General features: G+C 65.0%; 48 protein-coding genes and 2 pseudogenes (2 of these 50 running past the window's edge). 27 read left to right on the forward strand and 23 right to left on the reverse strand.

Translation table 11 applies throughout. The features are described from left to right. Positions 1-168: the 3' portion of a UBP-type zinc finger domain-containing protein gene (locus tag EJ077_RS29465; protein WP_127871103.1), read on the forward strand. Its footprint begins 141 nt before the window's first position; the window shows 168 of its 309 coding nt (coding positions 142-309); its start codon lies beyond the left edge, outside the window; its stop codon occupies positions 166-168. A 38-nt stretch (positions 169-206) separates the two neighbouring features. Here EJ077_RS29465 and EJ077_RS29470 read toward each other — a convergent pair whose 3' ends face one another. Next, complete coding sequence (locus EJ077_RS29470; RefSeq protein WP_168247798.1) at positions 207-383, reverse strand: hypothetical protein; 177 nt, start codon at positions 381-383, stop codon at positions 207-209. Positions 384-476: 93 nt separating this feature from the next. After that, entirely contained in the window at positions 477-2,462 is a 1,986-nt protein-coding gene (locus EJ077_RS29475; RefSeq protein ID WP_208703163.1) for a BTAD domain-containing putative transcriptional regulator, read from the reverse strand. A 248-nt stretch (positions 2,463-2,710) separates the two neighbouring features. Between EJ077_RS29475 and EJ077_RS29480 the strand changes: the two genes are divergently transcribed. Genes EJ077_RS29480 through EJ077_RS29490 form a run of 3 tightly spaced genes read left to right on the forward strand, consistent with a single transcriptional unit; the run spans position 2,711 to position 5,705 of the window. Then, positions 2,711-3,799, forward strand: coding sequence for a PLP-dependent cysteine synthase family protein (locus EJ077_RS29480; RefSeq protein WP_208698341.1), 1,089 nt, complete (start codon positions 2,711-2,713; stop codon positions 3,797-3,799). Positions 3,800-3,811: 12 nt separating this feature from the next. Further along, complete coding sequence (locus tag EJ077_RS29485) at positions 3,812-5,299, forward strand: pyridoxal phosphate-dependent decarboxylase family protein (protein WP_208698343.1); 1,488 nt, start codon at positions 3,812-3,814, stop codon at positions 5,297-5,299. Between the two features lie 49 nt (positions 5,300-5,348). After that, positions 5,349-5,705: a hypothetical protein gene (locus EJ077_RS29490; RefSeq protein WP_208698345.1), complete on the forward strand. Its 357-nt coding sequence runs from the start codon at positions 5,349-5,351 to the stop codon at positions 5,703-5,705. A gap of 34 nt (positions 5,706-5,739) precedes the next feature. Here the strand turns inward: EJ077_RS29490 and EJ077_RS29495 are convergent, their stop codons facing one another. Continuing rightward, on the reverse strand, positions 5,740-7,260 hold the full coding sequence (locus EJ077_RS29495) for a winged helix-turn-helix domain-containing tetratricopeptide repeat protein (protein WP_208698347.1): 1,521 nt from the start codon (positions 7,258-7,260) through the stop codon (positions 5,740-5,742). A 221-nt stretch (positions 7,261-7,481) separates the two neighbouring features. Here EJ077_RS29495 and EJ077_RS29500 point away from each other — a divergent pair, with 221 nt between their 5' ends. The 5 genes and pseudogenes from EJ077_RS29500 to EJ077_RS29520 all read left to right on the forward strand — a co-directional run bounded on the left by EJ077_RS29500 (position 7,482) and on the right by EJ077_RS29520 (position 13,909). Next, positions 7,482-7,733, forward strand: a complete 252-nt coding sequence (locus tag EJ077_RS29500) for a DUF1127 domain-containing protein (protein WP_208698349.1) — start codon at positions 7,482-7,484, stop codon at positions 7,731-7,733. Between the two features lie 115 nt (positions 7,734-7,848). Continuing rightward, entirely contained in the window at positions 7,849-8,220 is a 372-nt protein-coding gene (locus tag EJ077_RS29505; protein ID WP_127279667.1) for a hypothetical protein, read from the forward strand. Between the two features lie 168 nt (positions 8,221-8,388). Continuing rightward, entirely contained in the window at positions 8,389-9,015 is a 627-nt protein-coding gene (locus EJ077_RS29510) for a CDGSH iron-sulfur domain-containing protein (RefSeq protein ID WP_208698352.1), read from the forward strand. Between the two features lie 315 nt (positions 9,016-9,330). Continuing rightward, positions 9,331-11,372: pseudogene (locus EJ077_RS29515) on the forward strand (hydantoinase/oxoprolinase N-terminal domain-containing protein). 365 nt (positions 11,373-11,737) lie between these two features. Further along, positions 11,738-13,909 carry a malate synthase G gene (locus EJ077_RS29520; protein WP_208698354.1) on the forward strand — a complete coding sequence of 724 codons (2,172 nt, stop codon included), beginning with the start codon at positions 11,738-11,740 and terminating at the stop codon, positions 13,907-13,909. 48 nt (positions 13,910-13,957) lie between these two features. Here the strand turns inward: EJ077_RS29520 and EJ077_RS29525 are convergent, their stop codons facing one another. The 3 genes from EJ077_RS29525 to EJ077_RS29535 form a co-directional block, all read right to left on the reverse strand. Next, a complete protein-coding gene (locus EJ077_RS29525; protein WP_208698356.1) occupies positions 13,958-15,490 on the reverse strand; it encodes a YifB family Mg chelatase-like AAA ATPase in 1,533 nt (510 codons plus the stop codon). Between the two features lie 227 nt (positions 15,491-15,717). Beyond that, positions 15,718-16,326 carry a class I SAM-dependent DNA methyltransferase gene (locus EJ077_RS29530; protein ID WP_208698358.1) on the reverse strand — a complete coding sequence of 203 codons (609 nt, stop codon included), beginning with the start codon at positions 16,324-16,326 and terminating at the stop codon, positions 15,718-15,720. A gap of 32 nt (positions 16,327-16,358) precedes the next feature. Beyond that, positions 16,359-16,526 (reverse strand): hypothetical protein, encoded by a 168-nt coding sequence (locus EJ077_RS29535; RefSeq protein WP_208698360.1) that lies wholly within the window; start codon positions 16,524-16,526, stop codon positions 16,359-16,361. Positions 16,527-16,628: 102 nt separating this feature from the next. On the opposite strand from EJ077_RS29535, the pseudogene EJ077_RS29540 reads away from it, so the two are divergent. Further along, positions 16,629-17,550, forward strand: a pseudogene (locus tag EJ077_RS29540) (LysR substrate-binding domain-containing protein). A 101-nt stretch (positions 17,551-17,651) separates the two neighbouring features. On the opposite strand, the gene gshB reads toward EJ077_RS29540, so the two are convergent. From gshB to EJ077_RS29555, 3 genes are all read right to left on the reverse strand, one after another. Continuing rightward, entirely contained in the window at positions 17,652-18,593 is a 942-nt protein-coding gene (gene gshB / locus EJ077_RS29545; protein ID WP_208698362.1) for a glutathione synthase, read from the reverse strand. Between the two features lie 71 nt (positions 18,594-18,664). After that, positions 18,665-19,039, reverse strand: coding sequence for a GtrA family protein (locus tag EJ077_RS29550; RefSeq protein WP_208698364.1), 375 nt, complete (start codon positions 19,037-19,039; stop codon positions 18,665-18,667). A 3-nt stretch (positions 19,040-19,042) separates the two neighbouring features. Beyond that, positions 19,043-20,044, reverse strand: a complete 1,002-nt coding sequence (locus tag EJ077_RS29555; RefSeq protein WP_208698366.1) for a glycosyltransferase — start codon at positions 20,042-20,044, stop codon at positions 19,043-19,045. A 164-nt stretch (positions 20,045-20,208) separates the two neighbouring features. On the opposite strand from EJ077_RS29555, the gene EJ077_RS29560 reads away from it, so the two are divergent. The 7 genes from EJ077_RS29560 (at position 20,209) to EJ077_RS29590 (ending at position 28,142) form a co-directional block, all read left to right on the forward strand. Beyond that, positions 20,209-22,002, forward strand: coding sequence for a GtrA family protein (locus EJ077_RS29560; protein ID WP_208698368.1), 1,794 nt, complete (start codon positions 20,209-20,211; stop codon positions 22,000-22,002). A gap of 209 nt (positions 22,003-22,211) precedes the next feature. Then, positions 22,212-23,561, forward strand: coding sequence for a putative bifunctional diguanylate cyclase/phosphodiesterase (locus EJ077_RS29565; RefSeq protein WP_208698370.1), 1,350 nt, complete (start codon positions 22,212-22,214; stop codon positions 23,559-23,561). A gap of 166 nt (positions 23,562-23,727) precedes the next feature. Beyond that, complete coding sequence (locus EJ077_RS29570) at positions 23,728-24,495, forward strand: SDR family NAD(P)-dependent oxidoreductase (RefSeq protein WP_136091102.1); 768 nt, start codon at positions 23,728-23,730, stop codon at positions 24,493-24,495. Next, positions 24,492-25,445: a 2-dehydro-3-deoxygalactonokinase gene (locus tag EJ077_RS29575; RefSeq protein WP_208698372.1), complete on the forward strand. Its 954-nt coding sequence runs from the start codon at positions 24,492-24,494 to the stop codon at positions 25,443-25,445. Before EJ077_RS29570 ends, EJ077_RS29575 begins: the two co-directional genes overlap by 4 nt. Next, on the forward strand, positions 25,442-26,080 hold the full coding sequence (locus EJ077_RS29580; protein ID WP_208698374.1) for a 2-dehydro-3-deoxy-6-phosphogalactonate aldolase: 639 nt from the start codon (positions 25,442-25,444) through the stop codon (positions 26,078-26,080). Before EJ077_RS29575 ends, EJ077_RS29580 begins: the two co-directional genes overlap by 4 nt. Further along, positions 26,080-26,955, forward strand: coding sequence for an SMP-30/gluconolactonase/LRE family protein (locus tag EJ077_RS29585; RefSeq protein WP_208698376.1), 876 nt, complete (start codon positions 26,080-26,082; stop codon positions 26,953-26,955). Before EJ077_RS29580 ends, EJ077_RS29585 begins: the two co-directional genes overlap by 1 nt. Positions 26,956-27,083: 128 nt before the next feature. After that, positions 27,084-28,142, forward strand: a complete 1,059-nt coding sequence (locus tag EJ077_RS29590) for a D-alanine:D-lactate ligase-like protein (RefSeq protein ID WP_208698378.1) — start codon at positions 27,084-27,086, stop codon at positions 28,140-28,142. A gap of 256 nt (positions 28,143-28,398) precedes the next feature. Here EJ077_RS29590 and EJ077_RS29595 read toward each other — a convergent pair whose 3' ends face one another. The 9 genes from EJ077_RS29595 to EJ077_RS29635 form a co-directional block, all read right to left on the reverse strand. Continuing rightward, positions 28,399-28,686 carry a DUF1330 domain-containing protein gene (locus EJ077_RS29595; protein WP_208698380.1) on the reverse strand — a complete coding sequence of 96 codons (288 nt, stop codon included), beginning with the start codon at positions 28,684-28,686 and terminating at the stop codon, positions 28,399-28,401. A gap of 27 nt (positions 28,687-28,713) precedes the next feature. Beyond that, on the reverse strand, positions 28,714-29,427 hold the full coding sequence (gene pyrF, locus EJ077_RS29600) for an orotidine-5'-phosphate decarboxylase (protein WP_208703164.1): 714 nt from the start codon (positions 29,425-29,427) through the stop codon (positions 28,714-28,716). 11 nt (positions 29,428-29,438) lie between these two features. Then, the gene (locus EJ077_RS29605; protein ID WP_208698382.1) at positions 29,439-30,035 is read right to left on the reverse strand and encodes an NADPH-dependent FMN reductase; all 597 of its coding nucleotides are present in this window, start codon (positions 30,033-30,035) and stop codon (positions 29,439-29,441) included. A gap of 261 nt (positions 30,036-30,296) precedes the next feature. Further along, a complete protein-coding gene (gene pmtA / locus EJ077_RS29610) occupies positions 30,297-30,902 on the reverse strand; it encodes a phospholipid N-methyltransferase PmtA (protein WP_127277748.1) in 606 nt (201 codons plus the stop codon). A 105-nt stretch (positions 30,903-31,007) separates the two neighbouring features. After that, positions 31,008-32,138, reverse strand: a complete 1,131-nt coding sequence (dnaJ, locus tag EJ077_RS29615) for a molecular chaperone DnaJ (protein ID WP_208698384.1) — start codon at positions 32,136-32,138, stop codon at positions 31,008-31,010. A gap of 196 nt (positions 32,139-32,334) precedes the next feature. Next, complete coding sequence (gene dnaK, locus EJ077_RS29620) at positions 32,335-34,251, reverse strand: molecular chaperone DnaK (RefSeq protein ID WP_208698386.1); 1,917 nt, start codon at positions 34,249-34,251, stop codon at positions 32,335-32,337. 229 nt (positions 34,252-34,480) lie between these two features. After that, positions 34,481-34,837 (reverse strand): hypothetical protein, encoded by a 357-nt coding sequence (locus EJ077_RS29625; RefSeq protein WP_208698388.1) that lies wholly within the window; start codon positions 34,835-34,837, stop codon positions 34,481-34,483. Then, complete coding sequence (locus EJ077_RS29630; protein WP_208698389.1) at positions 34,837-35,340, reverse strand: hypothetical protein; 504 nt, start codon at positions 35,338-35,340, stop codon at positions 34,837-34,839. Before EJ077_RS29630 ends, EJ077_RS29625 begins: the two co-directional genes overlap by 1 nt. A gap of 11 nt (positions 35,341-35,351) precedes the next feature. Then, positions 35,352-36,938, reverse strand: coding sequence for an ABC transporter substrate-binding protein (locus EJ077_RS29635; protein ID WP_208698390.1), 1,587 nt, complete (start codon positions 36,936-36,938; stop codon positions 35,352-35,354). Positions 36,939-37,335: 397 nt separating this feature from the next. Between EJ077_RS29635 and EJ077_RS29640 the strand changes: the two genes are divergently transcribed. The 5 genes from EJ077_RS29640 (at position 37,336) to EJ077_RS29660 (ending at position 46,918) form a co-directional block, all read left to right on the forward strand. Then, positions 37,336-39,300, forward strand: a complete 1,965-nt coding sequence (locus EJ077_RS29640) for a hypothetical protein (protein ID WP_245458577.1) — start codon at positions 37,336-37,338, stop codon at positions 39,298-39,300. A gap of 10 nt (positions 39,301-39,310) precedes the next feature. After that, on the forward strand, positions 39,311-43,171 hold the full coding sequence (locus EJ077_RS29645; RefSeq protein ID WP_208698392.1) for a DUF11 domain-containing protein: 3,861 nt from the start codon (positions 39,311-39,313) through the stop codon (positions 43,169-43,171). 220 nt (positions 43,172-43,391) lie between these two features. Next, positions 43,392-44,069 carry a ribulose-phosphate 3-epimerase gene (rpe, locus tag EJ077_RS29650; protein ID WP_208698393.1) on the forward strand — a complete coding sequence of 226 codons (678 nt, stop codon included), beginning with the start codon at positions 43,392-43,394 and terminating at the stop codon, positions 44,067-44,069. Positions 44,070-44,467: 398 nt separating this feature from the next. Then, complete coding sequence (locus EJ077_RS29655) at positions 44,468-45,214, forward strand: GntR family transcriptional regulator (RefSeq protein WP_208698394.1); 747 nt, start codon at positions 44,468-44,470, stop codon at positions 45,212-45,214. 177 nt (positions 45,215-45,391) lie between these two features. Further along, a complete protein-coding gene (locus EJ077_RS29660) occupies positions 45,392-46,918 on the forward strand; it encodes a malonate--CoA ligase (RefSeq protein WP_208698395.1) in 1,527 nt (508 codons plus the stop codon). A gap of 30 nt (positions 46,919-46,948) precedes the next feature. Here EJ077_RS29660 and EJ077_RS29665 read toward each other — a convergent pair whose 3' ends face one another. From EJ077_RS29665 to EJ077_RS29685, 5 genes are read right to left on the reverse strand one after another with little or no spacing between them, the layout of a single operon-like run. After that, entirely contained in the window at positions 46,949-48,061 is a 1,113-nt protein-coding gene (locus EJ077_RS29665; protein WP_208698396.1) for an NAD(P)/FAD-dependent oxidoreductase, read from the reverse strand. A gap of 10 nt (positions 48,062-48,071) precedes the next feature. Beyond that, the gene (gene nagA / locus EJ077_RS29670) at positions 48,072-49,244 is read right to left on the reverse strand and encodes an N-acetylglucosamine-6-phosphate deacetylase (RefSeq protein ID WP_208698397.1); all 1,173 of its coding nucleotides are present in this window, start codon (positions 49,242-49,244) and stop codon (positions 48,072-48,074) included. After that, positions 49,241-50,275 (reverse strand): SIS domain-containing protein, encoded by a 1,035-nt coding sequence (locus tag EJ077_RS29675; RefSeq protein WP_208698398.1) that lies wholly within the window; start codon positions 50,273-50,275, stop codon positions 49,241-49,243. The genes nagA and EJ077_RS29675 overlap by 4 nt, the downstream gene beginning before the upstream one ends. Further along, a complete protein-coding gene (locus tag EJ077_RS29680) occupies positions 50,272-51,054 on the reverse strand; it encodes a GntR family transcriptional regulator (protein WP_127275351.1) in 783 nt (260 codons plus the stop codon). The genes EJ077_RS29675 and EJ077_RS29680 overlap by 4 nt, the downstream gene beginning before the upstream one ends. Continuing rightward, positions 51,051-51,929, reverse strand: coding sequence for an N-acetylglucosamine kinase (locus EJ077_RS29685; protein ID WP_127871132.1), 879 nt, complete (start codon positions 51,927-51,929; stop codon positions 51,051-51,053). Before EJ077_RS29685 ends, EJ077_RS29680 begins: the two co-directional genes overlap by 4 nt. Positions 51,930-52,127: 198 nt before the next feature. On the opposite strand from EJ077_RS29685, the gene EJ077_RS29690 reads away from it, so the two are divergent. The 5 genes from EJ077_RS29690 to EJ077_RS29710 form a co-directional block, all read left to right on the forward strand. Further along, positions 52,128-53,078, forward strand: a complete 951-nt coding sequence (locus tag EJ077_RS29690) for an N-acetylmuramic acid 6-phosphate etherase (protein WP_208698399.1) — start codon at positions 52,128-52,130, stop codon at positions 53,076-53,078. A 117-nt stretch (positions 53,079-53,195) separates the two neighbouring features. Beyond that, entirely contained in the window at positions 53,196-54,455 is a 1,260-nt protein-coding gene (locus EJ077_RS29695; RefSeq protein ID WP_208698400.1) for an ABC transporter substrate-binding protein, read from the forward strand. A gap of 236 nt (positions 54,456-54,691) precedes the next feature. Next, positions 54,692-55,621 carry a carbohydrate ABC transporter permease gene (locus tag EJ077_RS29700; RefSeq protein WP_208698401.1) on the forward strand — a complete coding sequence of 310 codons (930 nt, stop codon included), beginning with the start codon at positions 54,692-54,694 and terminating at the stop codon, positions 55,619-55,621. A gap of 10 nt (positions 55,622-55,631) precedes the next feature. Next, the gene (locus EJ077_RS29705; protein ID WP_135932676.1) at positions 55,632-56,471 is read left to right on the forward strand and encodes a carbohydrate ABC transporter permease; all 840 of its coding nucleotides are present in this window, start codon (positions 55,632-55,634) and stop codon (positions 56,469-56,471) included. Next, positions 56,468-56,891 carry the 5' end (the start) of a Gfo/Idh/MocA family protein gene (locus EJ077_RS29710; RefSeq protein ID WP_208698402.1) on the forward strand. 638 nt of this gene lie beyond the right edge of the window, so 424 of the gene's 1,062 nt are visible here — the first part of the coding sequence; its start codon is at positions 56,468-56,470; its stop codon lies beyond the right edge, outside the window. Before EJ077_RS29705 ends, EJ077_RS29710 begins: the two co-directional genes overlap by 4 nt.

The following is a 56,891-nucleotide window of genomic DNA, read 5'->3' on the forward strand; positions in this document are numbered from 1 at the left end:
GACTCACCGAACCGCCACGCCACCAAGCATTTTCATGCCACCAGCCATCCCGTCATAGAGGGCTATGACCCGCCGGAAGGCTGGGGCTGGTGCTATGTCGACGAGATCTTCCTCGACCTCGGCGACCGCACCACGCCGCAGAACGGACCGATCCCGCGCTTTTACTGAGCGCCCGGAGAGCTGGGAAAAAGCGGGTTCGGCCTGATTTACCGCACCGATCCGGTAACCGTTCGGTCGACGTCGGGAACCGACTTGCGATCGTTGCCGGCAAGCGCGGCGATGAGCAGCAGGCTGGCCACAACGGGGACAAACAGCACGGCAATACGGGCCTGCACATGAAGAATGGCGCGCCATTCGCTGCGCTTGTCGGGGCTGTTGCTCATCATACTCACTTTGCCATGGACCCCCCGGAGGTCACATAGCGGCGAACGGTTAAGCAACTCCTTCCGGAAGCGTTAACGGGGCCGCTCAAGCGATCAGCCGAGCCCGATCCGCCTGGCGCCTTGCCGGAACAACGCCTCCGCATCGGGCTCGAAGCGGAACGTGCCGATGAAATCGTCGGCGCGGTAGTCCGGCAACGTCTTGCGGATGGCGGCGGCAAAGCCGCGCGCCTCGTCGAGCCGGCCGGCAAGCGCCAGGCAGTGCGCGGCGATCGCCAGGATGATGGTATGGGCATTGGGCCGCGCCGCCGCCTTCAGCGCCCATTCGGCCGCCTCCTCGAACTCGCCGAGCCGGACATGCGACATGGCGCGTGACCCCAGCATGCCGAACAGCAGCGGGTCGAAGGGGCTGAGATGCCGCGAATGGTCCGACGAGCTTATCGCCGCCCGCGGGTCGCCCGATTGCGAGTGGACGAAGGACAGCGCGTAATGGCCGAGCGCGAAATTCGGGCTGAGATCCACGGCCCGCCCCAGTTCGGAGAGCGACCCGTCCTGTTCGCCGCGCAGCCACAGCGCCCGCCCCATTGCCCAGTGCGCGGCCGGATTATGGTCGTCGACCAGCAGGCTCTGGCCGGCGCTCTCGAAGGCCAGCGCGCTTTCGCGGTCGCGGTCCCCCCAGCGCTGGAAGGCGTTCTGCCAGTGGGTGAAGGACAGGCCGGCATAGGCGCGGGCGAAGGTCGGATCGAGCTGCAAGGCCGTGGCAAAGAAATGCCGAGCTGTTTCGTTCTCGGCCTGGGTGAAGCGGTACATATGCCAGAGGCCGCGGTGATATGCCTCCCAGGCATTGAGCGAGCTGGGCGCCTTCAGCAGGGCGCGGTTGCGCTCGACCGTTTCGATCTCGGCCGAGATCGACGAGACGATGCTGTCACCGATATCGTCGAGCACGGCGAAGATGTCGTCCGGCCGGCGCTCGAAGGTCTCGGCCCAGACGATCCTTGCCGTGCGCACCTCGATGAGTTCGACGCTGACGATAAGACGGCCAGCGGGGCTGCGCACCGTGCCGGCGGCGACATAGTCGACCTTCAGCCGGCGGCCTGCCTCCTCGGGCGCGATACGCCTGTCGGCCAGCGCGAACACCGATCCGCGCGCGATGACGAAGAAATCCCGCAGCTTGGCGAGACGGGTGATGATGTCGTGGGTAAGGCCGTCGGCCAGCCCACCGCGCAGGCCGGATTCCTCGACGAACGGCATCACTGCCAGCGAGGCATGGCTCGGCTCGACCGGGCCAGGGTCGCACGGGGGCGCCAATTGCGCCGCCGTGGACTGGCAGGCCGGCTGTACCCGCGGCGAGGCAGCCGGCTGCTCGTCGCGGATCATCCGCCACGCCGACCGGAGCGGCGCGAAATCCAGGTCTTCCGATTCGAACAGCCGTGCCGCCGCCGCCAGGTGCTTTTCGGCCGCGGCGATCTCGCCGCGCCTGGCGAGGCTCGCCAGCAGCGTAGCATGCGCGCGCCCGTCGAAAGGCGCGAGTTCCACCCATCTGTCGAGATGCGCGATCGCCTCGTCGCAGTCCGCTGGCAGGCTCGCGACGAGCCGTTCCAGCACTGCCGCGTGGACGGACCGGAAGCGGCGGCGCTGGCCGATCAGCCAGCTGTTGAAGTGCGGGCTGCGTTCGAGCTCCAGGCCTTCGAGGAAATCGCCGGCGAGGAGTTTTGCCAGCGCTCGCAACCGCTCCGCATCGAGCGCGTCGATCCCCTGCGTGGCGGCGTGGCCGATCTCCAGTACATCGACGAGGCAGCCGCTGAGATCGAGCGAGACAGTATCGTCTTGCGAGCGGACACGGCGCCGGTCCGGCGTGTCGAGAGCGCCGCGCAACTTGCTGAGGCACCAGCGCAACTCGCCGCGCGGATCGTTGGGCACATCCCACAGAAGCTCACACAGGCGGCCGCGCCCTACCGGATGTGGCGCCAGCACCAGATAGGCAAGCAGCCCCCGCAGCTTGCGCGAGGCCGGCAGTGCCATCGGCACGCCGTTACGCGTGATCGTCAGCGGTCCGAGCAGCCGCACCGACAGGCACGGCATGCCGCCGTCCTGTCTCGATGGTGCGGATTCCACGTCCGTTTCCACGCCTGCTCCCACGCTGGCCTGTCGGCCCTTGCTCTATCACCAAACACGACATGGCGCATCCGGCGGCGAATTTCGCGCCAGCCGCGCTCATTGCCGCATCGCCGGCACGTCAGTCCTAGCGCGGCAAGGTCTCGAAACCTCGCCGCCCAACGCGCCGGTTTGTAACCGGCCCGTGAAGATGAACACGATCGAGGAGATCAACGATGTTGAACAAACAGAAAATCAGGACCACCGCCGGGCGCGGCCGCCTGTTCGACAGCATTCTCGACACGGTCGGCGATACGCCGGTGGTGCGCATCAACAATCTCGCGCCGGCCCATGCGACCATCTACGTCAAGGCCGAGTTCTTCAACCCGGCGGCCTCGGTGAAAGACCGGCTGGCGCTCAACATCATCGAGGAGGGCGAACGTAGCGGCGCGCTGAAGCCGGGCCAGACCGTAGTCGAGGCAACCAGCGGCAACACCGGGATTGGCCTCGCCATGGTCTGTGCGCAGAAAGGCTATCCGCTGGTTGTCACCATGGCCGACAGCTTTTCCGTCGAGCGCCGCAAGCTGATGCGCATGCTCGGCGCCAAGGTGGTGCTGACGCCCCGCGCCGAAAAGGGTTTTGGCATGTACAAGAAGGCGGTTGAACTGGCGGAGGCCAATGGCTGGTTCCTTGCCCGCCAGTTCGAGACGGCTGCCAATGCCGCCATCCACGAGGCAACGACCGCGCGCGAAATCATCAACGATTTCGCCGGCTCGCGGCTCGACTGCTTCGTCACCGGCTATGGCACCGGCGGCACTGTCGTCGGCGTGGCGCGCGTCCTGCGCTGCGAACGGCCCGATACCCGCATCGTGCTCTCCGAGCCGGCCAATGCGCAGCTGATCGGCAGCGGAAAGGCGCAGCCGCGCGGTGCCGATGGCGCTCCCGCCGCCAGCCATCCGGCCTTCGAGCCACATCCCGTCCAGGGCTGGACGCCGGACTTCATCCCCAATGTCCTGCAGGAAGCGATCGACGCCAGCCTCTATGACGAGGTCATGCCGATCGCCGGGCCGGAGGGCATCAAATGGGCGCGGGCGCTGGCCCAGAAGGAAGGCATCTTCACAGGCATTTCCGGCGGCGCCACCTTCGCCGTTGCGCGGCAAGTCGCGGAGAAGGCTCCGGCCGGGTCGGTGATCCTGTGCATGCTGCCCGACACTGGCGAGCGCTACATGTCGACACCATTGTTCGACGGCATCGAGACCGAAATGGACGCCGACGAGGTCGCCCTGTCGCGGTCGACGCCCGGCTGCCAATTCCCGGCGGCTTGACGGGAGGTTGTCATGGACGTCGCGCAGGACACTCTTGGCATGGTGGCCGAGGAAACACTTGACCCCGCCGACTGGGCCGAGGTGCAGGCCTTGTCGCACCGGGTTGTCGATGATGCCGTCGACTATCTGCGCGAGCTGCGCGACCGCCCCGTATGGCGGGAGATGCCCGGCCAGGTGCGGGACTTTTTCACCGCCCCGTTGCCGCGCTCGCCGGCGCCGCTTGCCGCTGTCTACGAGGATGTCTCCCGCACCTTGATGTCCTATCCCATGGGCAACATCCACCCGCGCTTCTGGTCCTGGTACATGGGATCGAGCAACTTCACCGGCGCGCTCGGCGATTTCCTGGCGGCGATCCAGGGCTCCAATCTCGGCGGCGGCAACCATGCCGCCGGGCTGATGGACAGCCAGGTGGTGAACTGGTGCAAGGAGATGCTCGGCTTTCCGGCATCGGCCTCCGGCACGCTGGTCAGTGGCGGCTCGATGGCCAACATCATCGGCCTGACGGTGGCGCGCAACACCAAGGCGGGCATCGACGTGCGTGAGCACGGCGTCGCAGCCATTGAAAAACCGCTGCGCTTCTACGGCTCGGACCAGATCCATTCCTGCCACCGCAAGGCCATGGAAGCGCTCGGCCTGGGCAACCGGGCGCTGCGCCGGATCGCGACCGATGCCGGGCTGCGCATCGACATATCGGCCCTGCGCAACGCGATATCGGAGGACCGGGCAGCCGGGTTCAGGCCGGCCTGCGTCATCGGCAATGCCGGCACGGTCAACACCGGGGCGATCGACGACCTCAAGGCGCTAGCCAAACTCGCGCATGAGGAAGGCATGTGGTTTCATGTCGACGGTTGCATCGGCGCGCTGATCGCCATTGCGCCTGATAACAAGCATCGCGTCGCTGGCGTCGAGTGGGCCGATTCGATCGCGCTCGATCCGCACAAATGGCTGCATGCGCCCTTCGAGGTCGGCTGTGCGCTGGTCAGGGATGCCGCCGCGCACCGCCGGACCTTCGCCGTGACGCCCGAATACCTGGAATCGACGCCGCGCGGCCTGGCCTCCGGCGAATGGCTGCACGACTATGGCCTGCAGACCTCGCGCGGCTTTCGCGCCCTGAAAGTATGGATGGCGTTGAAGGAACATGGCATCGAAAAATTCGGCCGCCTGATCGACCAGAACATCGCGCAGGTCTCCTATTTGGCCAGGCTGATCGAAGCCGAGCCTTCGCTGGAGCTGGCGGCCCCGCCGACCATCAACATCGTCTGCTTCCGCTACCAGCCCGGTTTGGCGGGCGAAGCGCTGAAGGCGCTCAACACCGAGATCATGCTGCGGCTGCAGGAGCAAGGCATCGCGGCCCTCTCCGACACCACCGTGCATGGCGGGCACTGGCTGCGCGTGGCGATCACCAACCATCGCACCCGACGCGACGATCTCGATCTGCTGGTGCGTGAAGTGGTGAGGCTGGGGCGTGAGATCACTACGCAGGGCCCGGTGTCTTCCTAGTTCCGGGCGGCCGTGCGAACCTGCCCGCGATGATTCGGGGAGATCGGCGGTGACGCTGTTTCGCATGGTTGCGCTGGCGGCACTGGTCCTGGCCAATTCGGCCGAGGCCGCCGACATGGCCTTCTTCGTCAAGAACCTGCGCAAGGAGGGGGTCGCGGTCGAGCTGTTCAGCCGCGACCGCGAGACCGTCTGGCCGGGCAACGACAAGGTGTTTCTCGTCGATCCGGGCTCGCAGAAATCAGTGCCGATCTCCTGCAATCAGGGCGAACGCATATGCTATGGCGCCTGGGTCGAGGGCAATGACAAGATTTCCGCCGGCGTCGGGCCAGACAACGACCAGCCTTGCGATACCTGCTGTTTCATTTGCGTCGAGCACACGACAGAGACGATCGACCTGGTGCCTTGATCAGGGATCTCGTGCAGGCGGTTATTCCGACGCGTCAGTCCGGAAGGCCGGCCTTGTGGAAGCCCTCGATGAAATGCGCGCGCGTCGCGTCGTCGCGGAAGGGCTCGGTCCAGACCCAATGGCTGGTGGTGAAATGCGGGTTGCCGACGAGGAACAGCTCGACCTCGGCGCGCGCCTCGTCGAGCCGGCCAAGTTGCGCAAGGCTCGCCGCCAGGAAGCGGCGTGAACTGGTGCGGTAGGTCTCGTCCCGGCGCAGCGTCTCGATGGCTGCTTCATAGTCACGCGCCGCATATTGCGCCTGGCCGAGCGTCAGATAGTACCAGTTCGCCGGAAACGGGTTGAGCCGGAACGCCTTGCGAATGTGCTCAAGGCCTTCCTCGACCCGCCCGGCGAGCGTCGTTATGTCGGACAACGTCGCCCAGGCGTCGGCCTCGTTGGGGTCGAGTTCGAAGGTTCTGGCGAATTCGGCATCCGCCTCGGTGAAATCATGCTCATAGGCAAGCAGATTGCCGAGCACCCAGTGGCAGCCGGCATCGTTGGGATCGATCGCCACCGCCTTGCGCGCCAGATCCAGGGCAATGCGGCGGTTGGGGTCGACCGGCGCGCCCCAATGCACCCATCCCATCCAGTGGTTCATGGCGAGCCAGCGATAGGCCTCGGCGTAGTCGGGATCGAGCGCGACCGCGCGCGTCAGCATCAGATGCGCTTCCCGCGCAGTCTGCGGCGAATCGTCGATCAGCTTGCGCGCCCGCACGCACAGATCGTAGGCGTCGAGATTGGTGGGCCGGTGGCGTGGCGGCGGCGTGCGCAGCCGGCCGAGCAGCGCTTCCACGATCTTGGCGGTCACCTCGTCCTGGACGGCAAAGATATCGTCCAGGCCGCGGTCGAAGCGCTCCGCCCACAGATGATCGCCGCTCGCCGCGTCGACCAGCTGCGCGTTGATGCGCACGCGCCCCGCATCGCGCCTCGCGCTGCCCTCCAGCAGATAGCGGACGCCGAGTTCCCTGGCGATCTCGCGTACGTCCATCGCCTTTCCCTTGTAGGCAAAGGTCGAATTGCGCGCGATGACGAACAGGCCGGAGATCCTCGACAGGTCGGTGATCAGGTCTTCGGTCAAGCCGTCGCAGAAGGCGTCCTGCCCGGCATCGTTGCTGAAATTGACGAAGGGCAGCACCGCTATCGATGGCTTGTCAGGCAGCGGCAACGGTTTTCGCTTGGCGCCATTGAGGTGTTCGACGGCCACTGTGAAACGGTAGCCGACGCGTGGAACGGTGGCGATCCATTCGCCGCTCCCCTCACCCACAATGCCGGGCGGACCAAGCAGCTTGCGCAGCTGCGCAATCTGGACGGTGAGGTTGCCTTCCTCGACGGCGGTGCCGGGCCATGCCGCGTCCATCAGTTCGGCCTTCTCGAGGATTTCGCCGGATCTTGCGACCAGCGCCGCGAGCAGCTTCAGCCCGCGGTAGCCGATGGGCACGGGGACATCGTTCCGGAGCAGCGTTCCCGCACCGGCATCGAGCACGAACGGGCCAAAGGCAAAGCGCTCTCCCTGCATTGGCGCATCTATAGAGCAATTCGAGGAAAAGTGCGAAGCGGTTTGCCCCGCAGAAGCGCGTAGCGCTTTCCCAGGGAATTGCGTGAAAACAAAGCGTTAGGCGTCGGTTTGGAACTTTTGAGAACTATTTGGGAGGGTTTGATTACGGCAGCGCTCGTATCCGGCAGAATTCAATCTCTTTCAGCTCGATGGCCCTCAAGTCCGGCCCCACGGAGGTTGTCATGAATCATATCCTTGCTTCGGTCCCGCAGGCACTGCGGCCGGGAATGCCCGCAAGTTCCACGCACGCGCCGCGTCGGCGCTACAGCCTGGCGAGCTTGCGAAACACCATCGCTGCCTGGCGCGAGCAGGCACACTTTCGCTGGCAGCTGAAGCAGATGGCGCAAGCCAATCCGCATCTGATCGACGACATCGGCTTGACGGCACGGCAGGTCGAGGAAGAGATCGCCAAGCTGCCCTTCTGGCAGCGATAAGGCGAAATGCCGCGATGATTTGGCAGGGATTGCCGGCATCATCCCTTTAGCGCCGGCCCGCGTCGTGCCATGATCCCCCATCGGCCGTGGGGTCGATTCTACATCGGGGGTTTCCATGTCTTTCACATCCGCGCGCCGGCTCGCCGCCGCGTTTTCGCTTGCCGTCCTGTTTGTGCCCGCCGCCCATGCCGGCGACGTCACCTTCGCCGTCAAGAACAGCCACCCCAATGCCATGCGCCTCGAGCTCTACAGCCAGGACCGCGACTATGTCTGGCCGGGCGATGGCAAGGATTTCTATCTCGACGACGGCGAGACCAAGCAGCTGCCGATTTCCTGCAACGAAGGCGAATCGATCTGCTATGGCGCCTGGGTCGACGGCGATGAAGGCACCTATTGGGGCGTCGGCCCCGGCAACAAGGAAAAATGCGAGGATTGCTGCTATACCTGCAGCGGCGGCGAGACCGAGGAGATCGATCTGGTCCCCTGACCGGTTTGCCAGCTTGACGGTTTTCCCGCTGGGAGCCATAGCCTGGCTATGTATGTCGCCCAAAAGTGGTTTCCGGTTTTGGGGTAACGACATGCATAAAAACAAGGGGCACCCAGGCACGCCGCGTATTCAGGTGCGGCGTGCTCCACGCAAACAGGGAGCACGCCAATGGCCGGCATGGTCGAAAGCGACAAGATCGACGTCGGATTTTCCGGCAAGCGCTGCATTCACTCGCGCAATTGCGTGCTGGGCGACCCGCATGTCTTCGTGCCCAATGCGCCGGGTCAATGGATCCATCCCGAGGCGGCCAGCGTCGAAAAGATCGTCGCGCTGGCCGAGAACTGTCCCTCGGGCGCCATCACCTATGTGCGTAAGGATGGTGGGCCGCAGGAAAAACCGCCCGTGGTCAACACCGTGCGGCTGCGCGAAAATGGTCCGCTGGCGGTGCATGCCGAGATCGTGCTCGGCGACGAGACTTTTTATCGCGCCACGCTGTGCCGCTGCGGCGCCTCGCAGAACAAGCCGTTCTGCGACAACAGCCACATCAAGGCGGGCTTTGCCGCCACCGGCGAACCGGCGCTGAAGGACGCGCCGGCGCTGGAGGCCCGTGACGGGCCGCTGAAAGCGACGCCGACCACCAACGGCCCGCTCAAGCTCGAAGGCAATGTCGAGATCGTCACCGGCACCGGCCACACGGTCGACCGCACTACCAAGGTCTTCCTTTGCCGCTGCGGCCATTCGGCCAACAAGCCGTTCTGCGATGGCAGCCATAAGAAGGTTGGGTTCGAGGGGTAATTTAGGGAGTTCGGCGCGAAGCCCCCCTCTCTGCCCTGCCGGGCATCTCCCCCTCAAGGGGGAGATTGGCAGCTTGAGCGCCGAAGCTCCTTTTGCAACGTTTGCGATTGGCGAAAGCGAGTCCGACATCTGATCTCCCCCTTGAGGGGGAGATGTCCGGCAGGACAGAGAGAGGGGGGCTTCGCGCTCACCTTTCAATAAACTCTCCACCGCGCCAGGGCCGCGTCTCTTGGCCCATCTCTCCCGGCTTTATCCGCAAGCAGGTATCGGCTAAGGGCAGGCAACCAAACAATCTGCCCGGACTTTCGCCCCAAAATGACCGCCAAGACCAAGCCAAAACCTCTCTTCCTCGGCATCGACACCGGCGGCACCTACACCGATGCCGTGCTGTGGTCCGAGACCGAAGGTCCACAGCAGGGTCCGAACAAGGGCAAGGTGCTGGCCAAGGCCAAGGCGCTGACCACGCGGCATGATCTGGCCGTCGGCATTTCGGGCGCCGTCGACGCGGTGCTGGAGAAGGCAAGTACCGATCCGGCTGACATCAAGCTGGTCTCGATGTCGACGACGCTCGCCACCAACGCACTGGTCGAGGGACAGGGCGGCCGGGTGGCGCTGGTCATGATCGGCTTTTCCGAGGCCGATCTTGCCCGCGATGGCTTGAAGACCGCACTTGGCACCGACCCGGTGGTGTTTTGTCCGGGCGGCCATGATGTGCACGGCAATGCGGCAAAGCTCGACCTGTCCGGGCTGGAGGCGATGCTGTCGGAACTCGGCGCCTCGGTGTCCGGCTTTGCCGTCTGCGCCTATTTCGCCACCCGCAATCCCGCGCATGAGATCGCCGCCCGCGAGCTGATCCGCGACAGGACCGGCCTGCCGGTCACGGCAAGCCATGAATTGTCGGCCAAGCTCGGCGGTCCTCGCCGGGCGCTCACCACGCTGCTCAACGCCAGGCTGATCTCGATGATCGACCGGCTGGTGGCGGCGACCGAGGGCTTTCTCGCGGCGCGCGAGATCGCCGCTCCCCTGATGGTGGTGCGTGGCGATGGCGCGCTGGTTTCGGCGGCGTTCGCCCGCCAGCGGCCGATTGAGACGATCCTCTCTGGCCCCGCCGCCAGCCTCGTCGGCGCCCGCCACATGACCGGGCTCGACAATGCGGTGGTGTCCGACATTGGCGGTACCACCACCGACGTCGCCGTGCTCGATGGCGGCCGGCCGCGGCTCGATCCGGAAGGCGCCACCGTCGGTGGTTTCCGCACCATGGTCGAGGCGGTCGCCATGCGCACGTTCGGCCTCGGCGGCGATTCCGAGGTGGCGCTGGAGGATGGCGCGCTCAACCCGAAAATCCTGCTCGGGCCGCGCCGCCTGGTGCCGCTGGCGCTGGCCGGCATGGCGCATGGCGAGGCGGTGACGGCGGAGCTCGAACGCCAGTTGCGCGCGCCCAACACCGGCCGCATGGATGGCCGCTTCGCGGTCCGCACCGGCGTGCCGGACCGGCTCGCGGCGGGGCTGACCGTCCCGGAGGCGAAGCTCTACGAGGCGATCGGCGCGACGCCGCTTGCCCTCGACAGGCTGCTGACCTCGAACGCCCAGAATGCCACCCTGAACCGGCTGGTCTCGCGCGGGTTGGTGCATATCTCAGGCTTCACGCCATCGGACGCCGCGCACGTGCTCGGCAAGCAGGCGAACTGGGACGCCGCCACCGCCCGCCTTGGCGCCGAACTGTTCGCCCGCAGGCGCGATGGCCGTGGCCAGCCTATCGCCGCATCACCGGAGGTGATTTCGGAACGCGTGCTGGTGACGCTGACGCGCTGGTCGGCCGAATACATCCTGGAAACCGCCTTTGCCGAGGACGGGCTCGATGGTGCGGCCACGGTGGCGCACGCGTTGGTGCAGCGCGCCGTCGACGCGCATCCCGGCATCGCCCGCCTCAGCGTCGCGCTCGACCGGCCGGTCATTGGGCTGGGCGCTTCGGCCCCCTGCACTATGCCGGTCTGGCCCCCTTGGTCGGCAATGACTGCGTGGTGCCCCGCGATACCGACGTCGCCAACGCGCTCGGCGCCGTCGTCGGCCAGGTCAGGGTTTCGGCCGAGGCCCGCGTCAGCCAACCCAAGGAAGGCCTGTTCCGGCTTGCCTCGGGCGAAACGGTGCGCGACTTCCTCGACGAAGCGGCGGCGGTCGCCGCCGCCGAGGCCGACGTGCGGGCGATCGTCGCCCAACGCGCCCGGGATGCCGGCACCGACAGCGCCGAGATCGAGGTCGCGACGGAGTTCCGTGTCTCGACCGTCGAAGCGCAACGCATGTTCATCGAGGCGCATGTCGTGGCGGTGGCCTCGGGCAGGCCAAGGATCGCGGTTTAGATTCAGGTGAGGCCGGCCTGCAAATGGCGGCGTCCTGTGCTTCCGGTGCTCACGTACCTTAAGTACGCTCCGCTCCGGTTCTCGGACGCCACCATTTTCGACTCGGCCTGACCTGAATCCTGCGCCTTCGTCACCCTAGGGCGGAGCAGTCGCGAAGCGACGTCGCTGAGACCGTAGGGTCCATTCCGTGACGTTGGAGGTAGAGTGAACGGTTCAGAACGGCGCACGCAAACAGATGAAGAACACTCCGCACGGGTGTGTCTTCAAAGAAGGCCAGAAATGCCCCACCTTCACCCTAAGCTGAATTGACCCTGCATCCCTGACATGTCAAACGCCCCGCAAAGCCTTTCATCTGGAGTAGCCTGATGACCGATCGCATCGAGATCGCCGGATTGCGCATTGCCCGCGAGCTGCATGACTTCGTCGTCGACGAAGCGTTGCCCGGCACTGGCATCGAAGCGGCAAGCTTCTGGAACGGCTTCTCCTCCATCGTCCATGATCTGGCGCCCAGGAACCGGGCGCTGCTGGCGAAGCGCGACGCCTTGCAGGAAAGGCTTGACGGCTGGTATCGCGACAATGGCGCGCCAATCGAGATGGGCGCCTACAAGGCCTTCCTGAAGGAGATCGGCTATCTCGTTCCCGAAGGTCCGGCCTTCAGCGTCTCGACCGAAAATGTCGATCCGGAAATCGCCGTCGTCGCCGGGCCGCAGCTCGTCGTGCCGGTAATGAACGCGCGCTATGCGCTCAACGCCGCCAATGCGCGCTGGGGCTCGCTCTACGATGCGCTCTACGGCACCGACGCCATTCCCGAGACCGGCGGCGCCGAGAAGGGCAAGGGGTTCAACCCCGCGCGTGGCGCCAGGGTGATTGCCTGGGCAAAGGACTTCCTCGACCAGTCGGTGCCGTTGACCACGGGCAAATGGGCCGGCGTCAACGGGCTCTCGGTCGCCAATGGCGCGCTCAAGCTCGGCGAGGGCGCCGGCGCCACCACCCTTGCCGACCCGAAACAGTTCGCCGGCTATCGCGGCGATGCCGAGAATCCGGAAGCCGTGCTTCTGGTCAAGAACGGCCTCCATATCGAAATCCTGATCGACCGCGCCAACCAGATCGGCCGCACCGATCCGGCTGGCATTGCCGACGTCATCCTGGAATCGGCGCTCACCACCATCCAGGACTGCGAGGATTCGGTCGCGGCGGTGGATGCTGAGGACAAGGTCGTCGTCTACCGCAACTGGCTCGGCCTGATGAAGGGCGACCTCGCCGAAGAGATCAGCAAGGGCGGCAAGAGCTTTGTCCGCAAGCTCAACCCCGACCGCGCCTACACCGCGCCCGCCGGCGGTACGCTGACCGTGCCTGGCCGCTCGCTGATGCTGGTGCGCAATGTCGGCCACCTCATGACCAATCCAGCGATCCTGGACCGTGACGGCAACGAGGTGCCGGAAGGCATCATGGACGCGGCGATGACGGCGCTGATCGCGCTGCACGATGTCGGGCCGAAAGGGCGGCGGATGAACTCCCGCGCCGGCTCGATGTATGTGGTGAAGCCGAAGATGCACGGACCGGAGGAAGTCGCCTTCGCGGTGGAGATCTTCCACCGTGTCGAAGCGCTGCTCGGCATGGCCCAGAACACCATCAAGATGGGCATCATGGACGAGGAGCGGCGCACCACCATCAATCTCAAGGAAGCGATCCGCGCGGCACGCGAGCGTGTGGTGTTCATCAACACCGGCTTCCTCGACCGCACCGGCGACGAGATCCACACCTCGATGGAAGCCGGCCCGATGATCCGCAAGGGCGACATGAAGCAGGCCGCCTGGATTTCCGCCTACGAGGCCTGGAATGTCGACACCGGGCTCGAATGCGGACTCGCCGGTCATGCCCAGATCGGCAAGGGCATGTGGGCGATGCCGGACCTGATGGCCGCCATGCTGGAACAGAAGATCGCCCACCCCAGGGCCGGCGCCAACACCGCCTGGGTGCCGTCGCCGACGGCGGCGACGCTGCACGCCACGCACTATCACAAGGTCGATGTGCATGCCGTCCAGGCGGCGCTGAAGAGCCGGCCGAAGGCGAAACTCGACGACATCCTGTCGGTGCCGGTGGCGGTGCGGCCAAACTGGACGCCCGACGAGATCCAGCGCGAACTCGACAACAATTCGCAAGGCATCCTGGGCTATGTCGTGCGCTGGATCGACCAGGGCGTCGGCTGCTCGAAAGTGCCTGACATCAACGATGTCGGCCTGATGGAAGACCGCGCCACGCTGCGCATCTCCTCGCAGCACATCGCCAACTGGCTGCGCCACAAGGTCTGCTCGGAAATCCAGGTCAGGGATTCATTGCAGCGCATGGCCGCCATCGTCGATCTGCAGAATGTCGGCGATCCGCTCTACCAGCCGATGGCGCCGGATTTCGACAATTCCATCGCCTTCCAGGCCGCCTGCGACCTGGTGTTCAAGGGAACCAGCCAGCCGAACGGCTATACGGAGCCGGTGTTGCATAGGCGGCGGCTGGAGCTGAAGGCGCGCGCATCGGCCTGAAGGATCGTCTGGCGCAGCGTCCCCCCGCTCCCTTGAGGGGAGGAAAGCTCACGCCGCCTGCGCCACGCGCTCCGCACTCATGCGATAGGAAATCGCCTCGGCCAGATGGATGCGGCCAACGGTCTCGCTGGCGTCGAGATCGGCGAGCGTGCGCGCCACTTTCAACACCCGGTGGTAGGCCCGTGCGGAAAAAGCGAGTTTTTCGCTGGCGTCCTTGAGCAGGGACAGGCCGGCGGCATCGGGCATGGCGATCGCCTCGATGACAGCCGGCGCGCAATGCGCGTTGGTAGTGGCGCTGTTGACGCCGAGCCGTTCGAAGCGCTCGCGCTGGAGCGTGCGCGCGCGGCCGACGCGGAGTAAAACGTCAGCACTCTTCTCCGCCCGGTCGGGCCGGATCAGGTCGCTGGCCGAGACCGCCGGCACTTCGATCCTGAGATCGATGCGGTCGAGCAGCGGTCCTGAGATGCGCGCTTGATAGTCGGTGCGGCAACGCTCGCCGCGTATGCAACGATAACCCGGCTCGCCGGCCATGCCGCAGCGGCACGGGTTCATCGCCGCCACCAGCTGGATGCGCGCCGGATAGGTGACGCGGTGGTTGGCACGCGCGATCATGCAGTCGCCGGTCTCCAGCGGCTGGCGCAGCGCATCGAGCGTCTGCGGCGTGAATTCGGGGAACTCGTCGAGGAACAGCACGCCGTGATGCGCCAGCGATACTTCGCCCGGCCGGGCGCGCATGCCGCCGCCGACCATCGCCGCCATCGAGGCCGAATGGTGCGGCGCGCGGAATGGCCGGCGGTCGGTCAGCTTGCCTTCGCCGAGCTCGCCGGCCACCGAGGCTATCATCGAGACCTCCAGGAGCTCCTTCGGCGCCAGCGGCGGCAGGATCGACGGCAGCCGTTGCGCCAGCATCGATTTTCCAGAGCCGGGCGGACCGACCATCAGCAGGTTGTGGCCACCGGCGGCGGCCACTTCCAGCGCCCGTTTGGCCGTCTCCTGGCCCTTGATGTCGGCGAGGTCGGGCAGGTCGCGCGGCGCGGCGCGGATGCCGGCCTCGGGCCGCGACAGCACCTGCGTGCCGCGAAAGTGATTGGCGACGGCAATCAGGCTGCGAGGCGCCAATATATCGAAATCGGCGCCGGCCCAGGCTGCTTCCGGCCCGCAGGCGAACGGGCAGATTAAGCCCTTGCCCTCCGCATTGGCGCCAATCGCCGCCGGCAGCGCGCCGGCCACGGCGGTAATCGTGCCGTCGAGCGACAATTCGCCGAGGACGACATAGCCGGCCAGCATGTCGCCAGGAATGGCGCCAAGGGCGGCCATCAGGCCAAGCGCGATCGGCAGATCGTAGTGGCTGCCTTCCTTCGGCAGATCGGCCGGCGCCAGGTTAACGGTGACCTTTTTCGATGGCATCGACAGGCCCGACGCGTGCAGCGCCGCCTGCACCCGCTCTCGGCTCTCGGCCACCGCCTTGTCGGGCAGGCCGACGATCTGGATGCCGACCTTGCCGGGCGCGATCATCACCTGCACGTCGACCGGCACGGCCTCGATGCCCTGGAAAGCGACCGTACGAACCCGCGCCACCATTTTTTTGCCCCCGATGCCGTCTTTCCTCAGCCTTTGTGAACAGGCCGCGAGGGACGTCAACGCAAGACAACCACAGATTTCAGACCAAGGCAAGAACAATACAGGAACAAAGAGAGGCGTGCCCATACCGTCGATTGAGCTCGCGGCTGCCTGCAAGGCGCCTCACCGTGCGCGTGACGATGCGAGCCGCGCAGGACGGGGGCGAAGGTTCCCGGAGTCTGTGCAGATCACGACGACCTCACCGCCAGAAAAGTGTTCCATCCCCGCTCCTTCCTGCCGACGCGGAAGCTGTGGCTGAGAACCTCCATGCCGGCGGCCTCGATGCGCGCCGCGAAGGCGTCCTTGCGCCAGTCGACTGTATGATATCTGCCGCCCGTTTCGCCGTCGCCGTCGCGCATCGAGACGACAAAGGCACCGCCGGGCCGCAACGCCCGCGCGATCTTCTCTAGAATCGGGTCGATCTGGTCGCGAGGCACATGGATCAGCACGGCAAGCGCCACCACCGCGTCATAGGGACCGCCAAGCTCGTCTGTGATCACGTCGAGCAGTTCGCCTGTCTTGCCGCGTGCTGCCTGCAGTTCGAGAAAGCGCCGCGTCGCGTCGGTCCGCCGGACCTCGACACCAAGGCCCTCCAGGAAGTCCGCATCGCGGCCTGGTCCGGACCCGATCTCCAGGATTTGGCCGCCCGGCCCGGCGACCGCCGCGGCGCGCCTGAGCGCGGCCTGGTCATTCGGATGGGGGACATGTCCGACAATCTCTTCATAACGGACCGCGTAGTCCTCATACGACTCGATCGTTCGCCGGCTCTGCGCCAGGGCTTTCGCGGGTACGGTCATTGTTCTCTCCTGTCTCCCTCCGCCAATCGTGCCTAGCGGATACTGCCATAAGGCGGGTGGCCGTCGAGCAGGCCGATGTCGCGCTTGAAGTGGTCGGACAGTGCGCGCTGGTCGAGCAGGCGGCGCGACCGCGATCGGAAGGGAGCGACGAAGAGGTCTAGGATCGGATGACGGACTGTGACGCGCGTGGAGGTGTTCATGCCATGTCCTTTCGGGTTCGGTTGATGGTTTGAGTGTGCGCTTGCCGGCACTTGGTTTCCAATCGAACGTCGCGTATCATGCATCAACAGGATTGATGTGTGATGAGCTGGGACCTGCCGCCTTTGGGCGCCATCAGGGTGTTTGAAGCCGCATCGCGGCTAGGCAGCTTCACCAAGGCGGCCGAGGAACTCGGCATGACCCAGTCGGCGGCGAGCTATCAGATCAAGGTGCTGGAAGAACGCGCAGGAACGCCTGCTTTTCATAAGAAAAACAAGGCAGATAGAGCTAACCGAGGCCGGCGAGCAACTGGCGCCGCACGCCACTGGCGCCTTCTCGGCCCTGGCCGATGCCTGGCTGGCGACCAAGGGCGGCGCCACCGGTGTGCTCTCCGTCACCACGGTCCAGACCTTCGCATCGACCTGGCTGGCCGTGCGCCTTGGAGCATTCCAGCTGATGCATCCGGACCTCGCGGTGAAGGTCGACACATCGTCCCGGCTGGCCGATTTCGCTCGCGACGGCATGGATATCGGCATTCGCACCGGCACCGGAAAATGGCCGGGGCTTGGAGCCCATTATCTCTTCAAGGCCGACTACACGCCGATGCTCAGCCCGAGGCTGGTGGCGAGCGTGGGAGGCATCCGCCGTCCCGAAGATCTCTACAAGCTGCCGCTATGCTGTTCGACCGACCCCTGGTGGAAGATCTGGTTCGAAGCAGCCGGCGCCCGCTTCGAGCCCGATCGCATCATAGCCGGCCCGGAGCTGGGCACGCAGGCCTATGAGGCGATGGCGGCACTGACGGATCAGGGCGTCGCCATCCTCACCTGCAACCTCTACAGCTCATTGCTGGCGACGGGACAGCTGGTCCAGCCGTTCGAGGCCCTGGGGTCCGACGGCGACGGCTACTGGCTGGTGCATTCCGAAAGCCGCCGCAACACCCCCAAGATCAGACTGTTCAGGGACTGGGTGCTGGCCGAGACGGCCGATATAAGGGAGCGCGAACAGCGCCGGGTCGAAAAGCCTTGATCAAATCAGGAACATCAGGGGAACCGGTAACCGGACAGGTTGCGCCCCCGGTTGTAGCCGGCTGCAAAAGCGGAACAGGGTTAACACAAAATGAAAACGGATTATGTCCGCTTCGCTTCCACCGCGTCCCAGAACAGGCTGGCGATGTCGGCACCGCCGAAGCGTTGCACTTCGCGCACGCCCGTCGGCGAGGTGACGTTGATCTCGGTCATGTAGTCGCCGATGACATCGATGCCGACCAGGATGAAGCCGCGTTCCCTGAGCGAGGGCCCGATGCGGGCGCAGATCTCGCGCTCGCGTTCGGTCAGCTCGGTCTTCTCGGCGCGGCCGCCGACATGCATGTTGGAGCGGGAATCGTGCTCGGCCGGCACCCGGTTGATGGCGCCGACCGGCTCGCCGTCGATCAGGATGATGCGTTTGTCGCCCTTGCGCACATCCTTCAGGTAGCGCTGCACGATATAGGGCTCGCGGAACAGCTGGCCGAACATTTCGAGCAGCGAGGCGAGGTTGCGGTCGGCTTCCAGCAGATGGAAGATGCCGGCGCCGCCATTGCCGTAGAGCGGCTTGACGATGATGTCGCCGAATTCCTTGCGGAAGGCGGCCACCTCGAGCGGATCCTTGGTGATCAGCGTGTCCGGCATCAGATCGGAAAACTCGGTGACGAAGATCTTTTCCGGGCTGTTGCGCACCCAGGCCGGGTCGTTGACGACCAGCGTCCTCGGATGGATACGCTCGAGGATATGCGTGGTGGTGATGTAGTTCATGTCGAAGGGCGGGTCCTGGCGCAGCAGGATGACGTCCATCTCCGACAGGTCGGTGCGAACCTGCTCGCCCAGCGAGTAATGGCTGCCCTTTTCGTCGCGCACCTGCATTTCCTCGATGCGGGCAAACACCTTGCCGTCGCGCAGCGACAGCCGGTCGGGCGTGTAGTGGAACAATTGATGGCCGCGCCGCTGCGCTTCCAGCGACAGCGCGAACGAAGTGTCGCCGGCGATCGACACGGTGGAGACATGGTCCATCTGGACGGCGATTTTCAGCTTCATGGCGGATCCTCAGCGCAGTCAACGCAAGCGATATAAGGGTCGCGGCGCCTTCTGCCAATCGGGCCACGCCGTTAACGGTCGAAGACCAGCCGCGAGTAGCCCAGGAAGGACAGCGTCATGGCCGCCAGCGAAGCGATGGCAAGCGCCGCCAGTGGTGGCGCCGCCGGCAGCACCAGCAGGATGGCCGAGTAGACGGCATAGTTGACGATGCTGGTGGCGACGCCGACGCCGCCATAGCGGGCGCCTTCCTGTCTCACGCCCCTGCTCGACGGCGAGAAGGTCAGGTGCCGGTTGATCTGCCAGGTAGTGCAGAGCGCGAAGCCGATCGACAGCATGCGGGCGACGAAGGGCCCGAGCGGCGTGACGGCGAGCAGCAGCCACAGCGCCGCCGCGTCGGCGACGAAGCCGATGCCGCCGGCGAAGACAAAGCGGACGACGCGTTGCATCGGTCAGGCCGCGCGCGAGGCCTTGCCCGGTTGCGGCTTCCGAACCACGTCGCCGGTGCGGCGCTCGACACGGCCCGAAGGCATGGATAGATAGAAGATCCGCTTCTGTTCGGCGCGCCCACGCGAGACCGAATCGAGGATCAGTCCGGTCACCGCCGCCAGCATGGACAGAAGCAGCAGGCCGACCGACAGCACCCAGGTCGGCATGCGGGGTACCAGGCCGGTCTCGGCGAATTCGACCAGCACCGGTGCCATCAGGAACAGGCTCGAGGCCAGGAAGAACAGCGAAAAGGCGCCGAAGAAGCGCAGCGGTTGCGTCTCCTTCATCAGCATGGCGAACATCCACAGGATCCTGGCGCCGTCGCGGAAGGTCGACAGCTTCGACGACGAGCCTTCCGGCCGGCGGCCGTAATCGAGCGCGATTTCGCTGACCGGCAATTTGAGCTGCGAGGCGTGCACCGACATTTCGGTCTCGATCTCGAAGCCGCCGGAGACGGCGGGAAAGCTCTTGACGAAACGCCTGGTGAAGACGCGGTAGCCGGAGAAGATGTCGGTGAAATCGCTGCCGAACAGCCATTTGTAGAGGCTGTTGAAGGCCCGGTTGCCGAAGGCATGGCCGGCGCGGCCGGCGTCGTCGCTGACGCCGCGCCTTGTGCCCACCACCATGTCGCAACGCTCGGTCAGGAGCGTGTTGATCAATTGCGGCGCGTCCTCGGGCGCGTAAGTGCCGTCGCCGTCGGCCATCAGATAGATGTCGGCGTCGATGTCGGCGAACATGCGCCGCACCACATTGCCCTTGCCCTGGCGCGGCTCGCGAACCACGATGGCGCCGGCCGCGCGGGCGCGCAGCGCCGTCAGATCCTTCGAATTGTTGTCGTAGACATAGATGGTTGCCGCGGGCAGCGTCTCGCGGAACCGCCGCACCACCTCGGCGATGGTCAGCTCCTCATTGTAGCATGGCAGGAGCACGGCGATGACGGGTTCATGGCTGACGTCTTGCGGCATTTTCGTCTCCGAATGCCCTGTCGACCATGCGGTCGCGCTCCGGAAACCGGCCGCGTTCAGGCAGTTTTACTATTTATTGAAGCCGTTAAGGCTAGGTTTAAGACCGACTTCACGAGTGTCGATTGGCCTGGAAAGGCCCGGCATTCCCGCCAAGGGCGATCGGCATGGGCACAGCAACGGGAACTTCCACCTGGAAGTCCGATATCGCGTTCGCGTTGCTTGCCGCCTTGCTGCTGCTCGCCCTCGACGCCCAGCAGGGCTTCCCGCAACTGGCCAATCCGGTGGGCGACAATGACAGCCTGCTGCAACTGGTCGAAGTCCGCGACCTGCTGGCGGGCCAGGGCTGGTTCGACCTGCACCAGTACAGAATGGGGCTGGAGGGCGGCTTCGTCATGCACTGGTCGCGGCTGCTCGACGCGCCGCTGGCGCTGAGCATGCTTGCCGTTTCGAGCCTGACTGGCAGCGCCGCCCTGGCCGAACAGATCGTGCAAATAGTCTGGCCGGCCCTGCAGTTCCTTATCGCCGTCTTCTTCATCATCCGCGCCGCGCGCGCTTTCGCCGGCCCGGCCGCTGTGCTGCCCGCCGCCGTCGTCGGCGGGGCGGCTTTGTATTACATCGGGATTTTTTCCCCAGGCGCGCTCGATCATCACAATGTCCAGCTGATGCTGACGCTGGCGAGCCTGGCCTTGCTGCTCGAGGCGCCCACGCATCGGCCGGCTGCCCTTGTCGCGGGCATCTGCGCCACGCTGACCCTGGCCATCGGCATGGAAAGCGCGCCCTATGCCGGGGCCCTCGGCGCCGTCGTCGCTCTGCTGTTTCTCCGTAATGGTGACGCCGAAAGGCTGATCGCCAGGGATTTCGGCCTCGGCGTCGCCAGCGTCTCGGCTCTGGCCTTCGCGGCCACCATTCCAGTGTCGTCCTGGGGCCAGGCCCAGTGCGACACGTTCTCGGTCGTGCAGTTCGCCGTCACCGGGCTTGCCGGCGCCGGTCTGGCAATCTTTGCGTCGTGGAGGGCCGCCAACGCGACGGCCGCCCGGCGCCTGATGTCGCTTGGCCTGCTTGCCGTCGCTCTCGCCCTCGTCGTGGTGCTCCTCTTCCCGCAATGCCTGGCAGCGCCCTATGCCCATCTCGACCCGCGCCTGCAGCAGATGTGGCTCGGCTATATCGAGGAGGCGCAGTCGATCGTCCAGCTTGTCGTCGACGATCCGGCAAGGGCCGTGGCGCGCTTTGCCACGCCGCTGGTGGCGATCTTCCTGATGGCGCTCCGTTTCAGCCATGGCGGCTGGCGGCGGCAGGACAGCCTCGTCGCCGCGCTGCTGGTGGTGGCGGTCCTGGTCAGCGCCTGGGAAGTGCGCGGCTCGACCTTTTCAATCGCCTTCGCGGTGATCCCGCTTTCGGCCTGGATCGCCAAATGGCGCCAGCGGGCCGAAGCCAGCCCGTCCAGCGGGTCCGTGCTCAGGATGGCCGCGGCCTGGCTGATCTCGGTCAATGCCATCTGGTCGGGTGCCGCCGAGGCCGCCTCGAGCGCCTTCGCAACCGCCGCACCCGCCAGGGACGCCAACATCGATGCGCCCTGCAACAGCAAGGCTTCGTTCGCCGTGCTTGGCGCGATGGCACCCACGACGGTGCTTGCCATCTCCAATCTTGGCTCGCCCATCCTCGCCTTTACCGGTCATCGCGTGTTCGCCGGGCCGTACCATCGCAACGTCGCCGGAAACCTGCTCGTGTTCGATGCCTTGCTGGGCTCGGCCACCGACGCCAAGGCCATCGTCGAAAGCCACCATGTCGGCCTTGTCGCGCTCTGCCGCGACAATCCGGAAAGCAGGCTGTTCGCGGCCAGGGCGCCGGACGGTTTTCTGGCCGGGCTGATGCGCGACAGCGTGCCGGAATGGCTGGAGCCGGTGGCGGAGACCCGTGGCGCTCCTCTGGAACTGTACCGCGTCAAGCCAAACGGCTGAAAATCCCCGTGCTTGACGTATCATGTAGCCGGCTTCACGAAGGCATCCGGTTCTCTATTTAGGCGCGGTTCACGGTGAAAGCCGGGTACCATTTTTCGGGATCATGCTCCGGCTACAAAAATCGATTCAAGCGATACGTTTCCTAAAGGGTTTGCTGCCAGTCTCGAAAATAAATTCCGACGACAAAGCAGGGACGAACAGGGACACCGATGCAAACTCCGTTTGGCACCGGTCAGGCAAACAGGGAAAGCACGGATCTGGCGTTCACCGATCCGTTGACCGGGCTTGGCAATCATCGCCGCTTCTTCGACAAGGTCGACCGCCTGATCAGCGACCGCGCCGACGATCCCGCACCCTTCACCGTCGGCATTCTCGACCTCGACGGCTTCAAGCCGATCAACGACCTGTTCGGCCACAAGGCCGGCGACGACATCCTGATCCAGGTCGCCATGCGGCTGCGCGCCTCGATGGACGGCCATTCGACGGTCTGCCGCATCGGCGCCGACGAATTCGCCTTCCTCTACCCGCTGGTGTTCTCGGAGGATGCGGCGGCTGAAAAATCCCGCATGCTGATCGAGATCCTGTCGGCGCCCTATGATGTCGGCGAGCGCACCGCCAGGCTCTCGGCCTCGGTCGGCTGCTCGCTGTTCTATTCGGGCGACGAGACCACCGAGATCCTCATCAACAAGGCCGAAACGGCGCTCTACCATGCCAAGCGTTCCGGCCGCGGCCGCGTCGTCGTCTACACCCGCGAGATGGAAGAGGCCGCCAAGCGCGTCACCCGCATCGAGCAGGCGCTGCGCCGCGCCGTCTCCGCCGGCGAGGTAGAGCCGCATTTCCAGCCGATCGTCGACCTCACCACGCGCCGCACCATCGGCTTCGAGACGCTGGCGCGCTGGACCGATCGCGACCTCGGCGCGGTGCCGCCGACCGTCTTCATCCCGATCGCCGAGGAGCGCGGCATCATCGGCCCGCTGTCGCAGCTGGTGTTGCGCAAGGCGACCGAAGCCGCCAGGAGCTGGCCGAAGGACCTGTTCCTGTCCTTCAACCTGTCGCCCTCGCAACTCGTCGACCAGAACACCGGCCTGCACATACTGGCGATCCTCGACCGCACCGGCTTCGATCCGCGCCGGCTGGAGATCGAGATCACCGAAACCGGCCTGATGAACGACCCTACCTCGGCCGCGCAGATCGTCGAGGATCTGCGCCGCGTCGGCATCCGCGTCTCGCTCGACGATTTCGGCACCGGCCAGTCCTCGCTCGGCCGCCTGCGCGAGTTCCATTTCGACAAGCTCAAGATCGACCGCGCCTTCGTCTCCTCCATTCTCGAAGACCGGCCGTCCGAGCACATCATCCGCGCCATCCTCGCCATGTGCGAAGGGCTCGGCATGGACGTCGTCGCCGAAGGCATCGAAGAGGAAGCGCAGGCCGACCGGCTGGTCCAGTTCGGTTGCGCCGGCGGACAGGGCTATCTCTTCGGCAAGCCGGCCGATGCCGATGCCACATTGGGCTACCTCCGTGATTCCTTCCGTGGCGCCTTGCGCGCCAAGGCGATCTGAGCCGCTAAAAACGATGCCGCCCGCCATGTGGCGACGCCGCTTCGCGGGTCGAGCGGCGCACCATCGCCTTTTTGTCAGACATAAGCCCGAAAATGCGTCTTTTCGCCCTTGCCCGCCGGACGTGTCTGGCTAGGATGCGCGCCGGTTGACCCGGGAGACGAAAAACATGATGCCATCGGCGCGGTTTGCCGACCTCGAAGGCGCTTCGGTGCTGATCACCGGCGGCGGCTCCGGCATCGGCGCGGCGTTGACCGAAGGGTTCATGCGCCAGGGCGCCAAGGTCGCCTTCATCGACATCGCCGATGCGCCGAGCATCACGCTCGCCGACCGCATCGAGAAGGAGCTCGGCCGGCGTCCGCTCTACCTCAAGACCGATCTGCGCGACGTCGAGGCCTTGCGTGCTGCAGCCGCCCGGGCCGCCGACGCGCATGGCGACGTCACCGTGCTGGTCAACAACGCCGCCTGGGACGAGCGCCATGAAGTCGAGGACGTCACGGTCGAATTCTGGGACAACAATCTCTCCATCAATCTCCGGCCGCATTTCTTCACCGCGCAGGCGGTGGCATCCGGCATGAAGCGGGCCGGCGGCGGCTCGATCATCAATTTCACCTCGACCTCCTACCTGATCAACCATCCCGACATGCCGGCCTATACCGCCGCCAAGGCGGGCATACTCGGCCTCACCAAGGGGTTGGCAGGCAAGCTCGGGCCCGACCGCATCCGCGTCAATGCCGTCGCGCCCGGCTGGGTGATCACCGAACGGCAGCAGGAGCGCTGGGTGACCGAACAGGCGCTCGCCGCCCATGTCGCCAAGCAGTGCATCAGGGACGTCATGCGGCCGGACGACATGGTCGGCACGGTGCTGTTCCTGGCCTCGGACGCTTCGCGCATGCTGACCGCGCAGATGCTGATCGTCGATGGAGGCTTCCTGTGAGTCCAGCCAGCAACGTTCCGGCGGTTGCCGCACTCGATTGGGGCACGACCCGGCTCCGCGCTTGGCTGATCGACGGCGCCGGCAAGGTGCTTGCCGAGCGTCGCGGCGACGACGGCCTGATCACCGCGCGCGAAAAGGGCTTCGCCAACGTTCTGGAGGGCCATCTGGCGGCGATGGGTGCGCCGGAGGAATTGCCCGTCATCATCTGCGGCATGGCCGGTTCCCGCCAGGGCTGGCTCGAGGCGCCCTATGTCAGCGTGCCGTCGCCGCTCGGCGCCATTCTCGGGGGCGCCGCCCGTGTGCCTGATCAGAAACGTGACATCCGTATCGTTCCCGGCCTTGCCCAGCGCCTGACCGACGCGCCCGACGTCATGCGCGGCGAGGAAACGCAGTTGGCCGGCGCCGGCCTGCCGGCCAGGGGCCGCCATCTCGTCTGCATGCCCGGCACCCATTCGAAATGGGTGCTGGTCGAGGACGGCGCCGTCGCCGGCTTTGGCACCTGGCCGACGGGCGAGCTGTTTTCCGTGCTTGCCGCGCACTCGATCCTGCGCCATTCGCTGGGCGAGCATCCCACCCCGGTTGCTGGCGACAATCCGTTCTTCCGCCGCTGGTGCGAAATCGCGCTGGGCGAGGGTGGCGACGTCACCTCGCGGCTGTTTGCCATCCGCGCCGCCGGCCTACTCCAGGATTTGAAGGCCAATGATGCGGCCGCCTGCCTGTCCGGCCTGCTGATCGGCGGCGAGATCGCCTCCGCCCGCCGCCGGCACGGCGCCGGCGCGACATCGGTCGTGCTGGTTGCCTCGGGCGCGCTGGCCGTGCTCTACCAAGCGGCGCTCGGCCTTGCCGGGCTTGGCCTGCGCACCGTCGACGCCGACGAAGCAGTACGCGCCGGGCTGATCGAAGCCGCGCGCGAGAACGGCATGATCGCCAGAACCGGAGCAGCCATATGAGCCAGACCGCACCCTTTCCCAAGCTCAAGCGCGGCCTGGTCGCCATCCTGCGCGGCCTGAAGCCCACTGAGGCGATCGCCATGGGCCAGGCGCTGTTCGACGCCGGCATCGAGGCGATCGAGGTGCCGCTCAACTCGCCCGAGCCGTTCTCGTCGATCGCCAGGATTGTCGAAGTGCTGCCGAAAACGGCCCTCGTCGGCGCCGGCACGGTGCTGACGGCCTCAGATGTCGACGGCCTGCACCAGGCCGGTGGTCGATTGCTGGTCAGCCCCAACATCGATGCCGAGGTGATGGGCCGCGCCAAGACATATGGCATGGTCACCATGCCTGGCGTGTTCACCCCTACGGAAGCTTTCCAGGCGATCCGGCTGGGTGCATCGGCGCTGAAATTCTTTCCCGCCAGCGTGCTCGGCGCATCGGGCATTTCCGCGATCCGGGCCGTACTGCCGGCGCAGACGCTGGTCGGCGCGGTCGGCGGCGTTTCGGACAAGGACTTTGCCGGCTACAAGGCAGTTGGCGTGACGGTGTTCGGGCTTGGCTCCAGCCTGTTCAAGCCAGGCATGAGCGTCGACGACGTGGCGGCGCGCGCGCATGCCGCCGTCGCTGCCTGGGACGCAGCATTCGGAGACGCATGATGAGCGAGGTTTCGGTTTTCTCCGACCATGTCTGCGAGCTCGGCGAAGGGCCAAGCTACGATCCCGCCACCGATGCGTTGTTCTGGTTCGATATCGTCAACGGCCGGCTCCTGGAAAAATCCGTGGCCGGCGGTGCGCTGAAGATCCACGAGCTTGGCCAGATGGCGAGCGCCATCGCCATCATCGATGACAAGCGTCAGCTGATCGCCACCGAGACCGGCCTCTTCGTTCGCGACGTCGCGACCGGCCGGATGACGCTGCATACGCCTGTCGAGGCGGACAGTCCCCTTACCCGCTCCAACGATTCCCGTGTCCATCCCTGCGGCGCCTTGTGGATGGGGACGATGGGCAAGAGCGAGGCAAAGGGAGCCGGCTCGATCTACTGGTTTTTCAAGGGCGAACTGCGCAAGCTGTTCTCGGGCATCACCGTGTCGAACTCGATCTGTTTCTCCGGGGATGGCGCGCTCGCCTATTACACCGACACCTCGACCGGCCTGCTGATGCGCGTCGCCTGTGATCCGGCAACCGGCCTGCCGTCTGGAGAACCAAATGTGTTCGTCGACCACCGCTCGTCCAAGGGCTATGTCGATGGGTCGGTCGTCGACCACGATGGCGTGCTGTGGAACGCCGTCTGGGGCGGCAAGGCGGTCAAGGCCTATTCGCCGGACGGAACATTGCTGCGCGAAATTGCCATGCCGGTGACGCAGCCTTCCTGCCCGGCTTTCGTCGGCGCGAAGGCGGATCGGCTGGCGGTGACGTCGGCCTGGAAAGGCAAGGACGAGAAGCAGCGCCAGCTCGACCCGCAGGCCGGCATGACGTTCGTCCTCGACATCAAGGTCAACGGCCGCTTCGAGCCACGCGTGCTGATCGCCTGAACCCAGGTGGCCGATAAACGGCCTCGCCGGCGTTGTCACGCAACCGTCCGGGACGGTCGGTTTCGCGAAAGCCCACGGCGTGCGCCGTGCGATGCTGAGCGTTCACATAGCCGGGATTCAATCATCGCATGTCCAGCCGCAAGCCAGAACTGATCCTCGTCCATGAGCCGGAGAAGGCTTGCTTCGACCGTCTGGTCGCCGACGGCCATGCGCCGCAGCGTGCCGCCGAGATTTCGTCCTACCTGGCGCAGTCGACCGACCTCGCGCCCGAATTCGACGCGCTCGCCGCCGCCTGTGACAGGCGTGGCCTCGCCTTCGCCGCGGTGGAGCTGGACGATGCCGAAAGCGCGCTCACCGAAACCGATCCGACCACGACGCTGGTCTGGACGCTGACCGACGGCATCGCCTATTTCCGTGGCGGCGCCGCACCCGCGCTGGCAAGGCTCAACGGCCTGAGGACGATCGGCGCGGACGATTCGCTGTTCGCGCTCTGCCAGGACAAGTTCCGCTCCGGCGCCGTGCTTGGCGCGCTCGGCCTGCCGGCGCCACAGGCGGGACTTGCGCGGAATGGAAACTGGCTGGTCGAGCCGCCGGCCTCCGCCGCCGGCTGGTTCGTCAAGCCCAACAGGCTCGGCGCCAAGATCGGCATCTGGCCGGATTCGCGCGTAACCGATCTCGGCCACGCGCTGGAGCTCAGCCGGCGTGTTTTCGCGGCCTATCGCGACGATGTCCTCGTCCAGCCTTATGTCGCCGGCCGCAATGTGCGCGCCAGCTTCCTCGGGCTGACGCCGGAAACCGGTGTCGAGGCGCTTGGCGTCGCCTTTGTCGAGTCAGGCGCGGACTTCCAGACCATGGCGGACAGCCTGGCGCTTTATGGCGACACCGGCGAGGCGGCGAAGGCTGCCGGGCACTATGCCGAACCCGAACTCGCTCCGGTCGCGGACAGCCAGCCGGTGGCCGATGCGAGGATCAGGGTGATCGCCGAACGGCTGATCAGCGGGCTCGGCCTGCGCGACGTGTTTTCCATCGACCTGCGCGTCGAGGCCGATGACACGGTTCATCTCATCGAGTTCGAGGTCTGCCCTGGCCTGCCGTGCTTCGATTTCCGCGCCTACTGCCGCCAGCAATGGGCGCTGAGCTTGGCCGACGCTATGGCGGAAACCGCCTCAAGCCGGTTGCGCTCATGACGTCAGGGATGGCGGTGCGACACCCCTCGCAATCGGCATCCCACGGCTAAGCAAGGAGCGACGCGGCGCGAACATGCCGTGACTTCGACACGTTGCGACGGTGCGGAATTCCGCTCCGCTGCCCCCGGACCTAGAGCAATTCCAGGAAAAGTGTTTAGCGGTTTTCCCGGGAGAAGCGCGTAGCGCTTCCCCTTGGGAATTGCGTAAAAACAAGAAGTTAGAGCGGGTCACAGATTCTATTAAACTCTGAACCGCTCTAAACGCCTTCGACCAGCACGATCTCGCCGTCGGCGACCTTCTGGCGGATGGCGACCGCGCGTTGATACTCCGGCGAGTGATAGCAGTCATGCGCGGCGGCGAGCGATGGAAATTCGATGATGACATTGCGCGCGCGGCCCTGACCCTCGGCTTTCTCGTGTTCACCGCCGCGGGCGAGAAATGTCGCGCCGAAGCGCTCGAAGGCCGGCTTGGCGGCCGCGACATAGTCCTTGTAGCCTTCGGCGTCGCGCACATCGACACGTGCGATCCAGTATCCCTTGGGCATTCTCTTTTCTCCTATCGTGCGGGCTCGTCAGGCCGAGCGCATTTCTTCCAGAATGGCTTCAGCCGCCGCGCGCCTGTCGCTTGCCGCGACGATCGGCCGTCCGACGACCAGATGGCTGGCGCCGTTGCGGACCGCCTGTCCCGGCGTCACCACGCGCTTCTGGTCGCCATGGTCGCTGCCGGCCGGCCGGATGCCGGGCGTCACCACCGCCATGTCGGGGCCGACAATGCGGCGCACCGCTTCGGCTTCCGCCGCCGAGCAGACGATGCCGCCCATGCCGGCATGCAGCGCTTGTTCCGAGCGCCTCAGCACCAGCGTGTGCGGGTCATATTCATAGCCGACATCGATCATGTCCTGCTCATCCATCGAGGTCAGCACGCTGACGGCGAGCAGGCAAAGCTCGCTGCCGCGCGCTGCCTCCACCGCCGCCTGCATCGCCTTGGGATAGGCATGGATGGTCAGCATGGTCATGCCCATCTTGACGATGTTCTCGACGCCCTTGGCCACCGTGTGGTCGATGTCGAGCAGCTTCATGTCGAGGAAGATTTTCGTCCCGCCGCTGGCCAGCTCCCTGGCAAAGTCGAGCCCGCCGGCAAAGGCCAGCTGATAGCCGATCTTGTAGAAGGAGACGACGCCATCGAGCTCGCGCACCGCCTGCTCGGCCTCCTTCACGGTCGGCACGTCGAGGCCGACGATCAGTCGCTCTTGCATGGATTGGACCTGCATGGAATGAGCCTGCATGGTTGCGGCGGTCACACCTCGACCCTGGTCGACAGCATGCGCGAGGTCTCGATCAGCGTGCGGCATAGATGCTCCATCGATTTGTGCAGTCTTTCGTCACGGAAATGGCCGTCCCCGTCGAAGGCGTCGCCACCCTCTGGCACCGAGCATTCGGGCGTCACCACCTCCATCTGGCAGCGCACCAGCACGGCGCGCAGATGGTTGATGCAGCGTATGCCGGCGAAGTGTCCGTTGGAGGACGAGCAGAGGCCCGCGACCTTGCCGGCAAGCGGCCTGACCGATCGGCCGCCATCCCGTCGCACCCGGCTCACCCAGTCGATCGTGTTCTTGAGCAGCGGCGGGATGGAGCCGTTATATTCGGGCGTCGCGATTAGCAGCCCGTCATGAGCGCCGATCAGCCGCGCGAGCTTCTGGGCGTTTTCGGGGACGCCCCGTTCCTTTTCCAGGTCTTCGTCGAGGATCGGCAAGGGATAGTCGGCGAGCGAAATGCGGGTGACCTCGGCGCCTTGCACCGCAAGTTCCTTCTGCGCCACGTCGGCGGTCCTGCCGCTATAGGCGCCGCTGCGCACCGAGCCGGCGAAGACGAGGATTTTCGGGATCACTGCCATTGGCCAACCTTGTTCTGGGACACGTACAGCCAAGGTTCGATCAAATCAACGCATCGCCACAAAATCGAAAGGCGTTTTTTGGAAGGCACGCTCCAGGCTGTGCTGAGATTCAGGTCAGGCCGAGCCGAAAATGGTTGATCCCGAGAACCGGAGCGGAGCGTACTTTTCGTACGTGAGCACAGTTCTACTGCGACGCAGTAGAACGGGGAAGCGCAGGGATCAGCCGTTTGCAGGCCGGCCTCACCTGAATATCAACACAGCCTAATGCGCCTCGCGCCGGTAGATCCACAGCTGCGTCGGCGGGATGTTGCGGAAGATGAAGTCGAAATGCTTGACCGTGTAGTCGCCGCGTCCAGCGGGGATCGGCGACATCGGACCATAGGTCAGCTGCACGATCGGCCGTCCGGCCGGGATGCGGTCGAGCAGGCTTTCGATATAGGCGATGCGCTGGGCGACCGGGAAGTTGAGCAGCGGCACCCCGGAAACGACGCTATCGAAGATCATCCCGCGCCTCTCGCCAAGCGTGGCGTTGAGGTTGAAGGCATCGCCCTCGATGACGTTGACGCCGGGATAGAGCTGGCGCAGATGGCGCACGAAATCGGTGGAATATTCGACAGCGTAGAGATTTTCGGGCCGCACGCCCTGGGCGAGGATGGCGCGGGTGATGACCCCGGTGCCGGGACCGACCTCGAGCACCGGCAGGCCGGACTTCGGGTTGACGATCGAGGCCATCTTGCGCGCGGTGATCGAGCTGGTCGGAACGATGGAGCCGACCGTCTTCGGCTTGTCGATCCAGCCCTTGAAGAATTTGAGTTCGTCGTCGAACTTCTCGGCAAACGCCTTCCGCAGTCCGTGACCACGTGCCATGCAAGCTCTCCTCAGCGCGCCCCTTGGAAGCTACTTAACACCTGGGTGACGCAAGGCAAGGCGCGGCCATGCCTATGTCGTGGATAAGATAGCTTTGGTCGCGTCTCAACGTTCGCCGAAAGACTCGAAAAAGTCCTTCATGCGAGCGAAAAAGCCGCTCGATTGGGGCGAATTGTCCTGCGAGGACAGTTGTTCGAACTCCTCCAGCAGCTCGCGCTGGCGGCGGGACAGGTTCTGCGGCGTCTCGACCGCGGTCTGGATGTAGAGGTCGCCGACATTGGGCTGGCGCAGCACCGGCATGCCCTTGCCCTTGAGACGGAACTGACGTCCGTTCTGCGTGCCTTCGGTCACCTTCACCTTGGTCTGTGTGCCGTCGAGCGTCGTCACCTCGAAGGAGCCGCCAAGGGCCGCCGTCGTCATCGAGATCGGCACCTTGCAATAGAGATCGGCGCCGTCGCGCTGGAAGAATTCGTGCGGCTTGACCGCCAGGAAAATATAGAGGTCGCCCGACGGCCCGCCGCGCAGGCCGGCCTCCCCTTCATTGGCAAGCCGGATGCGGGTGCCGTCCTCGATGCCGGCCGGAATGTTGACCGACAGCGAGCGCTCCTCGGTGATGCGGCCCTGGCCGGCGCATTTCGGGCACGGGTCCTTGATCGTCTGGCCGCGGCCCTGGCATTGCGGGCAGGTGCGCTCGATCGAGAAGAAGCCTTGCGTGGCGCGCACCTTGCCGTGGCCGTTGCACATCGAGCAGGTGACCGGCTGGGTGCCGGGCTTGGCGCCGCTGCCCGAGCATTCCGTGCAGGATATCGAAGCCGGCACGCGGATCTGCGCGGTCTTGCCCGCGAAGGCTTCCTCCAGCGAGATTTCCATGTTGTAGCGCAGGTCGGCGCCGCGCTCGCGGCCACCGGAAGAGCGGCGCTGGCGGCCGCCCATCATGTCGCCGAAAATATCCTCGAAGATGTCGGCAAAGCCGCCGGCGCCAAAGCCTTGCGCACCGCCATTCATGCCGCCCTGCTCGAAGGCGGCGTGGCCGAAACGATCATAGGCCGCACGCTTCTGCGGGTCCTTCAGCGTCTCATAGGCTTCGTTGATTTCCTTGAACTTGTGCTCGCAGGAATGATCGCCGGGGTTGCGGTCGGGATGGAACTGCATGGCGAGCTTGCGGAAAGCGCTCTTGAGCTCCTTCTCGTCGGCGCCCTTTTGCACACCCAGCGTTTCGTAGAAATCAGCTTTCATTTTTTCCCGCAGTCCGGATCAACGTCTTGATGCATTGTTGCGTCGTTTGCCGGCGTTGTCTCGATTTAGGATCGGTGCCGCCCGGATGCCAGTGCTGGTGGGCGCCTGTCCGGGTTTTTCTGTTATTTTTTCCGCGAGGGTTGCAAAAAAGCCCGGCCTGCGCCGGGCTTTTCGCATTATCTTGCCGTCAGGCCGTTCAGGCCGACTTCTTCTTGTCGTCGTCCTCGTCGATTTCCTCGAAATCGGCATCGACCACGTCGGAGTCCTTGGCGGCATCCGCCTTGGCGTCGGCTTCCGCCGTTTCCTTCTGCGAGGCCTCGTACATGGCCTGGCCAAGCTTCATGGAAGCCTCGGCAAGCGTCTGGCTCTTGGCCTCGATGTCGGCCGGGTCATCGCCTTCCGCTGCGGTCTTGAGCGCCGCGATGGCGTCAGAAATCGCCGTGCGCTCGGCTTCGGAGACCTTGTCGCCATATTCCTTCAGCGACTTCTCCGAGGAGTGCACCAGCGCTTCGGCCTGATTGCGGGCCTCGACAACGGCGCGACGCTTCTTGTCGGTGTCGGCATTGGCCTCGGCGTCCTTGACCATCTTCTCGATGTCGGCATCCGAAAGACCACCCGAGGCCTGGATGCGGATCTGGTGCTCCTTGCCGGTGCCCTTGTCCTTGGCCGAAACGTTGACGATGCCGTTGGCGTCGATGTCGAACGTGACTTCGATCTGCGGCACGCCGCGCGGCGCCGGCGGAATGCCGACCAGGTCGAACTGGCCGAGCGCCTTGTTGTCGGCGGCCATTTCACGCTCGCCCTGGAAGACGCGGATGGTCACGGCCGACTGCGAATCCTCGGCGGTCGAGAACACCTGGCTCTTCTTGGTGGGGATCGTCGTGTTACGTTCGATCAGCCGGGTGAACACGCCGCCCAGCGTCTCGATGCCGAGCGACAGCGGCGTCACGTCGAGCAAAAGCACGTCCTTGACGTCGCCCTGCAGCACGCCGGCCTGGATGGCGGCGCCGAGTGCGACGACCTCATCCGGGTTGACGCCCTTGTGCGGCTCCTTGCCGAAGAACTGCTTCACGATCTCCTGGATCTTGGGCATGCGGGTCATGCCGCCGACCAGGACCACTTCGTCGATCTCGCCAGCCTTCAGGCCGGCATCCTTCAGCGCCGCCTTGCACGGCTCGATGGTGCGCTGGACGAGGTCCTCGACCAGGCTTTCGAACTTGGCGCGGGTCAGCTTCAGCGTCAGGTGCTTCGGGCCGGTCGCGTCGGCGGTGATGAAGGGCAGGTTGATCTCGGTCTGCGTCGTCGAAGACAGCTCGATCTTGGCCTTCTCGGCCGCTTCCTTGAGGCGCTGCAGGGCGAGCTTGTCGGCCTTCAGGTCGATGCCCTGTTCCTTCTTGAACTCGGCCGCCAGATACTCGACCAGACGCATGTCGAAATCCTCGCCGCCGAGGAAGGTGTCGCCATTGGTCGACTTCACCTCGAACACGCCGTCGCCGATCTCGAGCACCGAAATGTCGAACGTGCCGCCGCCAAGGTCATAGACGGCGATGGTCTTGCCTTCCTTCTTGTCGAGGCCGTAGGCGAGTGCCGCGGCCGTCGGCTCATTGATGATGCGCAGCACTTCCAGGCCGGCGATCTTGCCGGCGTCCTTGGTGGCCTGGCGCTGGGCGTCGTTGAAATAGGCCGGAACGGTGATGACCGCCTTCTCGACCTTCTCGCCGAGATAGGCTTCCGCCGTTTCCTTCATCTTCTGCAGGATCATGGCCGAGATCTGGCTGGGCGACTGCTTCTTGCCGCCGGCCTCGACCCAGGCATCGCCATTGTCGCCCTTGACGATCTTGTAGGGGACAAGCTTCTTGTCCTTTTCCGTCACCGGATCGTCATAGCGGCGGCCGATCAGGCGCTTGACCGCGAAGATGGTGTTTTCAGGATTGGTGACCGCCTGGCGCTTGGCCGGCTGGCCGACGAGACGTTCGCCGTCGCCCGAGATGGCGACGATGGAAGGCGTCGTGCGCGCGCCTTCCGCATTCTCGATCACCTTCGGCTCCTTGCCATCCATGATGGCGATGCACGAGTTGGTGGTGCCGAGATCGATACCGATTACTTTTGCCATTTTTCTAGTCTCTCCGCTAAGCAGACTCTCAGGACCCGGTAAAGGCGTTCCGACGAAAGCCCCTGTTCACAAGAAATCCCGTCCGGCCACCGGTTGTCCGGCGCCGTAGGGCTTGGCGCGTATATAAGAACAGGCGGGATCGCGCGCAAGCATTCTGCGCAAGGCTTCCACCATCCTTGCGGGCGGGCGGGCGAACGGCCCGATTCCGCGCGCCGGAGATCCATATCCGTCAGCCGCGCACGAATCCTGTCAGCGCTTCGACCATCCGGTCGTCGAATTCCTGACGGAAGCGGTTCTTCTTCAGCCATTCCGGGTTGGAGCCGGGGGTCTTGTTGGCGTCGACGACGATGCCCTTGCCGTCGACGATGAAATAGTCGATCGCGCCGAAATCGAGATGGAGCTGGTTTCTCACCTCAATCACTTCCGGCGGCACGGGGTCGCCAATTTCGTTCCTGACGATCTTTGATCCGGCGCACAGTATGTCATTGTAGGTCTGCCGCATGTTGACCTCGGCATCCAGCAGGAACATGTAGCGGTGCTTGACGATCGGCAGATCGAGACTGTCGAAGGCGAATTTCTCGACCATCAGCCGCTCGTCCCGCCAAACCTGCGCTGGAACCTGTCCGATCGTCTCATAAACCCGATAGGGGGACACATACGCTGCTTGTAGCCGGGTTCGATGATTTTTCGGACAAGGTGCGCGCCCCGTGTCCAGGCATTGCGCTGCTTTTGCCAGTGCAGCTCCGGCCGGCCCTGGCTGTTGAGGACGGTCTTGACGATCACCGGACCGGGGTGTGCATCCCCTTCCTCCACCCTGAGTGACGAATAGAGATACCGGTGGATCGACAGCGCGCGGCCATTGATGGCGCGCTCGTAGAGACCGGCAACGTCGCGATAGGGGTCCGGCAGCGTCGTCAGGTCGACGTGAAGCAGGGCCGCCGGCGCCCGCGCCGTCCGCGGCGGCCGGTCGAGAACCCGCACCTTCAATCCCGCCTGTTCGAGACCGGGCAAGAGCGACTGGATCGCATATCCCTCTCCGGAACCGAAAATGCCCAGGCTCTCCACATAGACATCGAGGTCCGCGCCCATGGCTGAAAACGCTAGTCCCTGATGTCGACGGTCGAGAAATCGTGGTGGTCGAAGGGATCCATGACGTAACCCTGAACCCGCTCGCGCATCGGTATCGACACCACCGAGTGGGCGATCAGCACCCATGGCGTCTGTTCCCTGAAGATCCGCTGCGCCTGCGCATAGAGCTTGGCGCGGGCATTGGTGTCGACAATCCCCGCCGCCTGCTTGATCAGGTCGTCGAAGGCCGGAAAACACCAGTTGGCGCGATTGGTGGCGCCGACGCCGGCACAGCCGAGCGGCACCGAAAGGAAATTGTCGGGATCGCCGTTGTCGCCGGTGAAGCCGAACAGCATGGCGCCGTCGCGGTCGACCGGCTTCGAGCGGGCGAGATATTCGGCCCATTCGTAGGTGACGATGTCAACGGCGACGCCAATCCGCTTCAGATCGGCCTGGATCATTTCCGCCATGCGCTGGGCGTTCGGGTTGTAGGGCCGCTGGACCGGCATTGCCCAGATTTTCATGCTCAGGTCACGCACACCGGCGGCGGCCAGCGCTTGCCTTGCGGCTTCGGGATCGAAAACGCCGTCGCTTGCTTCCTTGTCGTAGGCCCAGGAGGTCGGCGGCAGCGGATTGCGCGCCAGCTTGCCGGTTCCCCGAAACACCACGTCGACAAGCGCCTTCTTGTCGATGGCCATGTCGATCGCCCTTCGTACCCTTGGGTCGTCGAACGGCTTCTGCTGTGTGTTGAAGGCGAGATAGCCGACGTTCAGCCCTTCCTGTTGCATCACCTTGATGTCGGGCATCGCCTTGATCGCCTCCAGGTCGGCCGGATTGGGATAGGGCATGACATCGCACTCGCCCGCACGCAGTTTCTCCAGCCGGACGCCGGCATCGGTGGTGATGGCGAAGACGAGATCGTCGATCTTCGCCCGGCCGCGCCAGTAATCCGGGTTTGCCTTGTAGCGGATGACCGCATCCTGCTGGTAGTCGGCAAGCTGGAACGGACCGGTCCCGACCGGTCTTGTCGCCAGATCGAGCGGCCGTTTTTCGGCGATCAGCCTGTCGGCATACTCCTTTGACACGACCGAGGCGAAATCCATCGCCAGATTGGCAAGCATCGGTGAGTGCGGCGCCTTGAGGGTCAGGACAACGGTGTAGTCGTCGATCTTGCGCCAGTTGTCGACGAGCCGCGGCATGCCCATGCCGTCGAAATAGGTGTATTGCCGGCCGGCGTAATTGTGGAACGGGTTCTCCGCGTTTGCCTGTCGGTCGAAGGTGAACAGGACATCATCCGCGTTGAAATCGCGGCTCGGCGAAAAGCCGTCGATCGAGTGGAACTTCACGCCGTGCCGCAGGTGGAATGTGTATCTGAGACCGTCATCGGAGATGGTCCAGTCTTCGGCAAGACCGGGACGCACCTTGGTCGAGCCCGGCTCGAACTCGACGATGCGGTTGTAAAGCGTGGTGGCGGATGCATCGCGGGTGCCCGACGCAAGTGCGGGGTCGAACGTGTCGGGGCTGGCTTCGGTGCAATAGACAAGTGTCTTGGACGCCCAAACCGGCGATGCCGCCAGGACAAGCGCCGTAAGCAGCAGAAAAACGCGCGTGCCCGCCATGGTTCCCTCTCCGTATTTCAGGTGACGCTAACAGAAGGCTGACGCGGACAGAAGACCTCGGCCGATACGAGGTGCCGCATGAACCTTTCCACGCCGGCCCGCGACTGATGTCCAGGTGCCGCATGGTGCGGCCCGGAAAGGAAGCCCCATGACCAGCAACCCAGAGACTCCGCGGTCTCCGGGACCAACAGGAGCTCGGCGCGAACACCGCCTTCGGGACGGGGTCGATGCGCTGGGCTTTCCGCTGATTCCGTTGACCCTGCGCAGGAGCAGGCGTATCGTCACTATGAGGAAAGCAGACAATTCGATCAGGGAAGAACGAGCCGGACCGCCGCGACTTGCCCTGATTTGTGCGGCAAGTCCGGACGTCTCTCCCCTGGACTACGGGGGTAGTGTCATGTCTCGCATCCGCGGCTCGTTCGTGCCTTCTCTAGAGTTAGACGGCCGCTTGCGCCGTGCATTGCAGGCCACTGGCTTGCTGGCTCTCGCGCTTGCCGCCAGCCTGTGGCTGGGTGGCGCGGCCCGGGCGCAGGAAACCCAGATCATTTATCCTGGCTCGATGGCGGTCACCGGCTTTCCCGGCACCATCATTCCCAATTTCGACGAGGGACTGCCGCCCGGCGTCGATCCGGTCGACGAGACCTTCATCGACACCTCGCGCGCCACCTTGCGCGTGTTCGACGTTTCGCACCTGGGCGGTCCGGCCTCCGGCCAGCTCGTCTTCACGCCGCCACCTTTCGAGATGACGGCAGGCCAGATCGGTGAGGTGTTCGGCCTCACCTATGATGACGGCGTGCGCGACGGTGTGCCGTCCGGCATTCCCAACCTTTATGCCGCCGCCACCTCGCTGCATGGCGTCGAGATCGTCACGCCGGACGCCGACAAGGACGGCAGGCCGGAGCGGCAGCGCCGCGGCACGGCCGGCGCCACCTTCATGGATGGCCAGTTCGGCACCGAAAACGGTGGCGGACCGGGCACCATCTGGAAGATCGACGGCATCACCGGCCAGGTCGCCAAATTCGCCGATATCGAAACCAACAGCGGGCCCGGCATTGGCAATCTCACCTTCGATCCCGTCCACCGCCAGTTCTTCGCCTCCGATCTCGACACCGGCCTGATCCATCGCATCGACGCCACCGGCCGACTGATCGACACTTTCGACCACGGCGTCGCCGGCCGTCCGGCGCACGGACTGGCCCCGGTCCCTGACGATGGCGCCGTAATGGACATACAGGGCGCGGCCTTCGACACCGAAGACGCCGACAGCTGGGGCTACACCCAGGATGAGCGCCGCGTCTGGGCCGTCTCCTATCATGGCGGCCGGCTCTATTATTCGGTTGGCGAAAAGTCGGAAATCTGGTCGGTGGGCATTGCCCGCGACGGCACCTTCGCCGGCGATCCGCGCTGGGAACTGACGGTCGAGGCCGACAAGGACTACGCCGTCACCGACATTGCCTTCGACAACAGCGGCTTCATGTATCTCGCCCAGCGCGGCCCGGTCGAAAACCGCTACGACTACAGCCGCTTCGCCGATTCCGGCAAGGGCGAGGTCATCCGCTACTTCAGAGAGAATCCCGACGATCCTTCGACGGAATCGGTCTGGGTCGAAGCGCCGCAGGAATATGCTGTCGGCTTCCCGCAAGGCAACAGGCAGTCGGCTGGCGGTCTCGACCTGCAATATGGCTACGATGCCGACGGCAATCTCGACACCTCGGTCTGCACCCAGACCTTGGTCAACACCGGCGACAAATTGCGCGACAACCCCGAGCTTGCCGAAAAGCTCGCGGCTGGCGGGCCGCTTGCCGTCCATGGCGTGCAGATCACGCCCAAGGACCTGGTCAAACCGGCTAACGTGCCGCCCTTCGGCTCCTGGTTCGTCGATTTCGACGGCTATTTCGAGGATCCCGAGGTGGAAGGCCATGTCGGCGACGTCGCCGTCTGGCATCCCTGTGAGGGCCGTGCCGGCTATTACGAGGAAATACCGGGCGGCTATGAGCCTCCCTTCTACCCGCCGGACTTCCCACCGCCCGGCAATCTGCCTCCATGTCTCGATGTCGAGGACGTGCAATTCTACTGCACACCGCGCGGCCTCGAGGCCGATCTCTATCTCCATGACCATGCCGGCTTCGGCGGCGATTCGATCAAGGTCCAGTCCAGGACGCCAGGCGTCGGGGTGACATCACCCATGTCGCATGCGCCAGGCAAGCCTTACACGATCGACATCACCGGCCATTATCCGGGCGACAGAGTGGATGTCGGGCTGTGCTTCTACAGGAAGTCCGACAAGGACAAGGGTGGCTACTACCCTTGCTGCAAGATGACCTTGCCGCTCCGCACCCCAGCCGTCAGCTGCGAACGTTGAGGAGGCAAAGATGACCATTCTTGCCCCATCCCCGCTCGCGACCAAAACGCAAAAAACCGTCATGGAGACGATCATGAAACCCCTGTCATATGCCAGGCGCGGTGCGCGCTGGCTGATGGCGGCCGGTATCGCGGTCGCCCTTGCGCCCGCGCTGCCGGCATCCGCCGCCCAGACCGTCCAGGCCATCACCAGCCCGGATGTGCAGCCGCTGCAACTCGACAATCCGCGCGTCATCAACCCGGAACCCGGACGTGTCGTGCCGTTCTTCACCAAGACCGGTGGCCAGCGCAGCTGCGACTATGTCTTCTACACCTTGACCTTCGGGCTGCGCGGCAATCCGCAAGGTTTTGCCAATCCGGGCCTCGAGGCGGCGCTGAAAAAAGCCAAGCTCGACTTCAAGGACCAGCTTCCGCACGGTCTTTCGATCGTCAACGTGACGGTCTCCGGCGACGGCACCGATGCATCGGGCGGGGCCTTGCCGAGCGCTGTCATCAGCAATTCGGCCGGCCCCAACGACACGGCAACGGTTTCCGATTTCCGGATTTCCGCCAGCGATCTCGATGGCTCGGGCGCACTGAACGAACGCGTCATCACTTTCCGCATTACCGCCAAGATCGACCACGCCGCGTTTCCGGCGCCGGTCAATGTCGATAACCAGGGCCTGATCAAGGTTACCTCCGGCATCGGCACGGGCACCCTCATCCCGTCGCAGGATCCGGGCAAGCCGGATGACGGCAACATCGCGACCGGCGAAAAGACCTCGATCCGGATCGACCTCACCAAATGCGACAGGCAACCTCCGCCTCCAACCGACCACGAATGCTTCAAGGTCGAGCGCGGCACGGTCGACTGCGTGCCCGGCGGCGGCGCCTTCATCTATCACATGCCTGTAGGCCCGGAGATGGGCGGCAAGTGGGTGCAGGTTTCGACAACCTCACCAGGCATCACCATCATCCCCGACACCCAGAAGGTGCCGGTGGGCGGCGGGGTGCTCAACTGGAAGATCGTCGGCGCTTCACCCGGTGACGTCATCCATCTCATCGTCACCGGCATCGAGACCTATGCCGGACCGAAGGAAGGCTGGGGCCTGTGCTGCACGCAAAACATCGACATCATCATCCCGCGTGACCAGAGGTGCCCGCCCAAGGACAAGGAACCGGACCTCAAGGTTGAAAAACATGCTGATGTCACACGCTGCACGATGGGTGGCGGCTGCGACTTCACCATCCGGGTCACCAATGTCGGCACCGCGCCCTATAACGGCAAGATCGTGCTCGACGAGGTGACGCTGCCGGCCGGCTCGACACTCGATTCAGGGCCCAATCCGCCCTGGGTCTGCGCGCCGGGTACCACCCCGATGACGTGCACCTATCCGGTGACCACGCTCAATCCGGGGGCCTTTGTCGACCTCAAGCTCGGCTTCAAGCCGGCCGGAGGCTGGCAAGCCAGCGTGCTGCGCAACTGCGCCACCTACAATTACGGCGCCAGCGGCAAGCCGCTGTTCGGGAGCCAGGCCAATGACCGTGGCTGTGCCTCGATCCCGATCTGCCGCCGCGGCGACCGCAACCCGGATTGCCAGCCGCCGGTCGAGAAGAAGGTCGACCTGATCCTCAAGAAGCGTGCCCGCACCGAAGTCTGCACCGCCGATGGCGTCTGCACCTTCATCATCGACATCATCAACAACGGCACATCGACCTATAACGGGCCGCTGACGGTGATCGACAACTACCCAAGCGGCGCGCCGACATCCTCCACCTTCGGGCCGAGCCCGCCCTGGACATGCGGCCCGAACGGCCCCGGCCAGTTCCGCTGCGACAATGCCGGCATCTCGCTGCCGGCGGGCGCCTCGACGCCGATCTTCGTGATGGCGGTCGTGCCGGTCGGCTACCGGTCCGACACGGTCGAGAACTGCGCCGAAGTGAAGGCCATCCCCGGTGAGGTCGACCTCACCAACAACAAGGCCTGCGCCAAGGAACGCATCCGCCATCCCAATGGCGGCCAGCCGACCTTGCGCATTACCAAGGTGTGCAGCGGCTCGCTCGCCGGGGCGGCCGCGGTTTCCTGCCGCATCACCGTCAGCAGCGTCGGCACCGCCGCGCCCACCGGTCCGGTGCGGGTCAACGATACCGCCACGCTGGTCTCGGGCGGAGCGCCCGTGCAGATCCAGACCGTCACCCCCGACGGCGCGGAATGGGCGTGCGGGCCGGTTCCGGCCAATGCGTTGTCGTGCCAGATACCAGGCGCCGTCATGACGCCCGGAACCTCCAGGTACTTCGACGTGACGGTCTCGGCCAATGGCGAGTTCGAGAACTGCGCGCGCGGCTCCTACGGGCCGGCGCAGGGCGACGACGTCGTCTATCCGATCGGCCAGGCCTGCGCCAAGGGCGGCGGTCCTTCGACGATCCGTGTCGAAAAGACCGGCGACCGCGAATGCCGCGTCGGCCAGCCCTGCTCGTTCGACATCACCATCACAAATGACGGGACGAGCCCCTTCTCGGGTCCGGTCCGCATCGGCGATGCGATCGGCGTGGAAGGGCTTGGCCGGCTGGAAGGTGTTGCGATCACCTCGATCGACCCGCCTTTCGGCTGCTCGCCGGAGCCGACGACCTTGCCGGCCTCCTGCATCGCCAACCTGACGCTCGGCGCCGGTGAAAGCCAGCCGCACCGTGTGACGGTGGTCATCCCCGACGATGGGCGTCTTGCCAACCTGCAGGGCAACGTCAATGGCCAGAACTGCGTTGGCGTGCTCTCTCCCGACACACGGGTGCAGGGCGGCGGCGATGTGCTGTCCAAGGATGCGACCAACGTCCAGGGCGATCGCGGCAAGGCCTATGTGTGCCATCCCTTCATCATCACGCATGAGGTGAAGAACGAGTGCTCGCCGGGCTTTGTCATGAACGACGCCGGCCGCTGTGTCTGCCCGGAAGGCACCACCTTCCGCAACGGCCAGTGCACGGGCGGCGGCACCAACGTTCTTCCGTTGCCACCGCCACCGCGCTGCGTGCTGCTCGAAGGCCAGATCCGGACCGAGGACGGACGCTGCGTCTGTCCGCGCGGCACGGAGCTGGAGAACGGAAGATGCGTCAGGACCGATAGGCCCGAGCAGTGCACCATCCGTGGCCAGGTCCATGACGCCGACGGCTACTGCGTCTGCCCGCGCGGCACCGAGGTGCGGGACGGCGCCTGCCGTCAGATCCGGCCAAAACCGCAGCAGTGCCGCATCCCTGGCCAGTTCCGCAATGCCGATGGCGACTGTGTCTGCCCGCAAGGCACCGAGGTGCGCAATGGCGCCTGCCGTCCGGTCCGGCCGATGCCCGAGCAGTGCACCATCCGTGGCCAGGTCCACAATGCGGACGGGGACTGCGTCTGCCCGCAAGGAACCGAGGTGCGCGACGGAGCCTGCCGACCGGTCCGGCCGAAGCCTGACCAGTGCACCATCCGTGGCCAGGTCCACGACGCCAACGGCAATTGCGTCTGCCCGAGGGGTACCGAGGTGCAAGGCAACGCATGTCGTCGACCAGGTCCAGTGCTCCAGCAGTGCGACATACGCGGCCAAGTTCACAACAAGCGCGGCGAATGCGTCTGTCCGCGTGGAACCGAGGTGATCGACGGCGCGTGCCGCAAGCCCAGGCAAGAGAGCGAATGCGCGCCGGGTTCGCAGATGGTCAACGGCCAGTGCCAGCCGATCTTCAGGCGACACTGTCCGGAGGGTACGATCGGGCGGTATCCGAACTGCCGGCCGATACGCGGGCAGCCGTCGCTGGAGATCGATCCGGGCCAGTTGCTGCAATTGCTGCCGCGACGCAGGCAGCAGATCGACCAGCAACCGGATCCGGTTCCAAACAGGGTCCTGAAACTCCAGCAGCAATAGCCATCTGCGCGACGCCAACCGAGAACCCGCCGGAGCAATCCGGCGGGTTTTCCTTGATGACCCGCGCAGGCGGTGATTGGCGGCCCAGGGCCAGCGCGCGCCGCGACGTTACCCCCGCCTGTGGAACCGCCGTACTTGCGCTCTCGACAAGTCGCCAGCAGCGCTTTAGGCAGTCGGTTCGGAGCGCCCGTATGAAAAGGGCACCCGGAAAGGCCGCGAGATGAGCAAAAAACCCTTGATCGCACCGTCGGTGCTGGCATCGGATTTCTCGAAGCTCGGTGACGAGGTCGAGGCGGTGGCGGCGGCCGGTGCCGACTGGATCCATCTCGACGTGATGGACGGGCATTTCGTGCCCAACATCACCTTCGGCCCGCCTGTCATCAAGGCGATCCGCAACCGCACCAAGGCCTTTTTCGACTGCCACCTGATGATCGCGCCCGCCGACCCATATCTCGCTGCCTTCGCCGAGGCCGGCTGCGACGGCATGACGGTGCATGCCGAGGCCGGGCCGCATCTCGACCGCTCGCTGCAAACCATCAGGAACCTCGGCAAGAAGGCCGGCGTCTCGCTCAATCCGGCAACGCCCGAAACGATGATCGAATATGTGCTCGACCGGCTCGATCTCATCCTGATCATGACCGTCAATCCGGGCTTCGGCGGCCAGGCCTTCATCCCGGAGATCGTCGACAAGGTGAGAAGGGTCAAGGCACTGATCGGCGACCGGCCGATCCGCATCGAGATCGACGGCGGTGTCTCGCCGGAAACAGCCCCGTTGGTCACATCGGCCGGCGCCGACGTGCTGGTGGCGGGTGCTGCCATCTTCAAGGGCGGCAGCGTCGAGGCTTACCGCGCCAATATCGAAGCGATCAGGACCGCGGCCGACAAGGCTGCCGGCTAACACAGCGCGGTCATTCCCGTACGAATTGCAAAAGACCGGCTAAGCGTCGCCGGAAGGGCATGGTCCGCCGAGCTTCCGCGTGTCCGAATCAGGCTGCGCGGCGATCTGATTCGGGCAAGCCGCCGTTGTTTTTGCGCGCGACAGAAAAGATGCTTGCACGAGCACACGAGAAACAGATGTTACTGCGTGCATACAAAACACGTTAAGTTTCCACTGGTTGTAGAGATATTCGAATTCCCGCGATCGGCGTGCGGATTGGGTATATTTCTTTGTTCTAAAGTACAATAGCGCGATCTTCTGCTTGAGCGGCGGGAGCGTGGCGCTGTATGGTACATGTACAGAGGGGAATTTTCGGACTCGAATTGCCCAGGACGACAGTTGGGGACAAGGAGTCGCTTTTGACATACGGAGCTGCCAATCTGAACGACGACGGCACGGGAGCCAAGAGTACGCTTGCCAGCACGGTCTATCATCAATTGCGTGATGATCTTCTCGCCGGCGCCCTGGAAACCGAAAGCAAGCTGCGCGTCGAGTGGGTCGTTTCCAAGTATGGCGCCGGCGCATCTCCGGTTCGTGAAGCCCTCAATCGCCTTGCCTCCGAAGGTCTCCTTGGCCGCCATGACCAGCGCGGCTTCTTCATCATGCCGGTCACTGCGGCCGAACTCGAGGAGCTGACGCGCACCCGTTGCTGGCTCGAGGAGCGGGCGCTGCGCGAATCCATTGCCCACCGCACCGCCGAATGGGAAGAACAATTGGTGCTGGCGCTGCATCGCCTGGGGCGCGCCTCACGTCTTTTGCCGCAAAGTAGCTCGTCGCTCAATCCGGACTGGGAGAAATTGCACCGCACCTTCCACCGGGTGCTGATCTCGGCCTGCCGGTCGCACTGGCTGGTGGGCTTCTGCGACCAGCTTTCCGATCACGCCTACCGCTATCGCCAGATGGCCAATGACGGCGAGAGCGTCCAGCGCGACGATTTCGCCGAACACCGGCTGATTGCCGAAAATGCGTTGGACGGAAATGCGGATGGCGCCGTCCAGGCCCTGATCGATCACTACCAGCTGACCGCCGCCATGTGCATGGAACGCTTCAAGCAAGGCGAGGCGCCAAAGGCCGCCGCCGGTCCGGGCCAGCGCGTCCAGCGTTGACGGCTGTCTGACAGTCGCGCTCCGCTGTCCCCTCTCTCGAATCTTTTCGGTAGACGCCGGGCGGCCGTTTGCGGCCTTGACGACCGGGCTGGGAAACGCGAACTCTTCGCCGCGTGCCGACCCACGACCGGCGTCAACGTTGCCGTCACCCACAATTGCGTCATCTGGGAAGCTTTCATGAGCAATCATCTGTTCGATGCATTCCGGTCCCGGATGCCGGCGCCTGGGCATCTGTTGATGGAAACCGATGATGGCCGCACGCTCACCTATGGCGACATGCTGACACGGTCGGCGCAGCTCGCGCATGCGCTGCTGCAAATGGATGTCGCGCCCGGCGACCGGGTTGCCGTACAGGTGGAGAAGAGCCCGGAGATGGTTTTGCTCTACCTCGCCTGCGTGCGCGCCGGTGCCGTCTTCCTGCCGCTCAACACCGCCTACACGCTGACCGAGCTCGGCTATTTCTTCGACGATGCGGCCCCGCGGGTGATTGTCTGCGATCCGGCGCGGTCGGCGGATATCCATGGGATGGTCGAGCCGTCCGGTGCCGTCGTGGTCACGCTCGACCGCAATGGCGAGGGATCCCTTGCGGGCCAGGCATCGCGCCAGTCCGGCGATTTCCATGATGTCGAGCGCGGCGCGGACGACCTTGCGGCGATCCTCTACACGTCGGGAACGACCGGCCGTTCGAAAGGCGCCATGCTCAGCCACGAGAACCTCGCTTCGAACGCGCGGGGCCTGGTCGAGCAATGGCGCTTCACCGGGGATGACGTGCTGATCCACGCGCTGCCGATCTTCCACACGCACGGCCTGTTCGTCGCCACCAATGTCGTCCTGATGGCCGGCGCCGCGATGCTGTTCGAGCAGAAATTCGACGCGGGCCGCATCGTCTCGCTGCTGCCGCGCGCCACCGCCCTGATGGGCGTGCCGACCTTCTATACCAGGCTGCTGCAGCAGGAGGGGCTGGATCGCGAGGCGGCGAAGACCATCCGCCTGTTCATATCCGGTTCCGCGCCGTTGCTGGCCGAAACGCACAAGGCATGGCGCGAGCGTACCGGCCACGCCATCCTCGAGCGCTACGGCATGACCGAGACCAACATGAACACCTCCAATCCCTATGAGGGCGAGCGGCGCGCCGGCACGGTCGGCTTCCCCTTGCCCGGCGTGTCGCTGCGCATCGCCGATCCCGAGACCGGCAAGCCGCTTGCCCAGGGCGAGGTCGGCATGATCGAGGTCAAGGGTCCGAACGTGTTCGGCGGCTACTGGCGCATGCCGGAAAAGACCAGGGCGGAATTCCGCGCCGACGGCTTCTTCATCACTGGCGATCTCGGCACGATCGATGCCGACGGCTACATCCATATTGTCGGTCGCGGCAAGGACCTGATCATCTCAGGCGGCTACAACGTCTATCCGAAGGAGCTCGAAAGCGAGATCGACGCGCTCGACGGCGTCCTGGAAAGCGCCGTCATCGGCCTTGCCCATCCGGACTTCGGCGAAGGCGTCACCGCTGTCGTCGTGCGCTCGCCCGCTTCGCGGATCACCGCGGCCGAAATCCTCGACGCCATCACCGGCCGCATGGCGAAGTACAAGCACCCGAAACGGGTGATCTTCGTCGACGAGCTGCCGCGCAACACGATGGGCAAGGTACAGAAGAACTTGCTTCGCGACAGCTACAAGGATCTCTACGCCTCAAACAAGGCCGGTTAGGCAGATACCGCGCTCCGGCGAGGACGCCGCTCAGGCCGGGTACAAGAGTTCGACGACATGGTCGGCGATCGCCAGGCTCGCCGTCAGGCCGGGGCTCTCGATGCCGAACAGATTGACGATCCGGCCCGCGCCATGATCGGCTGGACCCTGGATCATGAAATCGACGGAAGCTTGGCCCGGGCCGGACAGCTTCGGCCTGATGCCGGCATAGGCCGGCTGCAGGGCATGATCGGCAAGATCAGGCCAATAGCTGCGGATCGCCTCGTAGAAGACAGCGCTTCGGCCGGGGTCGACCGTGTAATCCACGCCGTCGATCCATTCGACGTCGGGACCAAAGCGCGCATTGCCGGCAAGGTCGAGCGTCAGATGGACGCCGAGGCCGCCCTCGACCGGGACCGGATAGATCAGCCGTGAAAAGGGCGACTGCCCAGGAAGCGCGAAATAATTGCCGCGCGCCAGCCACTGCCGGGGGATGAGGTCCCTTGGAAAACCCTCGATCCGGCCGGCTACCGCCTGCGCATCGAGGCCCGCGGCGTTGACGAAAGCGCCGGCCTCCAAGGCGAAGGTCTCGCCATTGGCATCGCGTGTGTCGATCCGGATCCCGCCGGCTACGATCGTCGCGGCGGCAACGCAAGTGAGGAAAGCCAGGGATGCGCCTGATGCCTCGGCGTCGCCGCGCAGCGACAGCATCAGCGCATGGCTGTCTATGATGCCGGTCGACGGCGACAGCAACGCGGAGGCGCAGTTCAGCGCCGGCTCCAGGCGCTCGGCCTCGCCGCGCGTCAAAAACTCGAGATCGTCGACCCCGCAACGCTTGGCATTGGCCGCGATCGCCCGCAGCCCGTCCGCCTGGCCGGGCTCGCTGGCGACGATCAGCTTGCCGGCGCGGCGATGGCCGATATTGTGTTCGGCGCAGTAGGCGTAGAGAAGCCGGCGGCCTTCGACGCAGAGCCGGGCCTTCAGGCTGCCGGGCGCATAATATAGCCCGGCATGGATGACTTCCGAATTGCGTGAACTGGTGACGGTGCCGATCGCGTCGGCCTTTTCGATCATCACCACCTCGCGGCCCGACAAGGCAAGCGCCCTGGCGACGGCAAGGCCGACGACGCCTGCTCCGGCGACGACACAATCGATTGTCTGCATGGCCTCTCGCTCAGCGGGAAGCGGCAGCCTCGAACACCTTGTCGCCGCCGATCCAGACGCTTCCTATGCCAAGATCGTCCGACAGCGCAACGATGTCCGCCGCCGTGCCATTGGCAAAGCGGCCAAGCCGGTGCGACTGGCCGATCGCCTGCGCCGGATAGAGCGAAGCCATGCGCAAGGCTTCGGACAGCTCGAGTCCGACGGTGCGGTGCATGAACCGGATGGCCGAGATCATGTCGAGGTCGGCGCCCGCCAACGTGCCGTCGGCAAGCCGCAGGCTGCCATCCTTGCGGTAGATGGTGCGGCCGTTGAGGGTGAACGACGTCATGTCGGTGCCGATCGTCGCCATCGCGTCGGTGACCAGCACGATCCTGCCCGGTCCCTGCTTGGCATCGAGCGCGATCCGGATCGTGGCCGGATGGACATGGATGCCGTCGGCGATCAGGCCGGCGGACAAGGTGCCGATGTCGATGGCGGCTCCCGCCAGCCCGGGCTCGCGATTGCCGATCTGGCTCATCGCGTTGAACAGGTGGGTGACTACACTGGCGCCGGCCTCGGCGAAGGCTTTTGCCGTGGCATGGCCCGTGTCCGAATGGCCGAGGCTGACGACGATCCCGGCCTTGGCCAGGGCCGTGACGCGGGCCGGGTCGACGGATTCCGGTGCGATCGTGGTGAGCAGCACCGGCAGCTTCCGGCGCGCCGCGATCAGCATGGCCTGGTCGGCGTCCGTCATCGGCCGGATCAGCGCCGGATCATGCGCGCCCTTGCGGGCGATCGACAGGTGGGGCCCTTCCAGATGCAACCCGAGGAAGCCCGGCACCTTTTGCAGCGCCGCGGCTTCGCCGGCGGCGATGGCTGCTGCGGTGATCGCGGGCGTGTCGGTGATCAGCGTCGGCAGCAGTGCCGTCGTGCCGAACGGCGCATGCGCGCGGCAGATGGTTTCGATCGAGGCGACATCGGGATGGTCGTTGAGCATCACCCCGCCGCCGCCATTGACCTGGATATCGACGAAGCCCGGCACCAGCATGCCGCCGCCGGTGTCGACGGCGCGGATATCGGTGGGCAGGGCGCCTTGCGGCAGCATGGCCTCGACAAGCCCGTCGCGCACGACAAGGGCGGCACCTTCATGCCAGTCGTCGCCGTCGAAAATGCGGGCGCCGGTCAGGGCAAAACGGTCGCTCATACGGTCTCCGTCACCTTGCGAAGGTTGCGGGGCGCGTCCGGGTCGAGGCCACGATGGCGGGCAAAGGCCTCGACGAACATGTAGAAGGAGACGATCAGCGTCAGCGGATCGGTCAGCGGATGGCCGGTGGCGACATGCGGCAGGCGCGTGGCGCGATTGGCGAGTGCCGAGGTGACGAACACCGGCGCGCCCTTGGCCGCCAGGCTGTCGGCGGCTTCGGCGACGGAGGGCTCGGACGCGTCGCGCGCTGCCAGCGCCAGCACCGGAAAGTCGGGACCGATCAGCGCCAGCGGGCCATGCATGACTTCGGCCGCGCTATAGGCCTCGGCATGCATGCCGCAGGTCTCCTTGAACTTCAGCGCCGCCTCGTTGGCCATCGCCGCCGACGGCCCGCGGCCGAGAATGAACAACGACTTCTGCTTCTCGATCGTTTCGGCCAGCACGCTCATCCAGTCGCAGGCGATCGCCTTGCCGAAATGCTCGGGCAGGCGGGCAAGTGCCGCAAGGAGCGCTTCGTCGCCGGTCGAATGCGCCATCAAGGCAAGACCGGCAACGGCGGAGTTGATGAAGGTCTTGGTTGCCGCGACGCTGCGCTCGGGGCCGGCGAGGATGTCGATGGCATAGTCCGAGGCGCGCGCGAGCGGCGAATCGGCGGTGTTGGTGACGGCAATGGTCAGCGCGCCGCCGGCCCGTGCGGTTTCGGCCATGGCGACGATGTCGGGGCTCTTGCCGGACTGCGAGATCGCCAGGCACGCCGAGCCTTCAAGCCGCAGCTTGCGGCCATAGATCGAGGCGATGGAGGGGCCGACCGAGGCGACGGCAAGGCCCGCGGTCAGCTCGACGGCATATTTCATGAAGGTGGCGGCATGGTCGGACGAACCGCGCGCCACGGTGACGACGAAATGCGGGTCGCGTTCCCTGATGCCGCGCCCGGCTTCGGCCAGCACCGCGCCGGAGCCGTCGAGCAGGCGGGCGACGGCTTGCGGGATTTCCTCGATCTCGCGCTGCATATGGGTAGTGTTGGAGATCATGGTCGGCCCTCTTCGCTCGGCCCTGTCAGCCGAAGTTCGGCGACGAAATCATAGGCGTCGCCCCGGTAGATGGAGCGGGTGAATTCGATCACCTTGCCGCTCGCCAGATAGGAAATACGCTCGATGTGCAGGCCGGCAATACCCGGCGGCACTTCGAGCAGCCGCGCATCGCCCTCGCCGAGATTGGCGGCGGAGATACGCTGCACGGCACGCACAGGCCGGTTGCCGGTCAGTTCCAGTGCCGCGTAGAGCGAGGAACCGATGCCGGCCGGGTCCGGCAGGACGCTGGCCGACAGCGAAGCGCGTTCGATCGCCAGCGGCGTGTCGTTGGCTATGCGCAGACGCGCCACGCGCGCCACCAGCTCGTTCGATGACAGGCCGAGCACCATCATCTCGTCGGGCGAGGGCGCGTAGAGGCCGCGATCGAGCCAGGCCGAACGCACCGCCATGCCGCGCCGCGCCATGTCCTCGGTGAAGGAGGTCAGCCGCGACAGCGACTGCTCGACACGTTCCATGCGCGGCGCCACGAAAGTGCCGGAGCCATGGCGTTGCACCAATATGCCGCCCTTGACCAGATCCTGCACCGCCTTGCGCACGGTGACGCGCGAAATGTCGGCCTTGGTGGCGATGTCGCGCTCGGACGGCAGCGCGTCGCCCGGACCGATCAGGCCGCGATTGACGGCGTCCTCGATGCTCTTCCTGAGCTGCAGGTAAAGTGGCGCACCGCTTTGCGAGGATTGTTTGAGCGCGGCGAAGATCTGGTCGGCGGCATCGCTCATCGTGCGGCCTCCGTCCTGGCGAACAGACGCGCCGCCATCTGAACGGCACCGCCTAGCGCATCGTCGAGCGGTTCCTTCAGCAGGGCGCGGTAGCGCGCCGACAGGCGCGGCGCATAGAGCGGCGCCAGCCCGCCAAGCAGGCAGAGCGGCGCGCCGGCCGCGAGGTCGAGCGCGCCGAGCGATGCCTCGACATCGGCGACCGCCTTGTCGAGGATCCAGTTGGCGACGATGTCGCCTTTTTGCGCGTGCTCGAACACTTTCGGCGCGAAGCCGCCGAAATCGCCCGGTTTGGCGTTGGTGGTGAACTCGACCACGTCCTCGGGATTGTTGCGGAAAACGGCCATCATGCTGTCGGTCAGCGGCGAGGCCTGGCGCACGCCATCATGCGCGAGCAATGTCTGTTCAAGCAGGTCGCGGCCGATGCGGGCGCCGCTGCCCTGATCGCCGACCTGGAACCCCCAGCCGCCAATGGCACGCGATTTGCCATTCTTGCGCGCCATATAGGCTGTGCCGGTGCCCAGTATCGCCATCGCGCCGTCACCGGATCCGACAGCGCCCTCGAGCGCGATCTCGGCGTCGGTCTCGACGCGGCTGGTGCTGAACGGCAGGATCGCTTCGAGCTGCTGCCGGTAGGTTCCGACATTGGCGCCCGCAAGTCCGAGAATCGCGGGTGTTTGCGGGATCAGGTCCGGGTCCTGCCCGGCGGCGATGAAGGCCTGCCGCGCCGCATCGACGATGTTCGAGCGGGCGCCGGTGAGGTCGGTGCGGATGTTGGCGGCGCCGCTTTTGGCGCGGCCGATGACAGCGCCGTCGACTGTTGCCAGGGCGGCCCTGCAGCTAGTGCCGCCGCCATCGATACCGAGCACGAATTTCACGCGATTTCTCCTCCGCACGGATAATACCAATAAAATACCAATAGCCAAGGGTTAATTTCTGTTGCAAAAAGATTAAGCCGTATTTTATTGAAAAACTTGCGTAATTCGTGGGCTCAGCGATTTCCTGTCCGCGAATTCGTTAATGCGTGTGGACAAGTGGTATTTTTTGGTATTGTTTTGTGGATTGGAGGAACTGGGATGGCCGAAACGCGCACCGAAGCGCAGCATGGGAATGCCGAGGGGCTGGATATCCAGGCGCCCGAAGCGATCCTCGGCTCGCTGGCCGACGCGCAGGTCGAGGCCGCGAAAGCCGTCCGCAACGCCATTCCTTCCATCGCCAGGGCAGCCGAGATCATTGCCGGCTGCCTGAGCGGCGGCGGCAAGCTTGCCTATGCCGCAGCCGGCAGCTCCGGCCTGATGGCGCTGGCCGACGCGCTGGAACTGCCCGGCACGTTCGGCATCCAGCGCGACCGCATCGCCATCCTGATCGCCGGCGGCGACGAAGCGTTCAAGACACTGGCCGGCGGGCCCGAGGATGATACGGAGGAGGCCTCGACCGCGGTCGCCAATGCCGGCATCGGCGCGGGCGATTGCCTGATCGCCCTTTCCGCCAGCGGCACGACGCCCTATGCGGTGCGCGCCATCGAGGACGCGCGGCGCCGGGGCGCCGCCACCATCGGCATCGCCAACAACAGGGGTTCGGCTCTGCTCAAGCAGGCCGACACCGCCATCCTGCTCGAAACGCCGCCGGAAGTCATTGCTGGCTCGACCCGCATGGGCGCCGGCACGGCGCAGAAGATCGCTCTCAACATGCTGTCGACGCTGACCGCCATTCATCTTGGTCATGTTCATGACGGCTACATGGTCAACCTCATGGCCGACAACATGAAGCTGCGCGACCGGGCGGCGCGCATCGTCGCCGCCGTCAGCGGCCGCGACAGGCAAGAGGCCGCGCGCCTGCTCGAAAAGAGCGGCGGCGCGGTCAAGACCGCCATTCTGCTCGCCGCCGGCGCCGACAGCGCCGACGCGGCGCAGAAGATACTGGAACGGACAGGCCATAAGCTGCGGCCAGCCCTTTCCGCGCTGGGGCATGATCCCGAAAAGTGGAAACCGCTTTTCGGAAAAGATCATGCTCGAACAAAGAAATAGAGCCTGTTTCATCCCGATTTCGATCGGGGTGAAACGGGCTTGCGAGGGGAACAAGGGCTCCAAAGCCTAGGTTCTCATCAAAACGGAACCTGAAAAAGGTCAACAGGGAGACTGAGCATGACAACGAAACTACTGACGGCACTGCTTCTGGGCACAAGCATTCTCGGCTCCGCCGGGTTGGCTCATGCCGATGACGTAACGCTCAACATCGAAAGCTGGCGCGGCGACGACCTCGCCATCTGGAAGGACAAGCTGATCCCGGCCTTCGAAGCCAAGAACCCCGGCATCAAGGTTGTGTTCGCGCCCTCGGCTCCGACCGAATATGACGCCGCGCTCGGCGCCAAGCTCGCCGCCGGTTCTGCGGGCGACCTGATCACCTGCCGCCCGTTCGACAAGTCGCTCGAACTGTTCAAGAAGGGCAACCTTGCCGATCTCTCGGCGCTGCCCGGCATGGAAAACTTCTCGCCCGTCGCCAAGTCCGCCTGGCAGACCGATGACGGCAAGGCGAGCTTCTGCGTGCCGATGGCCTCCGTCATCCACGGCTTCATCTACAACAAAGACGCCTTCGACAAGCTCGGCATCAAGGTGCCGCAGACCCGCGACGAGTTCTTCGCCGCGCTCGACAAGATCAAGGCCGACGGCACCTATATCCCGATGGCGATGGGCACCAAGGATCTCTGGGAAGCCGCGACCATGGGCTACCAGAACATCGGCCCCAACTACTGGAAGGGCGAGGACGGCCGCGCGGCGCTGATCAAGGGCACGCAGAAGCTGACCGACAAGGACTGGGTCGCTCCCTATGAGGAACTGGCCAAGTGGAAGCCTTATCTGGGCGACGGCTTCGAAGCCCAGACCTATCCGGACAGCCAGAACCTGTTCACGCTCGGCCGTGCCGCCATCTACCCGGCCGGCTCCTGGGAAATCGGCCTGTTCAACACCCAGGCCCAGTTCAAGATGGGCGCCTTCCCGCCGCCGGTCGAGAAGGCCGGCGACACCTGCTACATCTCCGACCATACCGATATCGGCATGGGCCTGAATGCGGCTTCCAAGCACGCGGACGCGGCCAAGACCTTCCTGTCCTGGGTGGCTTCGCCGGACTTCGCCACCATCTACGCCAACGCGCTGCCGGGCTTCTTCAGCCTGAACTCCGCGCCGGTGAAGATGCAAGACCCGCTGGCGCAGGAATTCGTCTCCTGGCGCGGCAAGTGCAAGTCGACGATCCGCTCGACCTACCAGATCCTGTCGCGCGGCACGCCGAACCTCGAAAACGAGACCTGGGTTGAATCGGCCAACGTCATCAACGGCACCGACACGCCCGAAGCCGCGGCCAAGAAGCTGCAGACCGGTCTCGACAGCTGGTATAAGCCGGCGAAGTAAGAGCTCAGGCAACGGAGCCGGCTGGGCGCGTGCCCGGCCGGTTCCGGATTACCTGGCAGTTCAGATAGCGATTGTCGGCACCGCCTCTGGGCCTTACCCTTGCTCCTGTTGGGGAAGGCTAGCTGATCAGTCGCAGGCTTTGTTGTTGCCTCACCGGCAAGAACATTCGGGCCGTGCATCGAGGCGTCATCTAGCATCACATCGTCTGGAACCGAGAGACGGCGGGGACCGAACTCATGGCCGCACAAACACGACCGAAAAGACCGTTCCGCTGGCATATCGCCGTCTTCCTGGCGCCGGCGGTGCTCGTCTATACGGCGATCATGATCCTGCCGCTGGCCGGCACGCTGCAGCTCTCGCTGTTCCGCAACGTCGACCAGTCCCAGGTCTTCGTCGGTCTGGACAATTTCCGCACCCTGTTCGGCGACCCCAACTGGTCGGTCAATTTCTGGAATGCGCTGAGGAACAATGTCTGGTTCTTCATCATCCACATGCTGGTGCAGAACCCCGTCGGCGTGCTTTTGGCCGCCCTCCTGTCCAGTCCGAAGCTCCGGTTCTCGGCCTTCTACCGCACGGCGATCTTCGTGCCGACCATCCTGTCCTTCGTCATCGTCGGCTTCGCCTGGAAGCTGATCCTGTCGCCGCTGTGGGGCGTGGCGCCGCATCTGCTCGATTTCGTCGGCCTGAAAAGCCTGTTCACGCCGTGGCTCGGCAAGGAGCAATACGCGCTGACCGCGCTCAGCCTGGTGTCGGTGTGGCAGTTCATCGGCATTCCGATGATGCTGATCTATGCCGCCCTGCTGTCGATCCCCGAAGAGGTAATCGAGGCGGCCGAATGCGATGGCATCACCGGCCTGTCTCAGTTCTGGAAGATCAAGCTGCCGCTGATCCTGCCGTCGATCGGCATCATCTCGATCCTCACCTTCGTCGGCAATTTCAACGCCTTCGACCTGATCTACACCGCACAAGGCGCGCTCGCCGGGCCGAACTATTCCACCGATATTCTCGGCACCTTCCTCTACCGCGCCTTCTTCGGCTTCCAGCTGCAGGTCGGCGACCCCAACATGGGCGCGACCATCGCCACGATCATGTTCCTGATCATCCTCGGCGGTGTCTGCGTCTACCTCTTCCTCATCCAGACGCGCCTGCGTCGCTACCAGTTCTGAGGGGCAAGAGATGAGCATCGCCACCCGTTCACTCCCCCGCACCATCGGCGCCCACGCGATCCTGTTGACCTACACGGTGATCGCGCTTTTCCCGGTGGTTCTGGTGATCATGAATTCGTTCAAGTCGCGCGCGGGCATCTTCGGCGCGCCGCTGACGCCGCCGACGCCGAAAACCTTCGACCTGATCGGCTACACTACGGTGATCGGCCAGGGCGATTTCATCCATTATTTCCAGAACAGTCTCGTCGTCACCGTCGGCTCGCTGTTCTTCGTGCTGCTGTTCGGCGCCATGGCGGCGTTCGCGCTGTCGGAATACCGCTTTCGCGGCAACACGCTGATGGGGCTTTACCTGGCGCTCGGCATCATGATCCCGATCCGCCTTGCGACCGTCGCCATCCTGCAATTGATGGTGGCGAGCGGGCTGGTCAACACGCTGACGGCGCTGATCCTGGTCTACACCGCGCAAGGCCTGCCGCTGGCCGTCTTCATCCTGTCGGAGTTCATGAAGCAGGTTTCCGACGACCTGAAGAATGCCGGCCGCATCGACGGCCTCTCGGAATACACCATCTTCTTCCGTCTCGTGGTGCCGCTGGTGCGGCCGTCAATGGCGACGGTCGCCGTCTTCACCATGATCCCGATCTGGAACGATCTGTGGTTCCCGCTGATCCTGGCGCCGTCCGAAGAGACCAAGACGGTGACGCTCGGCGCCCAGCTTTTCCTCGGCCAGTTCGTCACCAACTGGAACGCCATCCTGGCCGCGCTCTCGCTGGCGATCCTGCCGGTGCTGATCCTCTACGTCATTTTCTCGCGGCAGCTGATCCGCGGGATTACTTCCGGAGCCGTCAAGTGAGTTCAGAAAGACCCCTTCGTGTCGTCGTCGCCGGGCTCGGCAATATGGGGCGCAGTCACGCGCTGGCCTATCACACCAATCCAGGCTTTGAGATCGCCGCCCTGATCAACCGTTCCGACGTGCCGTTGCCGGAGGGGCTGTCCGGCTATGGCATCAGACGCTCGTTCGACGACGCGTTGCGTGACGAAAAACCCGACGTCGCCTGCATCGCCACCTATTCCGACAGCCATGCCGACTACGCGGTGAAGGCGTTCGAGGCCGGCTGCCATGTCTTCGTCGAAAAGCCGCTGGCAACGACGGTGGCCGACGCCAAGCGCGTCGTTGCCGCCGCCAAGGCCAGCGGCAAAAAACTGGTGATCGGCTATATCCTGCGCCATCACCCGTCCTGGATCAGGCTGATCGCCGAGGCGCGCAAGCTCG

This window comes from Mesorhizobium sp. M8A.F.Ca.ET.057.01.1.1 (assembly GCF_003952565.1).
Classification (GTDB): domain Bacteria; phylum Pseudomonadota; class Alphaproteobacteria; order Rhizobiales; family Rhizobiaceae; genus Mesorhizobium.

What these genes read in the sequence shown, in the direction of transcription:
- EJ077_RS29470 (WP_168247798.1), bottom strand. Translation starts at nt 383, where the DNA reads ATGAGCAACAGCCCCGACAAGCGCAGCGAATGGCGCGCCATTCTTCAT.
- EJ077_RS29475 (WP_208703163.1), bottom strand. Translation starts at nt 2,462, where the DNA reads ATGCCGTGCCTGTCGGTGCGGCTGCTCGGACCGCTGACGATCACGCGT.
- EJ077_RS29480 (WP_208698341.1), top strand. Translation starts at nt 2,711, where the DNA reads ATGTTGAACAAACAGAAAATCAGGACCACCGCCGGGCGCGGCCGCCTG.
- EJ077_RS29485 (WP_208698343.1), top strand. Translation starts at nt 3,812, where the DNA reads ATGGACGTCGCGCAGGACACTCTTGGCATGGTGGCCGAGGAAACACTT.
- EJ077_RS29495 (WP_208698347.1), bottom strand. Translation starts at nt 7,260, where the DNA reads ATGCAGGGAGAGCGCTTTGCCTTTGGCCCGTTCGTGCTCGATGCCGGT.
- EJ077_RS29500 (WP_208698349.1), top strand. Translation starts at nt 7,482, where the DNA reads ATGAATCATATCCTTGCTTCGGTCCCGCAGGCACTGCGGCCGGGAATG.
- EJ077_RS29505 (WP_127279667.1), top strand. Translation starts at nt 7,849, where the DNA reads ATGTCTTTCACATCCGCGCGCCGGCTCGCCGCCGCGTTTTCGCTTGCC.
- EJ077_RS29510 (WP_208698352.1), top strand. Translation starts at nt 8,389, where the DNA reads ATGGCCGGCATGGTCGAAAGCGACAAGATCGACGTCGGATTTTCCGGC.
- EJ077_RS29520 (WP_208698354.1), top strand. Translation starts at nt 11,738, where the DNA reads ATGACCGATCGCATCGAGATCGCCGGATTGCGCATTGCCCGCGAGCTG.
- EJ077_RS29525 (WP_208698356.1), bottom strand. Translation starts at nt 15,490, where the DNA reads ATGGTGGCGCGGGTTCGTACGGTCGCTTTCCAGGGCATCGAGGCCGTG.
- EJ077_RS29530 (WP_208698358.1), bottom strand. Translation starts at nt 16,326, where the DNA reads ATGACCGTACCCGCGAAAGCCCTGGCGCAGAGCCGGCGAACGATCGAG.
- EJ077_RS29535 (WP_208698360.1), bottom strand. Translation starts at nt 16,526, where the DNA reads ATGAACACCTCCACGCGCGTCACAGTCCGTCATCCGATCCTAGACCTC.
- gshB (WP_208698362.1), bottom strand. Translation starts at nt 18,593, where the DNA reads ATGAAGCTGAAAATCGCCGTCCAGATGGACCATGTCTCCACCGTGTCG.
- EJ077_RS29550 (WP_208698364.1), bottom strand. Translation starts at nt 19,039, where the DNA reads ATGCAACGCGTCGTCCGCTTTGTCTTCGCCGGCGGCATCGGCTTCGTC.
- EJ077_RS29555 (WP_208698366.1), bottom strand. Translation starts at nt 20,044, where the DNA reads ATGCCGCAAGACGTCAGCCATGAACCCGTCATCGCCGTGCTCCTGCCA.
- EJ077_RS29560 (WP_208698368.1), top strand. Translation starts at nt 20,209, where the DNA reads ATGGGCACAGCAACGGGAACTTCCACCTGGAAGTCCGATATCGCGTTC.
- EJ077_RS29565 (WP_208698370.1), top strand. Translation starts at nt 22,212, where the DNA reads ATGCAAACTCCGTTTGGCACCGGTCAGGCAAACAGGGAAAGCACGGAT.
- EJ077_RS29570 (WP_136091102.1), top strand. Translation starts at nt 23,728, where the DNA reads ATGATGCCATCGGCGCGGTTTGCCGACCTCGAAGGCGCTTCGGTGCTG.
- EJ077_RS29580 (WP_208698374.1), top strand. Translation starts at nt 25,442, where the DNA reads ATGAGCCAGACCGCACCCTTTCCCAAGCTCAAGCGCGGCCTGGTCGCC.
- EJ077_RS29585 (WP_208698376.1), top strand. Translation starts at nt 26,080, where the DNA reads ATGAGCGAGGTTTCGGTTTTCTCCGACCATGTCTGCGAGCTCGGCGAA.
- EJ077_RS29590 (WP_208698378.1), top strand. Translation starts at nt 27,084, where the DNA reads ATGTCCAGCCGCAAGCCAGAACTGATCCTCGTCCATGAGCCGGAGAAG.
- EJ077_RS29595 (WP_208698380.1), bottom strand. Translation starts at nt 28,686, where the DNA reads ATGCCCAAGGGATACTGGATCGCACGTGTCGATGTGCGCGACGCCGAA.
- pyrF (WP_208703164.1), bottom strand. Translation starts at nt 29,427, where the DNA reads ATGCAGGCTCATTCCATGCAGGTCCAATCCATGCAAGAGCGACTGATC.
- EJ077_RS29605 (WP_208698382.1), bottom strand. Translation starts at nt 30,035, where the DNA reads ATGGCAGTGATCCCGAAAATCCTCGTCTTCGCCGGCTCGGTGCGCAGC.
- pmtA (WP_127277748.1), bottom strand. Translation starts at nt 30,902, where the DNA reads ATGGCACGTGGTCACGGACTGCGGAAGGCGTTTGCCGAGAAGTTCGAC.
- dnaJ (WP_208698384.1), bottom strand. Translation starts at nt 32,138, where the DNA reads ATGAAAGCTGATTTCTACGAAACGCTGGGTGTGCAAAAGGGCGCCGAC.
- dnaK (WP_208698386.1), bottom strand. Translation starts at nt 34,251, where the DNA reads ATGGCAAAAGTAATCGGTATCGATCTCGGCACCACCAACTCGTGCATC.
- EJ077_RS29625 (WP_208698388.1), bottom strand. Translation starts at nt 34,837, where the DNA reads ATGGTCGAGAAATTCGCCTTCGACAGTCTCGATCTGCCGATCGTCAAG.
- EJ077_RS29630 (WP_208698389.1), bottom strand. Translation starts at nt 35,340, where the DNA reads ATGGGCGCGGACCTCGATGTCTATGTGGAGAGCCTGGGCATTTTCGGT.
- EJ077_RS29635 (WP_208698390.1), bottom strand. Translation starts at nt 36,938, where the DNA reads ATGGCGGGCACGCGCGTTTTTCTGCTGCTTACGGCGCTTGTCCTGGCG.
- EJ077_RS29640 (WP_245458577.1), top strand. Translation starts at nt 37,336, where the DNA reads ATGTCTCGCATCCGCGGCTCGTTCGTGCCTTCTCTAGAGTTAGACGGC.
- EJ077_RS29645 (WP_208698392.1), top strand. Translation starts at nt 39,311, where the DNA reads ATGACCATTCTTGCCCCATCCCCGCTCGCGACCAAAACGCAAAAAACC.
- rpe (WP_208698393.1), top strand. Translation starts at nt 43,392, where the DNA reads ATGAGCAAAAAACCCTTGATCGCACCGTCGGTGCTGGCATCGGATTTC.
- EJ077_RS29660 (WP_208698395.1), top strand. Translation starts at nt 45,392, where the DNA reads ATGAGCAATCATCTGTTCGATGCATTCCGGTCCCGGATGCCGGCGCCT.
- EJ077_RS29665 (WP_208698396.1), bottom strand. Translation starts at nt 48,061, where the DNA reads ATGCAGACAATCGATTGTGTCGTCGCCGGAGCAGGCGTCGTCGGCCTT.
- nagA (WP_208698397.1), bottom strand. Translation starts at nt 49,244, where the DNA reads ATGAGCGACCGTTTTGCCCTGACCGGCGCCCGCATTTTCGACGGCGAC.
- EJ077_RS29675 (WP_208698398.1), bottom strand. Translation starts at nt 50,275, where the DNA reads ATGATCTCCAACACTACCCATATGCAGCGCGAGATCGAGGAAATCCCG.
- EJ077_RS29680 (WP_127275351.1), bottom strand. Translation starts at nt 51,054, where the DNA reads ATGAGCGATGCCGCCGACCAGATCTTCGCCGCGCTCAAACAATCCTCG.
- EJ077_RS29690 (WP_208698399.1), top strand. Translation starts at nt 52,128, where the DNA reads ATGGCCGAAACGCGCACCGAAGCGCAGCATGGGAATGCCGAGGGGCTG.
- EJ077_RS29695 (WP_208698400.1), top strand. Translation starts at nt 53,196, where the DNA reads ATGACAACGAAACTACTGACGGCACTGCTTCTGGGCACAAGCATTCTC.
- EJ077_RS29700 (WP_208698401.1), top strand. Translation starts at nt 54,692, where the DNA reads ATGGCCGCACAAACACGACCGAAAAGACCGTTCCGCTGGCATATCGCC.
- EJ077_RS29705 (WP_135932676.1), top strand. Translation starts at nt 55,632, where the DNA reads ATGAGCATCGCCACCCGTTCACTCCCCCGCACCATCGGCGCCCACGCG.